The organism is Enterobacter sp. CCUG 70166, assembly GCF_020224095.1.
In the GTDB taxonomy this organism is placed as follows: domain Bacteria; phylum Pseudomonadota; class Gammaproteobacteria; order Enterobacterales; family Enterobacteriaceae; genus Enterobacter; species Enterobacter intestinihominis.
Window position 1 is genome coordinate 1 of sequence record NZ_NRIQ01000005.1, and the last position, 57,052, is coordinate 57,052.

A 57,052-nucleotide genomic window follows, 5' to 3' on the forward strand; every position below is an offset into this window, starting at 1 on the left:
ACCCGTGGCGATTCAGACACCATCAAACACTGGCAGTGTGCCCTCGGCAACACGCGCCTGCAACGGTTGCCTCGGATGAGCAAAATCTTAGGGTTTTCTCAGCGACCCCTGACGCGCGGGCACGCACATGCGCACGGGGGCGCGGGCGAGCTATAGAGTTGAGGGAGGGGCAACCATAAGCGTGCAATTTTTCAAGTCGGGGATTCAGCTATAGGCTAACGGTAGAATGCGGCTTGTAGAGGGTTGTGCGCACCCACCCAGTACAACCGCATTATTTCTTGCGCACAAGCCCCTGAGAGTCGCTTGCGGTGGGGGTAGCTAACATCTTTTGGGGTAAGGCTACACTCTATTTCTAATACGGCGATACATAATCATCGGGCAATCTCTCTCGGAACCACTCCCATAAAGCATTCAGTTCAACCACATTAGACACAGCCGCCCATTCCCTCGCAACCCCATCCCTTGCCGCTATCGCATCTGATAGCGCACTGTCTAAGTCTTCGTACAATTGTTCGAAAGAGAACCTCAACACATTCAGCGTTTCATGCCCCAGCATATTCTGACGCGTCCACAACAGCTCAAGTCTGGCCTCCTTCGTACTCGGGCAAGGGTCGCCAAAATCCCCTCTGTCTGTTCTCCAGTCCATATAAGCTTTGTGATGCTTTATCAGGGCAATCTGCGCTAGTTTGGCCTCATTGCTTCTCATGTACTCCGCTTGCTGCAAGACGCGCCTTGTTGCGGGGTCTAGGTCATCGTAACTCATCAAATTTTCCACTCAGATCTAGCTTGCGATAAGGGTAGGTTAGGCCAGCTCTTCCCGCTTAACCAGCGGAACGCTGTAATCTGGACGAATACTCTTGGAACCCGGCATAGCTCGCATCTCTTGCGGGAAGTGCCAAATATTGAAATCCTTATTCGGGAACGTATCGTAATGAAACACATCCCAGCCAAGCAAAGCAGCCATCCGCTCGAAGGCAAGTTCTTTAGCCACCGACAGTTCTAACCGTGGATTCAGATACTTCATATACCCAGAGTTCACAGCCCCCGTCAGGATGTCCACCACCTGCAATCCCAGATGGTGCTTAGAGTCGTGCATCGTCACCGACTTAACCAACGTCTTTATCCCGGCTCTAGCTAGCATGCGGTTAGCAATAATACCCGTTACTTCATCGTTCTTTTTGTACTTATCAATCTTCTGGTCAATGATGACTTCAACATCACTCTTAATCTGCTTAGCAACGTTCTTAACAAGCATCGTGTACGTCTGGTAAAAAGCCAGCTCTCTATCCATCTGCCAGTTGTTGTACATGTTCTTCACAACAATAATCGAATGGAAACAGCACGAATTCTTAAGCACCATTGCCAGCAGCTCAATGCAGATATTTGCCTGCCCTGCGCTGTTTTTAATTTTCGACCACTTTAACTCACCGACAATACCGTACTTGTCTTTTAGCTTCTGAACGCGCTCATTAAAGATATGCAGTGTGTCTTTACGAACACACAGCAAACCAATGCCGTAACAGCGGTCACTTCCTGTCGTACCACTCTCATCACCAAAGGCCACGTATTCCATGCACAATACCCACTATTAATTTAATGGATATTTTATGTCCAACCCAAGCGGCAAGCAATGTCTTGCTTTGTCAGCTTACTGTCACTCGTGCTCAATCTTGTTGGGTATCGTAACTGGGATTTCACTGCCGTACATGAGTGGTGGGTTGAGATAGGCTATACCATGCAAGCACCCTAAGAATCCGAGCAAATACATAATGATACCAATCAACTCCAGTCCGAGCTTGCGGTCTATCCCCGGAATTTCATCAGTGATGCTAACCTTCACCTCTTTGCCAACCAATTGGCTGTACGATGAAACAAAGGACTTGAAGACTTCGGCAGCTCTTGGAGAGTCAATGTTATGTGCCAGTGAATTCCGCAATTTGTTCAATTTATCCAAAGCAGCCCAAACATTTTTGGGGAATTCCATGCCCGGTAAATGAGATCCAAACATAGCATGCACTAGGTTTAGCTTATGGCTAAAGCCGAGCTTAATATTCTCAATCGGGCCGCTATCCCGGCAATGCAATTTCAGAATATCAAAAAGTAATTCCTCAACGAAAAGATGCCCTTTCAGTATGATTGAGGTGGTATCCATACCAACGTGCAGGTGCTTCTCGTACCTTGAGCATCTGGCTTCATAAATGGCTTTAAGCCCTTCCTGTGTGCGCATCGTGTTCCATCCAGCAGTACCCGTTTTCATGCAGTGTACCAAAGCTATCACATACATGATTCCATACATTTAGCCATTGCAAACCATTAGCCCCGTTGGTGGTAAGACAACAAGCGGAGCCTCTGGCGACTTCATCAGGGTTGTGTCAGTTAGTGAGGCTTATCAGGATGACCATGTACCCAAAGGGAGCGAGGCCGAACCGCTGGCAGAGCTTGCATATGGTCTGCAAGTACCGTGACCACCATAAACCTGTTTATCCCCTGCGGCGTCTCGCGACGGCGACAGAACGGGGGCATCGGGCTAACATGCGCTTCACTAAAAGTTTTTGGGATTGTTTAGAGACGGTGGCTACGTCATAGCTTTCAAGTTGAGTCAGTACGTGTTTGACGCTTGGAACTACACGCCGCTATGAGTTAACATCCCAATTACCACTATCAACCACAGCGGCTTTTTCAAGGGACATGACAGAGCATTTCTTACAGGCAAAGGAGACAGATTTTATTGTCTAACTAGCTGTATTGTAAGGAATTTAGTGACTTGGTGCCGAAGGCCGGACTCGAACCGGCACGTATTTCTACGGTTGATTTTGAATCAACTGCGTCTACCGATTTCGCCACTTCGGCACTGAAGGGGATGCGGAAACGTTGTGGATTATACCTGTCGCGCGCCGCCATGCAAGCGACGACGCGCGAAACCCGCGCTAAGTGCCCAAAAAACCAGCGCCCTTCGTCATTCCAGCTCAGAAACCGCCAGCCGAATCACCCTCGCCGCCTTCTGCTCCGGCAGCGCCAGCACCTTCGCCCACATCTCCTGCACCATATCGCAGGAGAGCTTTTCCTTGCCCGCCGCCTTCTCCGGCATCTGCAGCAGCTGGATGTCCTCGCCGTACTGATCGGCAAGTTGCTTCATAATCGGTCGCACATCCTCAACGGCCGCCTCACGCTCGGCTTGGGTCACGGTGTGGCGATTTTTACCGTAGGCCGCGCGCATCATGTCGGCGTCGGCCTGCATGCGCCGGGCCATCAGGTCTTTATCCAGCATGCGCATCGGGTTCACGCCGCCCTTCACCATCGGGTAGAGGAAGCGGAAGCAGGCGTCGTCGCTCACCTTCTGGATGGCGGCGGTCTGCTCCATGTTGATGGTCATGTAGTTCACCACGTTGGCGTCCGGGGCGTTTTGCAGGCGCGACATCTGCAGATGCAGGATCTGCGGCTGGATGGTGTCGATAATCTGCTGCTCCGGCTCGCCCGCTTTTTGCAGGGCGGCCATCTGGTCGAGGATGCGCTGATGCAGCGCGGGCTCCTGCTCCTTAATCACCTGCCAGGCGGGCATCTCGTTGAGGGCGTTATCCATCTGCCGTTCCGGAGCGCGCTGCCTGTCGAAAAACACCCAGAACGCCACGGAGGCAGCCGCAATGACGATAATCACAATACGGGTCCACTTTTTATTCATCTCGCATCCTTATCCTTGAGTTATGCCGGGTTACACCGGCACGCCGCTGTGGAAGCGAAACTCGTGGTCCGGTGTCGAGATAAGTGTGGCTTCAATTTCGCCAAAAAGCTGTATGCGCGGTGAGATATCGTCGTCGCTCACCTGCTGAGCCAGCGTCAGGTAGTCCTGATAATGGCGCGCTTCCGAGCGCAGCAGCGAGAGATAGAACTTCTGCAGGTCGTCGTCGAGGAACGGGGCCAGCGCGGCGAAGCGTTCGCAGGAGCGGGCTTCGATGTAGGCGCCGCAGATGAGCTTGTCGATCAGCGTCAGCGGTTCGTGTGTGCGCACTTCCTTCAGCATCCCTTTGGCGTAGCGGCTGGCGGTGATTTTGACGTACGGAATGTCGCGGGCCAGCATCGCCTCGCGCACCTGCCAGAAGTGGTGCAGCTCCTCTTTAATCAGCAGCACCATGCTGTCGATGAGCGCCTGGCCCCACGGGTCGTCGGTTTTGGGCATCACGCTTTTGCCAATCTGCCTGTGCAGGGCGATGAAGTCCGGCTCCGGGCCGTCGCGGAAGGTGAACAGTTCGTAGGGTTTGAGCCAGTCGAGCAGCGCATCGGCACCGCTTTCGTCGGCGACGTATTTACGCACCAGCAGCAGCGCGGTCTGGGCGGCCTTGAGCTCGCACACCATGTGGTCGGTGAGCAGCAGCGGCAGGTTCGCCGGGTCGCGGGCTTTATCAATCCATGCTTGCGGGGTCGGGCACTGGAGGAAGTTGAGTACGGGGGCGAGTATCTGCGGGTAATCCATAGTTCTGCCTTGAAAAAGCGGTGGCGCGTGCCACCGCCTGAAACGCTTAGTGACGCACGCCGTCGTCGTCTTCGTCGACGTAATCTTCGTCGTCGCCTTCTTCGCCGTCTTCACCGTTCGGATCTTCGAAGTAGGTTCCCCAGCCGTCGTATTCCACTTCAAACTTCTCGGCCAGGTTCATCAGCTGTTCTACCTGCGCGTCGATCAGCTCCGCCTTCAGCGCGCCTTCGCTCAGGATATCGCAGCAGATGACGGTGTCGCCCTCTTCCACTTCCAGCTCTTCCGGCTCGGTCACTTCGTAACCCAGCTTGAAGGCTTCCACGGCCATTTTTTCCAGCGCTTCAAAGTCGTCCGCAGAGAAATGGTGTTCGATGGTGTACAGCGCGTCCGGATCGCTACCGTCTTCCAGCAGTTCTTCAATAATCAGACGCGTCTCTTCGCGTTGCTCTTCCAGTAATTCCGGGTTTGCCATGGGTCAATCCTCTTTAAAGTGCGGCAGATACTTCTATTTTCACACACGGACGGGTTTGCCTCCACCTTTGTTGGAAAGATTTGTGAAACGGGGTTGCAAATGAATAATTACACATATAAAGTGAATTTTAATTCAATAAGTGGCGTTCGCCATGCGAGGATAAAATGTCTGATCTGTACAAGAAACACTTTCTGAAATTGCTCGACTTTACCCCTGCACAGTTCACTTCTCTGCTGACTCTTGCCGCACAGCTCAAAGCCGATAAAAAAAATGGCAAGGAAGTACAAAAGCTTACTGGCAAAAACATCGCGCTCATCTTCGAAAAAGACTCAACCCGTACACGTTGCTCTTTCGAAGTTGCCGCATTTGACCAGGGCGCGCGCGTTACCTGGTTAGGGCCGAGCGGCAGCCAGATTGGGCATAAAGAGTCAATTAAGGATACCGCACGCGTGCTCGGGCGGATGTACGATGGCATTCAGTATCGCGGTCACGGCCAGGAAGTCGTCGAAACGCTGGCGCAGTATGCGGGCGTGCCGGTGTGGAACGGGCTGACCAACGAGTTCCACCCGACGCAGCTGCTGGCGGATCTGCTGACCATGCAGGAGCACCTGCCGGGCAAGGCGTTTAACGAGATGACGCTGGTCTACGCGGGCGACGCGCGCAACAACATGGGCAACTCGATGCTGGAAGCGGCGGCGCTGACCGGGCTGGATCTACGCCTGGTGGCCCCGAAAGCCTGCTGGCCGGAAGAGAGCCTGGTGGCGGAGTGCAGTGCGCTAGCGGAAAAGCACGGCGGGAAAATCACCCTGACGGAAGACGTGGCGGCGGGCGTGAAGGGCGCGGACTTTATCTATACCGACGTGTGGGTGTCGATGGGCGAAGCCAAGGAGAAGTGGGCGGAGCGGATAGCGCTGCTGCGCGGGTATCAGGTGAACGCGCAGATGATGGCGCTGACCGGCAACCCGAACGTGAAGTTCCTGCACTGTCTGCCCGCGTTCCATGACGACCAGACTACGCTCGGCAAGCAGATGGCGAAGGAGTTCGACCTGCACGGCGGGATGGAAGTGACGGACGAGGTGTTTGAGTCGGCGGCGAGTATCGTCTTCGACCAGGCGGAAAACCGGATGCATACGATTAAGGCGGTGATGGTGGCGACGCTTGGGGAGTGATTGACTCCTCTGCGGTCTGGTGCCCTCACCCCGTCCCTCTCCCACAGGGAGAGGGAGAAAACACTAAAAACGACAACAGCGTTATCGTCAGGCAGAAAAATTCATTTTACTGACGCTTTCTCAGCTAGACATTAACCATAATAAGAATTTATGTTTTTATTAACCATTATTTATTGAGTAGATAATGGTTAATATCAGGTCATTATCAATTACAAAATACCGTATATTATCGGCGTAATATTTCCTTATTACTGCATTTCGTTAATAAGGATTATTCATGTCATGGAATAAGCATGAAGCTTTGTCATACGCCCGTAGCCACGCACTAACCCATACTGGACACTATTGCGCTCGAGCAATCGCCGCCGCCATTCGAGCCGGAGGGCTTAAAATCGAAGGGGCAAACGCTAAGGATTTCTGGCGTTCTCTTGAAAAAGCAGGGTTCACAAAAGCCTATGGCACTCCCATAGAGGGGGATATCGCGGTGATTGATGCCTTGCCCGGCCCGAATCAGTACGGGCATGTCTGTATTTACGATGGCGCTGGAACCTGGTATTCAGATTTTAAACAGAGAACAATGTACCCGGGGCCAACGTATCGCCAACTCCAGCCAGCCGTCACCTTATACAGGCATTATTAATATGAATAAGCTCATCTTAATTGTGTTATTCAGTACAGTCGTATTGGGGGACGAAGATTTTCAGATACCGATGCAGCGCGCTCTTGAATTCAATCGCTGGTACGTCAAACAGGTGAACAACGAACATTATCCTATCCAGGAGGGAAATGAAATCGATAAGTTCGTTACGGCCAGTACCATGAAAAAATTACGTCATGCAGACGATCCCCGTTATGCCGATGCTGAATTTTACGAGGCTGATTTTTTTATGAAATCGCAGTATATCGGCGAGGACTGGGCTGAGAATGTGGCTATTGATTCGTATGATTCAGACCCGGTCTGTGTAAACGTGAATATCACGTTCGGCAAAAAGACCCAGCACACAGTTATTGATTGCATGGTTAAAGAAGATGGGATCTGGAAAATTCAGTCTGTCGCTGCACGAGATAATAATTGATTCCCCCGCTAACAATAATGTAGCCGCCTTTGTTGCAGGGTGGCGCTGCGGCCTTATGCCCTCACCCCGGCCCTCTCCCACGGGGAGAGGGAGAACACCGGCGCCATTTCATTGATTTTTCACCCCGAAAAAGGTACGTTTTCGCCTTCATTCCAGCGTGGACATGCCAGCATTATGCCGATTATTCAGTCTGTTGAACGTGCGTTGCAGATCCTCGACCTGTTCAACGAGCAGGCCACCGAGCTTAAGATCACCGACATCAGCAAACTGATGGGGCTGAGCAAGAGTACCCTCCACTCGCTGCTGAAAACCCTCCAGCTTCACGGCTATATCGATCAGAACCCGGAGAACGGTAAGTATCGCCTCGGCATGAAGCTGGTTGAGCGCGGTCATTTCGTCGTGGGCTCCATCGATATTCGCCAGAAGGCGAAAGGCTGGCTGACGGAGCTGTCCCAGCGGACCGGGCAGACCACCCATCTGGGGATCCTGGACGGTCGTGAAGGGGTCTATATCGAGAAGATTGAAGGCAAGCTGGCCGCCATAGCCTATTCGCGCATCGGCCGCCGCCTGCCGGTTCACGCCACCGCCATCGGCAAGGTGTTGATTGCCTGGCTGGGCGAGGCCGAGCTGAACACCCTGCTGGAGGGCTATCAGTACACCACCTATACCCCTTCCACCCTCGCCTCTCGCGAAGCATTAATGGCCGCTCTGGCGCAGACCCGCGAGCAGGGCTATGCCCTGGACAGCGAAGAGAACGAGCAGGGCGTGCGCTGCGTGGCGGTGCCGGTGTGGAACCACGAATCCCGCGTGATTGCCGCCCTGAGCCTGTCGACCTTGACCTCGCGCGTGGACGACGCCGAGCTGGCTAATTTCCGCGAGCAGCTTCAGCAGGCCGGGCTCGCGCTCTCACGCGCACTGGGCTATGCCGGCTCGTAGGTGAAGTAGTCGAAGTCCGCGTGGCAGCCGTCGCCGCTGATGTCCTCGCAGTGCAGTCCCACAAACGCACCGGTAAAGAAGCCGCGCCCGCCGATGTAGTCGTCCGACAATTTCCACGCCTCATACGTGATCGGCACGGTGTGCCACGTCTCGCCATCAAACGAGTAGCTGTAGCGGTAGACCAGTTTATCCACGTCCACCCGCAGCCAGACGCTCTCGGCCTGTTCCGGCACCGGAATCGGCTGCTCGTGCAGCGGCCACGACGGCACGTTGTGGTCGAGCTGGATCACCTTGATGGTTCTCCCCTGCCCCTCCTCGTAGTCCACAAAGCAGTAGCTCCAGTTTTTGCTGTTGTAGTAGCAGGTCAGCCCCGCGCTCTGCTGGAAGTGGACCGGCGAGAACTGCATCCGCGTCTCGGCCCGGAAGGTGAAATGCTGCCAGCGGCGCGCCACGGTCGACTGGGTGAATGTCGAGTTGAGCGAGTCGTTGCCGTAGAGCCGTAAGTAGCCCGGGCGGGCGGTAAGCGAGCCGAGGGTATCGTCGAACGGAATGCGCAGGGTCTGCAGTTCCGGGTCGAGCGAACTGGCGTCGAAATCGTCCCGCCAGATGCCCGGAACGGCTACAGGCTGCTCCGCCATCGGCGGGCCTTTCACGGTCAGTTGCGCGTGCTTGCCGCCTTCCACGTACGGCCAGCCGTCGCGCCATTCAATGCGGGCGATGCCGGTCTCGCGCCCCAGCGGGCAGTAGCCGCGCCCGCCGGAGGCCAGCAGCGGCACGCCGGGCAGGCGCAGCGGGCGGCTGGTGAGGTAGGCCATATACCACTCCCCGGTGTGGGTTTGCAGCAGCGAGCCGTGGCCGCTCTTTTGCAGCGGGTTCTCCGGCAGGTGCCAGCTGGTCATCATCGTCACGTCCGGGTGCAGCTCGTACGGCCCGTCGATGGTTTTTGCGCGCAGCACCACGACGGCGTGCTCGTAGCTGGTGCCGCCCTCGGCAACCATCAGGTAGTACCATCCCGCCAGGCGATAAAGATGCGCCCCTTCGGTGTAGCAGAGCGGCGTGCCGGTAAACAGCGTTTTGCGCTCGGGCGAGAGCGTGCCAGTCTGCGAATCAAACTCCTGCATCACGATGGTGTTGTGCGGGTTGCTGTGGTGGCGCGGCCCCCACGGGCGGTAGAGGTAGTATTTGCGGCCATCGTCGTCGTGGAACAGGGAGGGATCGAACCCGCCGTTGCCCATCGGGATCGGCTCGCTCCACGGCCCCTCGATGGACGGCGCGGTGACGAGAAAATTGCGGCCGTTTTTCCACGGCGAGTCGACAATCTTCACGTCGGTGTAGAGCAGCCAGAACCTCCCGTCGGCGTAGCTCAGGCACGGTGCCCAGATGCCGCCGGAGTCCGGGTTGCCCTTCATGTCCAGCATCGACACGCGGTCCAGCGGGGTGCTGACCAGCGACCAGTTTTTCAGATCGCGGGAGTGGTAGATGCGCACGCCCGGGAACCACTCGAAGGTCGAGGTGGCGATGTAGTAGTCCTCGCCCTGACGGCACAGGGACGGGTCCGGGTTGAAGCCGGTCAGGATCGGGTTAGTGATTTCCATAATGCCTCCGGTTAATGGGATGCGGCTGTCGCGGCGTCGGGAACGGCCTCGCCCTGCGACGCGCGGTGCTTGATCAGCTGCTGGCTGATGGCCTCCACGCGGGCGTCGGTGAGCTTGTAGAACGAAAGCATGATAAACATGCCCGCGTAGAGCACCACCGGCACCACGCAGAACAGAATTTTGATGGTGGTCAGCACCTCGACCGGCTGCACGCTGCTGCTGGCGGAGTAGTTGACGTACGCCAGGATCCAGCCCACCACCGCCCCGCCAATTGCCAGGCCAATCTTCAGGCTGAACAGGTAGGTGGAGAACACCAGCCCGTCGAGGCGGCGACCGCTACGGCTCTCCTCGTAATCCACCACGTCAGAGGCCATCAGCCACTGCAGCGGCGTGGTGGTGTTAAAGACGAACAGGAACAGAATGTTGAGGGCAAAAATCAGCGCGATGTGCTCCGCCGGGGTGACGAAAATCAGCAGGCTAATCAGCGAGTAAGCGACGATGATCCACTTGAAGGCGGTAACGCGGTCGAAGCGGCCCAGCAGGCGGGAGGAGCAGAGCGAGCCGAACATGGTGGCGAGGCTGCCGTAGAGTAAAAACTGGGTCGCCATCTCCGGGTGATCCATCACGTATTTCACGAAGTAGAGCGTCGCCCCGCCGCGCACCACGTTGGAGCAGGTCGCCATCATCTTGAAGGCACACATGATGCGCCACTGGCTGTTGCCCAGCAGCAGCTTAAGGTCTTTCGCCACTGACGAACCCGGCTGCACCTCAAAGGTGTAGCGCTCTTTGGTGGTAAAGAAGCAGACGTAGAGCAGCACCACGCCGCTCAGCCCCAGCACGCACATGGCGCCGAAATAACCCACCTGCTCGTTGCCTTTGCCAATGATGCTGACCAGCGGCAGCGCGATGCCGCTGATGGCGAGCGACCCCGCCGCCGCCAGGAAGAAGCGCCAGGACTGCAGGGCGTGACGCTCTTTCGGGTCGGCAGTAATGACGCCCGGCATGGCGCAGTACGGGACGTTAACGAAGGTGTAGACCAGAGTCAGCAGAATATAGGTCACGCAGGCGTAGATGATTTTGCCCTGCGCGGAGAAGTCCGGCGTGTAGAAGGTCAGCATGCAGACGATGCCGAACGGGATGGCGCCCCACAGCAGGAACGGGCGAAACTGGCCATGCCGCGTGCGGGTGCGGTCTACCAGCAGCCCCATCAGCGGGTCGGTCACGGCGTCGAGCACGCGGGAGACTAAAAACAGCGTCCCCATAATGCCCGCGGAGAGGCCAAACACGTCGGTGTAGAAATAGGCCAGCAGGAACATCGTGGCTTGCCAGACGAAGCCGCAGGCGGTGTCACCCAGCCCGTAGCCAATTTTGTCTTTCATGGTTAATTGCGTCATCAGAATTACACCCTTATGTAGTGTGCTGAATTACAACATCGTGTTAATGGAGTGTAATGAGCTGTTCAATTAACCAGCAATGCTCATATCTTATTTCTGTATTACGTTATTTCGCTTTTGTGACGTCAACGATATATCGCAACTTATTGTTTAAATTGGTAAAATGCAGACACGTAAAAACCGCCCGCGGACTATTTTCCGCAGACGTTTTTCTCTCACAAAATAATTAAATACCGAGCGCTTTTTTACCGGCGTTAATTACCTCAATGATTTTATCGGTGTCATAAATACAGCCTTTCCAGGTGCCGCCGCTCACGGACTGTAATGCCGCCCACAGCCGGGTATCGTCCGGCAAAAAGTCGTGAGCGTGCAGGTCCGGATGCACCTGCCGCCGTGCCAGCTCGCGCGCGCCCTCTTCCGGCGTCAGCGGGTTGTCCGCGGTACCGATAAAGTTTACGCTGCCTGTTAATGTCAGGCGGTCCACCGCAATCTCAATGATGTCGTTATCGCGCAGCTTGCCTATCGGCCCGCCCGCCAGCGCCTCCGGCGACACGTGGCCGAAACAGGCGCCCGTCGACACGCCCGAGAAGCGCGCATCGGTGATTAACGACACCGTTTTGCCCCACGAGATGTGCTTCAGCGCGGAGGTGAGCTGGTAGGTCTCCTCCATGCCGGTGCCGGACGGTCCACCGCCGATCACCACCATGATATCGCCCTGCTCAATCTCTTCCCGCTTGATGGCCCTGATCGCCTGCGCCTCCGAGACAAACACCCGCACCCGGCCGGTGTGGCGGTAAACGCCATCTTCACCGACGACCGACGGGTCGATCGCCGTGGCCTTGATCACCGATCCTTCCGGCGCAATGTTGCCCGTCGGGAAGCAGACCGTCGAGGTCAGCCCTTTAGCTTTTGCTTTCTCCGGCGGCAGGATCACGTCATCCGGCTCCACGCCGTCCTGCTCGCGCAGGCACTGGCGGAAGCGCGCCCGGCGCTCCGAGCTCTGCCACCAGTCGAGGTTCTCGCCCACCGTCTGGCCGGTGACGGTCATGGCATCCAGGTGCAGCAGGCCGAGATCGCGCAGGTGGAGCATCACCTCCGGCACGCCGCCCGCGAGGAAGGCACGCACGGTCGGGTGATAGTCCGGGCCGTTGGGCAGCACGCTCACCAGACGCGGCACCCTGCGGTTGACGCGCGTCCAGTGTTCAACGTCCGGGATCGTGCAGCCCGCCGCGTGGGCGATGGCCGGAATGTGCAGCAGTAAATTGGTGGAGCCGCCGAACGCCGCGTGGATCACCATCGCGTTTTCGATGGCTTTATCGGTGAGGATATCGCGCGTGGTAATGCCGCGATTATCCAGTTCACTGACTGCGCGCGCCGACTGGCGGGCGATCTCCAGCCACACCGCCTGTCCGGACGGGGCCAGCGCGGAGTGCGGCAGCGCCAGACCCAGCGCTTCCGCGACCACCTGCGAGGTGCCCGCCGTGCCGAGGAACTGACACCCACCGCCCGGCGACGCGCAGGCGCGACAGCCCAGCTCGGCGGCCTCCTGCAAGGAGAGTTCATGGTTGGCGAAGCGCGCGCCGATGGTCTGCACCTTGCCCGCATCTTCCCCCACGGTCGGCGGCAGCGTCGCTCCGCCTGGCACCAGAATGGTCGGCAGGTCGTGCATCGCGGCCAGCGCAATCATGGTGGCGGGCAGCCCTTTATCGCAGGTTGCCACGCCGATCACCGCCCGGCGCGTCGGCAGGGAGCGGATCAGGCGGCGAAAGACGATCGCCGCGTCGTTGCGGTACGGCAGGGAATCAAACATGCCGTGCGTGCCCTGCGAGCGCCCGTCGCACGGATCGCTGACGAAGGCCGCAAACGGGATCCCGCCGTTGCGTGTGATCTCCTTCGCCGCCGCCTGCATCTGCATGCCGATTTCCCAGTGGCCGGTGTGGTAGCCCAGCGCAACCGGGCGTCCGTCTCCGGCGCGGATGCCGCCCTGAGTACCGATAATCAGCACCTCTTTGCCGGTGAGCTTGTTGGCGTCCCAGCCCATCCCGGCGTTCTGCGTCATGCCGAACAGGTTGCCGCTGGGAGATTCCATCAGCATCTGCGGAGTCAGCGGCAGCGCGCCCTGCGGACCCGCCGCGTGGGTGATCACCGCATAAAACGCGTCGTCCTGTGGGGTGAAAATTTTCTCAATGGTCATCGTTATCGTCCGGCTCAGCAGAGCTTGAGCTGTTGTAGCAGGGCTTTCAGCTGCGCCTTACGCGGCTCGTCCAGCGGCGAGGCTGGTGGCAGGACGTGCGTAGAAATTGGACGACCGCAGAGCACGATCGCCTCTTTAATCACGTTCACAAACGGCGTATCCAGCTGATACATCTGCGGGATTTGCAGCAGGGTCTGATGATACTCAGCCGCTTTCGCCACGTCTTTATCCCGCCAGGCTTTCAGAAGATTTACCGACACCTGCGGAGCAAAGTTACCGCTGGCCGAGATCGCCCCGTCACCGCCGAGCAGCAGGGTATTGAACAGATGATCGTCGTAGCCGCAGAGCACGGTGAAGTGTGGATGGGCCGCTTTAACGGTGTGGATCATGCTGCGCAGGTGGGCGACGGAGTCGATGGTGTCTTTGATGCCGACGATGTTACTGCGCGAGTCGGCGAGGGTTTTCACCAGCGCCGGGGTCAGATCCTGCCCGGTCAGCGCCGGGAAGTTATAGAGCATCACCGGCAGCGTGACGCTGTCGGCCACCTGTTCGAAGTAGCGGATCAGGTTCGCTTCCGACACTTTCCAGTAGTAAGGGTTGATCACCACGATGCCGTCCGCGCCCGCCAGCTGCGCGTGCTGGCTCAGCTCAATGGTTTCCCGGGCGTTGGTGCCGCCGGTGCCGATCAGCACCGGCACACGACGATCGACATGATCGATAGCAAAGCGGGCAATGGTTTTACGCTCTTCGGCGCTGAGCTGGGAGAACTCGCCGCCGCTGCCCAGGAAGAACAGGCCGTCGACGCCCGCAGCGATCAGATCGTCGATCAGCGCGGCGGTGCCCGGCTTATCAAGCTGGCCATCGGCGGTAAAAATGGTGGAGACAGGGGGAATGATACCCGTGAACAACGCGGACTGCGGCATGTGATCTCCTTGCTGAATCATTTTGTTCTACATTATAGAACAGTGTTCATTAATTTAACGATCATACTATGACGGAGAAAAAGCACAGGTAAATGGGAGATGAGGAGGGAGTGCGGGAAGTTTAAGCTGGATCACATATTGTCCGCTAACCCCTCACCCCGGCCCTCTCCCCAAAGGGGCGAGGGTGGTAAAGTCCCCTCTCCCCTCTGGGGAGAGGGTTAGGGTGAGGGGTAAGGAATTACTCCACCAGCATCTTAACAACCACTTTCCTGACCTTAGCAGGTGCACCCACCGCGCACAGCGGCTTATGCACTTCGCCCGGGTAAAACACCACGAAATCCCCTTCGCTCAGCACCACGGTTTTCTCCTGCTCGCCTTCGGGCAGGAACGCGATGTCTTTGTCCGCCAGCCAGTCGGTGTCCGGCGTGCCGTGCGGCAGGGTGCTGAAGGTCATCCCTTCCTGCCCCTTCAGCACAATCTGAATATCCAGGTAGCGTGCATGGTATTCAGCGCGACGCTCAGCGAACGGCTGGGTCATGTCCTCCGATACCAGATAAAACAGGCTGTTGCCGCTGATGTCGTGCTTGCCGGTCGGCGTCGCGTCGGTGACGTGGGCCTTGACGTGCTCAATGGCCTGGCGCAGCTCTTCTGGTAGCCAGGACTGGAGATGATGAATATTGCCAATAATCATGATACAACCCTCAAATTAAAACATTGTTTCATTTTTATCTTTTATACGAGAATCGCCTCTCCCATACCAGCCCTTTTTAGACAAGATTTGCGCCAGCGCATGTTTATCGGAAAATGTGTTAATTCACTGTTAATTACAAAAAGGCATTTATGCAGTCGTTATGCATAACCTCATTTCATAAGCTTTACGCAACTTATCTAACTCGCTGAATTTAAAACGTAACTAACAAAACCTGTTGTTGCATCACACTTTATCACTTCGGTTATTTCCTTCAAAATTCCATAATTATTTATCGATTTCTCTTAAGTGAAAAATAGTTAACTGTCATTATTGCATAGCTATTCTCGAGGAAAAATTTTATTCATTAAAATCAACAGCATAACTAAATATTTCAAAGCATGTAATTCTACAAAACAATAACAACCTCAAATATTGCCACCCGTTCCTGCTTAGCTATTCATCCCGTAATAATATGAAATTAATCATTATCTGATACGAATCATGCAAATGAAAATAAACTGCTCAATATCGGTTTTCGCGTGAGCAGCGTCACAATAACCATTATTTAAGCGCCTACTATGAATCACGAAATCAATTGAGCTTAGCCGCCATGAAATTAAACACATCACATGGCGCATGCCCTTTTTATTCTGAAAAACAGTTAAAGGAATAATTATGGAAAAGCATTACGTCGGTTCTGAAATTGGTCAATTGCGTAGCGTTATGCTGCACCGTCCTAATTTAAGTCTTAAACGTTTAACGCCATCGAATTGTCAGGAGTTGTTATTTGATGACGTGCTCTCGGTTGAGCGGGCGGGAGAGGAGCATGATATCTTCGCAAACACGCTGCGCGAGCAGGGTGTGGAAGTCCTGCTATTGACCGACCTTCTTACGCAAACGCTTGATATTGCCGAAGCAAAAGCCTGGCTTCTTGAAACACAAATCTCCGACTACCGCCTCGGCCCAGCCTTTGCCAGCGACGTCCGCGGCTGGCTGGCGGATATGCCGCACCGCGAACTGGCGCGCCGATTAAGCGGCGGATTAACCTACGGCGAAATTCCGGCGGCTATTAAAAATATGGTGGTCGATACCCACACGGCGAATGATTTTATTATGAAACCGCTGCCGAACCACTTATTTACCCGCGATACCTCCTGCTGGATTTATAACGGCGTGTCCATTAATCCGATGGCGAAACCCGCCCGCCAGCGCGAAACCAATAATCTGCGCGCAATATATCGCTGGCACCCCGCATTTGCCGATGGCGAGTTTATTAAGTATTTCGGCGACGAGAATATTAATTACGACCACGCCACCCTGGAAGGCGGCGACGTATTAGTGATTGGCCGCGGGGCGGTATTGATCGGCATGTCAGAGCGCACGACGCCGCAGGGCGTGGAGTTCCTCGCCAACAGCTTGTTTAAACATCGTCAGGCCGAGCGCGTGATCGCCGTTGAGCTGCCGAAACATCGCTCCTGCATGCACCTCGACACCGTGATGACCCACATCGACGTGGACACTTTCTCCGTTTACCCGGAAGTGGTGCGCAAGGACGCCCAGTGCTGGACGCTCACCCCGGACGGACGCGGCGGTCTGCTGCGTACTCAGGAAACCGACCTGCTGCACGCCATCGAGAAAGCCCTCGGCATTAACCAGGTGCGCCTGATCACCACCGGCGGCGATGCCTTTGAAGCCGAACGCGAGCAGTGGAACGACGCCAACAACGTCCTGACCATCCGTCCGGGCGTGGTGATCGGCTACGAGCGCAACGTCTGGACCAACGAGAAATACGACAAGGCGGGCATCACCGTGCTGCCGATCCCGGGCGACGAGCTGGGGCGCGGTCGCGGCGGCGCGCGCTGCATGAGCTGCCCACTGGAACGCGACGGAATTTAAAGGAGCCATCATGGAACGAAAACCCACTCTGGTTGTGGCCCTTGGCGGCAACGCGCTGCTCAAGCGCGGCGAGCCGCTGGAAGCGGACATCCAGCGTCAGAACATCGAGCAGGCCGCCCGCACCATCGCAGGCTTAACGGAGCAATGGCGCGTGGTGCTGGTGCACGGAAACGGCCCGCAGGTCGGGCTGCTGGCGCTGCAAAACAGCGCCTACGACAAAGTCACCCCCTACCCGCTGGACGTTCTTGGTGCAGAAAGCCAGGGAATGATCGGCTACATGCTCCAGCAGGCGCTGAAAAACAATCTGCCCCAGCGCGAGGTGAGCGTCCTGCTCACGCAGGTGGAAGTGGACGCCGCCGACCCGGCGTTCAGCAACCCGACCAAGTACATCGGCCCGGTCTACAGCGAAGCCCAGGCGAAAGCGCTGGCCGCGGAAAAAGGCTGGGTGTTCAAGGTCGACGGGGCCTATTTCCGCCGCGTTGTGCCCTCTCCGCAGCCGAAGCGCATCGTGGAGAGCGACGCCATTACGGCGCTTATTCAGCGCGACCACCTGGTCATCTGCAACGGCGGCGGCGGCGTGCCGGTGGTGGAAAACGCCAACGGTTATCGCGGCATTGAGGCGGTGATCGACAAAGACCTCTCCGCCGCTCTGCTGGCGCGGCAGATCGAGGCCGATGCCCTGCTGATCCTCACCGATGCCGACGCGGTGTACCTCGACTGGGGCAAACCGACCCAGCGCCCGCTGGCGCAGGTCACGCCGGAACTGCTCAGAGGCATGCAGTTCGACGCCGGATCGATGGGGCCAAAAGTGGCCGCCTGCCGCGAGTTTGTTGAAGCCTGCAACGGCATTGCCGGGATCGGCGCGCTGGCCGACGGCGCGGAGATACTGGCGGGCGAGAAAGGCACGTTGATTCGTAACTGAGCACCCATTTCCCCTCACCCTAACCCTCTCCCCAAAGGGGAGAGGGGACGATTACATCCTCTCCCCTTTGGGGAGAGGGCTGGGGTGAGGGGTAAGGTCTTAGACATTAATTTTAAAAAGGATTTACCCATGACCATCAACCTGAAAAACCGCAACTTCCTGAAACTGCTGGACTACACCCCGGCGGAGATCCAGTACCTGATCGATCTCGCCATCGAGCTGAAGGCGGCCAAAAAAGCCGGGCGCGAAAAGCAAACCCTGGTCGGGAAAAACATCGCCCTGATCTTTGAAAAAACCTCCACCCGCACCCGCTGCGCCTTTGAAGTGGGCGCGTTCGACCAGGGCGCGCAGGTCACCTACCTCGGCCCAAGCGGCTCGCAGATTGGCCACAAAGAGTCGATGAAGGACACCGCGCGCGTGCTGGGCCGCATGTATGACGGCATCGAGTACCGCGGCTACGGCCAGGCCATCGTTGAGGAGCTGGGCGAATACGCGGGAGTGCCGGTGTGGAACGGCCTGACCGACGAGTTCCACCCGACGCAAATCCTTGCCGACCTGATGACCATGCTGGAGCACTCTCCGGGCAAAACCCTGCCGGAGCTGAGCTTTGCTTACCTCGGCGACGCGCGCAACAACATGGGTAATTCGCTGATGGTCGGCGCGGCCAAAATGGGGATGGATATCCGCCTTGTGGCGCCGAAATCCTTCTGGCCGGAGGCCGGGCTGGTTGAGCAGTGCCGCGCCATTGCCAAAGAGACCGGCGCGCGCATCACCCTCACCGACGATGTGGAAGAAGGCGTGCAGGGCACCGATTTCCTCTACACCGACGTGTGGGTTTCCATGGGCGAGCCGAAGGAGGCGTGGGCCGAGCGCGTTAGCCTGATGAAGCCGTATCAGATTAATGCGGACGTGATGAAGGCCACCGGTAATCCGAACGTCAAGTTCATGCACTGCCTGCCGGCGTTCCACAACGAACATACCAAAGTGGGCCGCGAAATCGAGATGGCGTACGGCCTGAAGGGGCTGGAGGTGACGGAAGAGGTCTTTGAATCCCCGAACTCCATCGTCTTCGACGAAGCAGAGAACCGCATGCACACCATTAAAGCGGTCATGGTGGCGACACTCGGCGACTAATCACCGCCCGGCGCGCCGCGGGGTGCGCCGGGTTCAGGAGAACATCATGGGCAAGTTCAAATTTCCCTCCGCTTATACCATTCTCTTTTTTCTGATTGCCGTGGTTGCCGTGCTGACGTGGATTGTTCCGGCCGGGCAGTACCATATGGCGATGAACGAGGCGCTCGGCAAAGAAGTGCCGGTTGCTGGCACTTACGCGCACGTGGCAGCGCACCCGCAGGGGCTCGTCTCCGTGCTGATGGCGCCGATTGCCGGGCTGTACGATCCGGAGTCCGGCCAGGCCGGGGCGATCGACGTGGCGCTGTTTATTCTGATCATCGGGGGATTCCTCGGGATCGTCACTAAAACCGGGGCGATAGACGCCGGGATCGAGCGCGTCACCACCCGACTGCGCGGCCGCGAAGAGTGGATGATCCCGATCCTGATGGCGCTGTTTGCCGCAGGCGGCACGATTTACGGCATGGCCGAAGAGTCGCTACCCTTCTATACCTTACTGGTGCCGGTGATGCTGGCAGCGCGGTTCGATCCGGTGGTTGCGGCCTCTACCGTGCTGCTCGGCGCGGGGATCGGCACGCTCGGATCCACCATCAACCCGTTCGCCACGGTGATCGCCGCCAACGCCGCCGGGATCCCCTTCACCAACGGCATCATGCTACGCATCGCGCTGCTGGTGATCGGCTGGATCATCTGCGTGGCGTGGGTAATGCGCTACGCCCGCAAGGTGCGCAAGGATCCGTCGCTGTCGATCGTGGCGGATAAGCAGGAAGAAAATCGCGCCCACTTTCTCGGTAACAAGGGCGAGCAGTCGCTGGAATTTACCCCGGTGCGCAAACTCATCCTGGTGATCTTCGCCCTCGCCTTCGCGGTGATGATCTACGGCGTGGCGGTGCTGGGCTGGTGGATGGCGGAGATTTCGGCGGTGTTCCTCGCCAGTGCCATTATCGTCGGGCTGATCGCCCGCATGAGCGAAGAGGAGCTGACCTCAACCTTTATCAACGGCGCGCGAGATTTGCTGGGCGTCGCGCTGATAATCGGCATCGCGCGCGGTATCGTAGTGATCATGGATAAGGGCATGATTACCCACACCATTTTGCACAGCGCCGAGGGAATGGTCACCGGATTGTCGACGGTGGCGTTCATCAACGTGATGTACTGGCTGGAAGTGGTGCTGTCGTTTCTTGTGCCTTCTTCGTCCGGCCTGGCCGTTCTGACGATGCCGATCATGGCGCCCCTTGCCGATTTCGCTAACGTCAACCGCGACCTGGTGGTTACGGCTTACCAGTCGGCGTCCGGCATCGTCAACCTGATCACTCCCACCTCTGCCGTCGTGATGGGCGGGCTGGCTATCGCCCGCGTGCCCTACGTGCGTTATCTGAAATGGGTCGCGCCGCTGCTGGGGATTTTAACGGTGGTGATTATGGTGGCGTTAAGCCTGGGTGCTTTGTTGTGATTTGCCGGATGGCGCTGCGCTTATCCGGCCTACGGATCGGTGCGGTGCCACCGGTTATTTCGGGAACTGATATGGGAACTATGATGGATTACGAAGAGTACTCTCCCAAAGAGCAACTACAGCTAACGGTCTGCCAGCGTCTGATCGCGGAAAAGAGCTATCTCTCCCAGGAAGAGATCCGCCGCGACTTACAGGAGCGTGGTTTTGAGACCATCAGCCAGTCCACCGTTTCACGTCTGCTCAAGTTGCTTGGTGTCATAAAAATTCGCAATGCCAAAGGGCTAAAGATTTATTCGCTGAATCCCCAGCTGCGCCCGGCCCCCGACGCGGCGCGTACGGTCTCTGAAATGGTGGTGAGCGTGGAGCACAACAGCGAATTTATCCTTATCCATACCGTCGCCGGATATGGCCGCGCGGTGGCGCGTATTCTGGATTATCACCAGTTACCGGAAATTTTAGGTGTAGTGGCCGGGAGCAGTATTGTCTGGGTCGCGCCCCGCGTAGTGAAGCGCACCGCGCTGGTACATAAGCAAATTAATTATTTACTCAGAACGCATTAATATTCACAAAGAACCGTTTGCATTGAGTAAAGCGTGCATTAAATCGCTTGATCCCAAAAGCGAGCTGCGTATAATGCCCGACAATTTGCCGGGAGGAAGCATGGTCAAGCGTGTACGACATAACGTCTTACCGCGTCTGAAATCAGACGCTGGCCTGCCGTTTTTCTTCCCGTTGCTAAACCTATTCCCAGAGCCCCTCATTTGAGGGGCTTTTTTTTGCCCGGCGTCAGGAGATAAACATGAATCCGCTTTATCAAAAACACATCATTTCCATAAACGACCTCAGCCGCGAAGAGCTGGAACTGGTTCTGGAAACCGCGGCAAAACTGAAGGCCAATCCGCAACCGGAGCTGTTGAAGCACAAGGTGATTGCGAGCTGCTTCTTCGAAGCCTCGACCCGCACCCGCCTCTCCTTCGAAACCTCCATGCACCGTCTGGGCGCGAGCGTGGTGGGCTTCTCGGACAGCAGCAACACGTCGCTGGGCAAAAAAGGCGAAACCCTGGCGGATACCATTTCGGTTATCAGTACCTACGTTGACGCGATTGTGATGCGCCACCCGCAGGAGGGCGCGGCGCGTCTGGCGACCGAGTTTTCCGGCGGCATTCCGGTGCTGAACGCCGGTGACGGTGCTAACCAGCATCCGACGCAGACCCTGCTGGATCTGTTCACCATTCAGGAGACGCAGGGCACGCTTGAGAACCTGAACATCGCCATGGTCGGCGACCTGAAATATGGCCGCACCGTCCACTCCCTGACCCAGGCGCTGGCGAAATTTAACGGCAACCGCTTCTTCTTTATCGCGCCGGACGCGCTGGCGATGCCGCAGTACATTCTCGACATGCTGGACGAGAAAGGCATCGCGTGGAGCCTGCACGCCAGTATCGAAGAGGTGATGGGCAACGTGGATATTCTCTACATGACCCGCGTGCAGAAAGAGCGTCTGGATCCGTCCGAGTACGCCAACGTGAAGGCGCAGTTCGTGCTGCGCGCCAGCGACCTTGAAGGCGCGCGTGACAATATGAAGGTGCTGCACCCGCTGCCGCGCATCGATGAGATCACCACAGACGTGGACAAAACGCCGCACGCCTGGTACTTCCAGCAGGCCGGAAACGGCATCTTCGCTCGCCAGGCGTTACTGGCACTGGTTCTGAATCGCGAATTAGCTCTGTAAGGGGAGACGACCATGACACACGATAACAAACTCCAGGTTGAAGCCATCAAGCGTGGCACCGTGATTGACCACATCCCTGCGCAGGTGGGCTTTAAGCTGCTGACGCTGTTCAAACTGACCGAAACCGACCAGCGCATCACCATCGGCCTGAACCTGCCGTCGGGTGAAATGGGCCGTAAAGACCTGATCAAAATCGAGAACACCTTCCTGACCGACGAGCAGGTTAACCAGCTGTCGCTGTACGCGCCGGACGCCACGGTTAACCGCATCGACGATTACGACGTGGTGGGCAAATCCCGCCCAAGCCTGCCGGATCGCATCGAAAGCGTGCTGGTCTGCCCGAACAGCAACTGCATCAGTCATGCTGAGCCGGTTTCCTCCAGTTTCGCAGTGAAAAAACGCGCCAATGACATCGCACTCAAATGCAAATACTGCGAAAAAGAGTTTTCTCATTATGTGGTGCTGGCCAACTAATTGAGGTTGGTAATGAAATCCCGGCTGTTATAATGGCCGGGAACATTCTTAACGCTGTAATTCTGGAGAAAAAATGAGCAAAGTACTCGCGACGGAAAATGCACCAGCGGCTATCGGCCCATACGTTCAGGGCGTTGATCTGGGCAGCATGATCATCACTTCTGGTCAGATCCCGGTGAACCCAAAAACCGGTGAAGTGCCAGCCGACGTAGCGGCGCAGGCGCGTCAGTCGCTGGAAAACGTGCAGGCGATCGTGGAATCTGCCGGTCTGAAAGTGGGCGATATCGTCAAAACCACTGTGTTCGTGAAAGATCTGAATGATTTCGCGACCGTTAACGCCACTTACGAAGCGTTCTTCACCGAGCACAACGCGACCTTCCCGGCTCGCTCTTGCGTGGAAGTGGCGCGTCTTCCAAAAGACGTGAAAATTGAAATTGAAGCGATTGCCGTACGTCGCTAATTCAATTCAATTAAGAAAGGGCAGCTTAGCTGTCCTTTTTATTTCGGCTATTTTTACTCTCCATATAAAATGACAAATCGCACCGTCCATTATTAAGCTTCTCCACCCGGTAATATTCTCTAATAATGGATGAGTAATGAAACTTTCAAAAATTGCACTTGCCCTCGCGACAGTGACCGTTGCATCGTCGGCATTTGCTCACGGCTATATTGAATCTCCAGCCAGCCGCGCCTATATGTGTAAGCTTGGCCAAAATATTGATTGCGGCGCTGTACAGTATGAACCGCAGAGCGTGGAAAAAACTTCCGGTTTCCCGACCGGCGCTATGCCGCCGGACGGCCAGCTCGCCAGTGCAGGTATTTCCCAGTATTCTCAGCTGGATAAGCAAAGCCTGAATGCCTGGACCAAAAACCCGATAACAGCAGGCCCGCATGAGTTCGTCTGGCATCATACTGCACCGCATAAAACCACTAACTGGCGCTATTACATCACCAAACAAAACTGGGATCCAAATAAGCCGCTGACTCGTGATCAATTTGAATTAACTCCATTCTGTACGATCAACGGAAATAGTCAGGCACCAGCCGTAACAAAATCTATGACTTGCAATGTTCCTGCGCGTACGGGGTACCAGGTTATTTACGGCGTGTGGGAAATTGCGGACACCTCAAATAGCTTTTATCAGGCCATTGACGTTGATTTCGGGAATGGTGGCAACGTTACCCCGGATGAAACGCCTGCGATCGTTTCCGAATGGAGCAAAACCCTTAGCGGCCAGATTGCCGGTAATAACCTGAACGTGGGCGATAAGGTTATCGCACGCTTCTTCGACGCCAACGGTGAAGTGACCGCCATGCGTACCGAAATGACCATCGGCTCTGCTGAACAAGGCGACGCTAACCAGTGGTCTTACGATCTGGCGCAAAAGATCAACACCGCTCAGAGCGATGTCCGCGTCGGTGTTAAAGATGAAGCCGGTGACATCAGCCCGGTTCACGGCGCCAACAGCGTATTCGTGAAAGAGGGCAGCACGCTGAAATCCGTTGCCATCTCCTATGAAGAGCAAAAAGCGCAGGTGAGCGAGACCATCGCCGTTTCCGATCTGCAATACAGCAAAATCGAACATGGCAATGCGACCGTCACCTTCCACGTCAACACGCAGGGTGACGTTAATTTTGAAGCGCACGTGATGAACCACCACGGTGCGGAAAAAGGTTACCTGAAGCAGGACATGAACAACGTCAATCAGGACGTGACCATGACGTTGACTGACGTGACGGCGGGACACCATATGCTGAAATACTACGCGACCAATAAAGACGGCACGATGTTCGCCCAGGACGTGCTGAACCTGATGCTGGAAAGCGATGCGGCTGCGGACAGCACCGGCCACCACGACTTTACCTTCCCGGACAATATCGCCTCGTACAAAGCGGGCACCGTGGTACTACAGCCAAAAGACGGTAAGACCTACGAATGTAAGCCTTTCCCGTACAGCGGCTACTGCGTGCAGTACAGCCCAACCGCAAACCAGTTTGAGCCTGGCGTTGGCGCGCACTGGAAAGAGGCGTGGGTGTTGAAGAACTGAGTGGAAAAACCTTACCCCTCACCCTAACCCTCTCCCCAAAGGGGAGAGGGAACGGATCGAGCCCCCTCGCCTGGCCCTCTCTCCAAAGGGGAGAGGGTACCGATAGAGCCCCCTCGCCTGGCCCTCCCTCCAAAGGGGAGAGGGTACCGATAGTGCCCCTCGCCCCTATGGGGAGAGGGGTTGGGGTGAGGGGTATTTTTTTCTACTGATTCCGCGTCGCACGCAGCAGCGTTTCCAGCGGGTACACCGCCGCAATCACCACCTCGTCCTGGATTGTCGCCGCGTTATCCAGTTCGCTCTGGATCGACGCGATCTCTTTATCATCCAGCGTTCCCTGACGCGCCACCAGATCCGTCAGCCTCAGGCCAATCGAGGCCAGCTTGTCCACCTCCTGAATCACCGGTTTGATGGCCTTCAACTGATAGCTGTTTTCGCTCAAGGCCAGCACGTCGCTGGTGTTGTTCTGCCAGCGGTTAAAGACGTGGCGCAGCGCGTCGGCGCTCTCCGTGTCTTCCGCATCGCTCACCAGACGGTCAGCCCATTTATTCATCTGACGCACGGTCGCACTTTCCGCGTTTAGCGCGTCAGCGAGCCGGTTGAGCGGCTCAAACTGATGATAGTTTCCGGCATGGAACTTAAGATGCTGACGGGTGTAATACTGCGCCGGTTCAAGCGCCTGGGCGAGGATTTGCAGCGGCAAGGTATCCGCATTGTTAGCGAGGCGCGTGAATTGTATCTGCTGCTGGGTATGCTGCTGTAGCCCAACCGATACCGTGGACCAGCTGTCCATCGCCTGGAGCCGGGTATACATGTTGTCGATGTCGTTGACGTCCTTCGCCGACCAAAGCCGCTCCGCCACCGCAAAGGCGCGCGGCCACAGACGGATATCCAGCACTGGCGCGATCACGTTTTCCGCCCACAGCGCGGCTTCACCGCCGAGCAGATTGGCCTCGTTCGCCGGGTCCGGCACCACCGGCGGAACGCCTTTCGGCACCTCGTCCAGACGCGTGCCGCTAATCGGGTAGCGGGCGTTACCCACCAGGAAATAGCCGCTGAGCTTATCGTTCTCAACAGAAACGACCGGACGCGTTTCACCCATCCAGGTATCAACGGTAAACGTTACCTGATTGTCGTCCCGCCACTGAATGTTATCCACCGCCCGACGCGATTTCCCGGCAAAATCAATGAATCCGCGCCAGCCAGCATCGCCTTTCGCCAGCGTAAAGCTGCCTTCCACCGGCTTGCCTTTCAGACGCGGCATGGAGAAAGCCCAGCTCTGGACGCTGTCGGTGTCTGCTATCACATCCACGCCGTTCAACCCCTGCGGCACAATTTCATTGCGGTAGTGGTAGGCGGTGGATTGCGGCTGATCAAGGTAGAAACCGGTAGAGAGAATGCCCTTATAGCCGTTCTGCGCCACCTGCCCCAGCGCGTCCTGTCCCTGCCAGGACTGGATCAGAATGCTTTTCGGCAGATCGGGATGGTAGATCTCATCCCAGCCAACCATCTGCCGGTGGTGCTTCTCAAGGATCGTCTCCAGCTTGCGGTTGAAATACGCCTGCAACGCATGGCTGTCCGCCAGTTTGTTGTCGCGCATGAATCTCTGGATCGCAGCGTTCGCTTTCCACTGGCTGTCGTCAACCTCATCGCCGCCAATATGCAGATACGGATCCGGGAAGATCGCCGCCAGTTCGCTGACCATCGCGTTGGCAAAGGTATAGGTCGCCTCTTTGGTGGGATCCAGCACTGGCTTAAGCACGCCCCAGTGGCGCTCCATGGCGTACGGCCCCGGCGCGCTCATCAGCTCCGGGTAGGCGACGGCAATCGCCGAGGCGTGGCCCGGCATATCAATTTCCGGCACCACGCGTATGCCGCGCTCGGCAGCGTAACGCACAATCTCGCGCATCTGCTCCGGGGTGTAGAACAGCCCATCGCTGGCAAGCTGGGTTAATTTTGGATAACGCTTCGAGGTAAAGCGCCAGCCCTGATCGTCCGTCAAATGCCAGTGCAGGACGTTGAGCTTAGCCGCGGCCATGCCGTCGATCTGGCGTTTGATATCGGGTAACGGGATGAAATGGCGCGCTGAATCGAGCAGCAGCCCGCGCCACGGGAAGCGCGGCGAATCTTCAATGGTAACCCACGGAATCGAGGTGTTTTCGGCACCGTTCTGCATCAGCTGGAGCAAGGTTTCCATGGCGCGCAGCGCGCCGAAGCGGGTGTTGGCGGAGATATTTACGCCGTTGGCGTCCACCGTGAGTTTATAGCTCTCATCGCTGTCCGGCAGCGGCTGCGGCTTCACTTTTTTAGCGATGGAAATACGGATGGTTGGCTTGTCAGGTTTTTCGGCCTGCGGCTGTAGCGTCCAGCCAGTTTGCAGGGCGATGCGCTGGCGCAGGCGGTTGACCGCATCCCCCAGATCGTCGCCACTGACGCTCACGGTGAGTTGATTGGTAAGCACCAGCGCACCCTGCGTGGTCGGGCGTTCAACCTTCGCAGGCCAGGGCATTAAGGGAAGGTCGCCTGCCGGGGCGGCAAAGGCGGAGGCGCCGAGCATGAGCCCGGCGGTTAAGAGGCTGTACCGTAACATGAATGTTCCTTATCTGACGGGCCAAATAAAGGCAAAACATTCTGTTAACATGCGCTCAAATTGTCGTCAAGCGAATGCGCCGACGGAGATCACAGGTTGTTGAATTTGGGAGGAAAGCCAGCTGCCGGGTGGCGGCTTCGCCTTACCCGGCCTACGTTCGGATCGTAGGCCCGGTAAGCGCAGCGCCACCGGGCTTGCCGTTACTGCCATCCATACCGACGGCTATAGAACCCTTTGACCATCTGCGTCAGCACCATGTAACCCGCGAGGATCGCCACCAGCCACGGGAAGTAGCTCAGCGGCAGCGCCTGAAGTTGCAGGTAACTTGCAAGCGGCGAGAACGGCAGCGCGATCCCGAGCGCCATCACAATGCCCGTCATCACGATCAGCGGCCATGCGGCACGGCTCTGGATAAACGGAATGCGGCGGGTGCGGATCATATGCACAATCAGGGTCTGGGACAGCAGCCCCACCACGAACCAGCCGGACTGGAACAGCGTCTGGTGTTCCGGGGTGTTGGCGTGGAACACAAACCACATCAGGCAGAAGGTCAGAATGTCAAAGATGGAGCTGATCGGCCCAAAGAACAGCATAAAGCGCCCCAAATCGGCGGGGTTCCAGCGCTGCGGCTTCTGGATCTGCTCGTCGTCCACGTTATCAAACGGGATGGCGACCTGAGAGACATCGTACATCAGGTTCTGGATCAGCAGGTGCAGCGGCAGCATCGGCAGGAACGGCAGGAAGGCGCTCGCCACCAGCACGCTGAAGACGTTACCGAAGTTGGAGCTGGCGGTCATTTTGATGTATTTGAGCATATTGGCGAAGGTGCGACGCCCTTCGATGACGCCCTCCTCCAGCACCATCAGGCTCTTTTCCAGCAGAATGATATCTGCCGCCTCGCGGGCGATATCCACCGCGCCGTCCACGGAGATACCGATATCCGCCGCACGCAGGGCTGGCGCATCGTTGATGCCGTCGCCCATAAAGCCCACCACGTGCCCTTCACGACGCAGCAGAGTGACGATGCGTTCTTTATGCATCGGCGTCAGGCGGGCAAACAGCGTGGTGCGCAGGGCAAGCTCGGCCAGCTCATCGTCGGACAGGTGCTCAATGTCGCTCCCCACCACGACGTCGCCCGCGTCCAGGCCCACTTCGTGGCACACTTTGGCCGCCACCAGCTCGCTGTCGCCGGTCAGGATTTTGACGGTGATCCCGCTCGCTTTCAGTGCTTTCAGCGCCGGCGCGGTGGTCTCTTTCGGCGGATCGAGGAATGCGATGTAACCCTCGAGGATCAAATCGGATTCATCGATACGCTGGTAGTCCCCTTCCCGCGCGGGCAGGAACTTGCTTGCTACCGCCACCACGCGCAGCCCCTGACGGTTCAGGTTATCGGTGACGCGTTTGATGCGGCGCAGCATGGTCTCATCCAGCGGCACGATCTCGCCGTTATGACGCACCTGCGTGGAAACATTCAGGATCTCCTGCAATGCCCCTTTGCAGATCAGCTGATGTACGTCCGGCTGCTCGCTGACCACCACCGACATGCGGCGCCGTTCAAAGTCGAACGGAATTTCGTCCACCTTCTGCCAGCGGCCGGAGAGCATGCGGGCAGACTCTTCATCCACCCCTTCCAGCACCGCCACGTCGAGCAGGTTTTTCAGCCCTGTCTGGTAGTGACTGTTCAGCCACGCGCTGTACAGCACCCGTTCGCTGGTCTTTCCGGCGATATCGGTGTGGTTCTCCAGCACGATTTTGTCCTGGGTCAGGGTGCCGGTTTTATCGGTGCAAAGAATGTCCATCGCGCCAAAGTTCTGGATGGCGTCGAGGTGTTTGACGATCACCTTTTGTTTAGAGAGTTTGACCGCCCCGCGCGCCAGCGTGGAGGTGACAATCATCGGCAGCATTTCCGGCGTTAAGCCGACAGCCACGGAGAGGGCGAACAGCGCCGCTTCCCACCAGTCACCTTTGGTGTAGCCGTTGATCAGCAGGACAATCGGCGTCATGACCATCATAAAGCGGATCAGCAGCATGCTGACGCGGCCAATGCCTTTCTGGAATGCGTTCGGCTCGCTCTCCTGCTCGCTGACGCGTCCGGCAAGCTGCCCAAACCAGGTGTTGCCGCCGGTAGCGGTGACAATGGCCTGCGCCGTGCCGCTGACCACCGTGGTGCCCATAAAGCACAGGGTGTCGCATTCCAGCGGGTTCATCTGCTGCGGATCGCGGGTCCTCGCCACCTTCTCCACGGGCAGGGATTCACCGGTGAGGGACGCCTGCGCGACGAACAGATCCCGCGCCTGGATGATGCGTAAATCCGCCGGGATCATGTCCCCCGCCGCCAGCTTCACCAGATCGCCCGGCACCAGCTGGTCAATGGGCAGTTCAATCCAGGCGTTTTCGCCGAGGTCGTTAATCACACGCGACACGGTGGCAGTATTGCTGACCATCGCTTTCAGCGCATCCGCCGCTTTGGTGGAGCGCGCTTCCTGAATAAAGTTAAGCAGCGTGGAGATCCCCACCATCAGGGCAATTACGCCTGCGGCAAACAGATCTTCAGTGGCGTAAGAGATAATCCCGAGCACCGTCAGCAGCAGGTTGAACGGATTGCGGTAGCAGAGCCACAGGTGGACCCACCATGGTGAGGTTTTTTGCGCCGGGATCTGGTTATCGCCATGTTCCTCGCGGATTTTTGACACTTCTTGCGCGTTCAGCCCTTCCGGGTGGCCGCCAAAGGCGCGCCAGACTTCGTTTTCATCCATCGCCGCCACGTTCAGGCAGCGCTCGGTCAGGGAAGCGGGGATTTCCGCGCCCGCCAGGATGTTGGCATTTGGCAGCGGATCGCGCGCAATCAGGCGATGTGGCAGGTGGCGGCTCAGCTGCGCGAACAGCTGCCGGGTGATATTTTTCAGCATAGTCATTCCCCCGCATCCGCAAAGGCGGACGCAGTTTTCCCGCAGGCGTGGCAGAGCCGTACCTGTCAGGCACTTAATTTATCAAGCAGGAACGTATGAACGTTGCTGCCTCACGCCGGTGAGACAGCAAAAGGCTGGCTTACCGGAAAGAAGGTTTTCTCCTGGTCAGGAGAGGTGTGGGATCGGGATCCATGTGGCCTCCGGTAAGTTAAAATGGGATGTCGTCGCGCAGTATAAGGATTTAACCATACCTTTTGTGACTATTCGGGCGGTATGATACCCCCTCGTAAATAAACCGCACGTAAACCAGACTTTGCCCATAGCGAATTCGCAGGATAGCATTAGGCTCAACTGATTATTTTATCGTTGTTACAGGGAATACAGCATGCAGAACCGCCTTACGATTAAAGACATCGCGCGTTTAAGCGGCGTGGGGAAATCGACCGTCTCACGCGTGCTTAACAACGAAAGCGGTGTCAGCGAGCGCACACGCGAGCGCGTCGAGGCGGTGATGAATCAGCACGGTTTTTCCCCTTCCCGCTCCGCGCGCGCCATGCGCGGGCAGAGCGATAAAGTGGTCGCCATTATTGTCTCGCGTCTGGATTCCCTCTCCGAAAACCTCGCCGTACAGACGATGCTGCCCGCGTTCTACGAGCAGGGCTACGATCCGATCATGATGGAGAGCAAGTTCTCGGCGCAAATGGTGGAGGAGCATCTCGGTATGCTTCAGCGCCGCAACATTGATGGCGTAGTGCTGTTCGGGTTTACCGGCCTTAAAGAGGACGTGCTTAAACCCTGGCAGCCGTCTCTGGTGCTGCTGGCGCGCGACGCCAGCGGGTTTGCCTCTGTCTGTTACGATGACGAAGGGGCAATCGTTATCCTGATGCAGCGCCTGTATGAACAGGGCCATCGGCATATCAGCTATCTCGGCGTGCCGCATGCCGACATCACCACCGGCAAGCGTCGCCATGAAGCGTACCTGGCGTTTTGTAAAAAAAACAATCTCCCCGCCGTGGCCGCGCTGCCTGGACTGGGTATGAAACAGGGATATGAGCAGGTCGCCAGCGTGCTGACTGCACAAACCACCGCCCTGGTGTGCGCCACGGATACCCTTGCATTGGGTGCGAGCAAATATTTGCAGGAACAACGCATCGGGGAGCTGCAGTTAGCGAGCGTGGGAAGCACGCCGCTGATGAAGTTCTTACACCCGGAGATTATCAGCGTTGACCCGGGTTATGCCGAGTCTGGCCGGCAGGCTGCCGCGCAGCTGATCGAGCAAATTACCGGGCGTACCGAGCCCCGTCAGATCGTTATTCCAGCCCGCCTCTCATAATTTTTTTGAATGGATTATTGTGATCTTCGCCCGATTTCGGGAACGTTCCCATTTTCGCCGTCACGTTGAAGGAGTAGGCTTGCGCACAGGTCATAACCCCTTTCACCATCTGTCATGAGGTTTCATGATGAGTAAAGTCAAACAAGCCGAAATCGATCAGCTGATCGTCCTGGTCGGCGGACGCGAGAACATCGCCACCGTCAGCCATTGCATTACCCGCCTGCGCTTCGTGCTGAACGATCCGGCCAAAGCCAATCCGAAAGCCATTGAAGAGTTGAAAATGGTTAAAGGCTGCTTCACCAACGCCGGGCAGTTCCAGGTGGTGATTGGTACCGAAGTGGGCGATTACTATCAGGCTCTGCTGGCGACTACCGGGCACTCTTCCGCCGATAAAGAGCAGGCGAAGAAGGCAGCGCGCCAGAATATGAAATGGCATGAGCAGCTGATTTCCCATTTTGCGGAGATCTTCTTCCCACTGCTGCCTGCGCTGATCAGCGGGGGCTTAATTCTGGGCTTCCGTAACGTCATCGGCGATGTGCCAATGAGCGACGGCAAAACCCTGGCGCAGATGTACCCGGCGCTGCAAAGCATCTATGACTTCCTGTGGCTGATTGGCGAAGCCATCTTCTTCTATCTGCCGGTCGGGATCTGCTGGTCAGCGGTGCGCAAGATGGGCGGAACGCCCATTCTCGGAATCGTACTCGGCGTGACGCTGGTCTCTCCGCAGTTAATGAACGCTTACTTACTTGGTCAGCAAACGCCAGAGGTGTGGAACTTCGGCCTGTTTACCATCGCCAAAGTGGGCTACCAGGCGCAGGTTATCCCGGCATTGCTGGCGGGTCTGGCGCTGGGCTTTATTGAGACGCGTCTGAAGCGCATCGTGCCGGACTATCTCTATCTGGTGGTGGTCCCGGTCTGCTCGCTGATCCTGGCGGTGTTCCTGGCGCATGCCTTTATCGGTCCGTTTGGCCGCATGATTGGCGACGGCGTGGCCTTCGCGGTCCGTCACCTGATGACCGGCAGCTTCGCACCGATTGGCGCCGCACTGTTCGGCTTCCTGTACGCTCCGCTGGTGATCACCGGCGTGCACCAGACCACGCTGGCGATCGATATGCAGATGATCCAGAGCCTCGGCGGCACGCCGGTCTGGCCGATTATCGCCCTGTCTAACATTGCGCAGGCCTCCGCTGTAACCGGCATTATCATCGTCAGCCGTAAGCACAACGAGCGTGAGATCTCCGTTCCGGCTGCTATCTCCGCCTACCTCGGCGTCACTGAACCGGCGATGTACGGTATCAACCTGAAATATCGCTTCCCGATGCTCTGCGCGATGATCGGCTCCGGTCTGGCGGGCTTGCTGTGCGGCCTGAACGGCGTAATGGCAAACGGGATTGGCGTCGGCGGCCTGCCGGGTATCCTCTCCATTCAGCCTTCATTCTGGCAGGTGTTTGCGCTGGCGATGGCGGTGGCGATTATCATCCCAATGGCGCTGACTACCGTGGTTTACCAGCGTAAGTTCCGTCAGGGCACGTTGCAGATTGTTTAATTCCCTTTTTCGGGGCGCAGTTGCGCCCCTTCGCATTTGCAGGAACGTACTATGAATACCCTTCCTCACTGGTGGCAGAACGGCGTTATCTATCAGATTTACCCAAAGAGTTTTCAGGATACCACCGGCAGCGGCACCGGCGATCTGCGCGGCGTAACGCAGCGCCTTGACTACCTGAAAACCCTTGGCATTGACGCCATCTGGCTGACGCCGTTTTATATCTCGCCGCAGGTGGATAACGGTTACGACGTGGCGAACTACACTGCCATCGACCCGACCTACGGCACGCTGGACGACTTTGACGAGCTGGTTGCCCGGGCGCATGAACGTGGCATCCGCATTGTGCTGGATATGGTCTTTAACCACACGTCCACGCAGCACGCCTGGTTCCGTGAGTCGCTGGATAAAGCGAGTCCGTACCGTGAGTTCTATATCTGGCGCGACGGTACGCCGGACGCGCTTCCCAACAACTGGCGCTCCAAGTTTGGCGGCAACGCCTGGCGCTGGCATGCCGAAAGCGAGCAGTATTATCTGCATCTGTTCGCGCCGGAGCAGGCGGATCTCAACTGGGAAAACCCGGCGGTGCGCGCCGAGCTGAAAAAAGTGTGCGAGTTCTGGGCCGATCGCGGCGTGGACGGCTTGCGTCTGGATGTCATTAACCTGATTTCAAAAGATCAGGATTTCCCGGACGACACCATCGGGGATGGCCGACGTTTCTACACTGACGGGCCGCGCATCCACGAATATCTCCAGGAGATGAGCCGGGATGTCTTTACGCCGCGCAACCTGATGACGGTGGGCGAGATGTCCTCCACCTCGCTGGAGAACTGTCAGCAGTATGCGTCGCTCGACGGGCGCGAGCTGTCGATGACCTTTAACTTCCATCATCTTAAGGTGGATTACCCCGGCGGCGAAAAGTGGACGCTTGCGAAGCCGGACTTCGTGGCGCTGAAAACCCTTTTCCGCCACTGGCAGCAGGGGATGCACAACAAAGCCTGGAACGCGCTGTTCTGGTGTAACCATGACCAGCCGCGCATCGTGTCACGCTTTGGTGACGAAGGGGAACACCGCGTGGCGGCGGCGAAAATGCTCGGTATGGTGCTGCACGGGATGCAGGGCACGCCGTATATTTATCAGGGTGAAGAGCTGGGCATGACCAACCCGCATTTCAGCCGTATCACCGACTACCGCGACGTAGAAAGCCTGAACATGTTCGCCGAACAGCGGGCGAACGGCCGCGATACGGATGAACTGCTGGCGATTCTGGCGAGTAAGTCACGTGATAATGGGCGCACGCCGATGCAGTGGGACGCCTCGCACAATGCGGGCTTTACCGGGGGCGAACCGTGGATTGGTGTCTGCGACAACTACGAAATCGTGAACGCCCGCGCGGCGCTGGACGACCCCGATTCGGTGTTCTACACCTATCAGTCGCTGATTCGCCTGCGCAAAACCCTGCCGGTGCTGACGTGGGGGGATTATGAGGATCTCCTGCCTGACCACCCTTCCCTGTGGTGCTATCGCCGCCAGTGGCAGGGGCAAACGCTGATGGTGGTGGCGAACCTGAGCCATTTGCCTCAGGAATGGCAAGCGGACGCTCTCAGCGGCGAGTCGCAGGTGGTGATAAGCAACTACCCCGGCCCTCAAACCTCAATGCTTCGTCCGTTTGAAGCCGTGTGGTGGTTAAAGCAGTAATTCCTCCGCCGGGCACGATGTCGTGTCCGGCTTACTTTACTGTTTTTGTTGAATAATTAATCAGATTTTTCCTTCGCGTCTTTACAATTGCCTCAGCGCCCGCCGTTTGTACTCTCGTCTTTTTACTTTGTCCTGCATCAAAAAAATCGCAAACATGTTTGATGCAAATCACTATATGTAGCACTTAAAATGCACGCCGACCCAACATCTTGTATTTATCGTCTACTATTCCAACAACAAGACGGCGCGAACGCTGGCCGGAATTGTGGATAACACGAGCTGGGCACGCGGGAAGTCTTTGCCTCGGCGAGGAATACGCCCGGTGAATACTTCTCCACCTCTGTGGATAACCTGTTTTTAAAATGGAGTGATCATGACACCGCATGTGATGAAACGTGATGGCTGTAAAGTGCCGTTTAAATCAGAGCGCATCAAAGAAGCCATTCTGCGTGCAGCTAAAGCAGCGGGAGTCGATGACGCAGATTACTGCGCCACCGTCGCAGAAGTCGTTAGCAGCCAGATGCACGAACGCAGCCAGGTGGATATCAACGAGATCCAGACCGCGGTTGAAAACCAGCTGATGTCTGGTCCGTACAAGCAGCTGGCGCGCGCCTACATTGAGTATCGTCACGACCGTGACGTCCAGCGTGAGAAACGGGGTCGCCTTAACCAGGAGATCCGCGGCCTGGTAGAGCAAACCAACTCGTCGCTGCTCAATGAAAATGCCAATAAAGACAGCAAAGTGATCCCGACCCAGCGCGACCTGCTGGCCGGTATCGTCGCCAAGCACTATGCCCGTCAGCATCTGCTGCCGCGCGATGTAGTCTCGGCGCACGAGCGCGGTGAGATCCACTATCACGATCTCGACTACTCGCCGTTCTTCCCGATGTTTAACTGCATGCTGATCGACCTGAAAGGCATGCTGACCCAGGGTTTTAAAATGGGTAACGCCGAGATTGAGCCGCCGAAATCCATCTCCACCGCGACGGCGGTCACGGCGCAGATCATCGCCCAGGTGGCGAGCCACATCTATGGCGGCACCACCATTAACCGCATTGATGAAGTGCTGGCCCCGTTCGTGACCGAGAGCTTCAACAAACACCGTAAAACGGCGGAAGAGTGGCAGATCCCGGATGCTGACGGTTACGCCCGTTCCCGCACCGAGAAAGAGTGCTACGACGCCTTCCAGTCGCTGGAATATGAGGTAAACACGCTGCACACCGCCAACGGCCAGACGCCGTTTGTGACCTTCGGGTTTGGCCTCGGCACCAGCTGGGAATCACGCCTGATCCAGCAGTCTATTCTGCGCAACCGTATCTCCGGCCTCGGTAAAAACCGTAAAACGGCGGTGTTCCCGAAACTGGTGTTCGCCATCCGCGACGGCCTGAACCACAAGTTTGGCGATCCGAACTACGACATCAAACAGCTGGCGCTGGAGTGTGCGAGCAAGCGTATGTACCCGGATATCCTCAACTACGACCAGGTGGTAAAAGTCACGGGTTCGTTTAAAACGCCAATGGGCTGCCGCAGCTTCCTCGGCGTGTACGAAGATGAGAACGGCGAGCAGATCCACGACGGGCGCAACAACCTGGGCGTCATCAGCCTGAACCTGCCGCGCATCGCGCTGGAAGCCAAAGGGAATGAAGCGGCCTTCTGGACACTGCTGGATGAACGTTTACAGCTGGCACGTAAGGCGCTGATGACCCGCATCGCCCGTCTTGAAGGGGTGAAAGCCCGCGTCGCGCCAATTCTCTATATGGAAGGGGCCTGCGGCGTGCGCCTGAAGGCGGATGATGATGTGTCGGAGATCTTCAAAAACGGTCGCGCGTCGATCTCTCTCGGCTATATCGGCATTCACGAAACCATTAACGCGCTGTTTGGCGACAAGCACATCTATGACAACGACGCCCTGCGTGAGAAAGGTATCGCGATTGTGCAGCGCCTGCGCGATGCGGTAGACCAGTGGAAAGAGGAAACCGGCTACGGTTTCAGCCTGTACAGCACGCCGAGCGAAAACCTCTGCGATCGCTTCTGCCGTCTGGATACCGCCGAGTTCGGCATCGTGGAAGGGGTGACCGACAAAGGTTACTACACCAACAGCTTCCACCTCGATGTGGAGAAGAAGGTGAACCCGTACGACAAGATCGACTTCGAAGCGGCCTATCCGCCCATCGCGAACGGCGGTTTTATCTGCTACGGCGAGTACCCGAACATTCAGCACAACCTGAAGGCGCTGGAAGACGTGTGGGACTATAGCTACCAGCACGTTCCGTACTACGGAACCAACACGCCAATCGACGAGTGCTACGAGTGCGGCTTTACCGGTGAGTTCGAGTGTACCAGCAAAGGCTTCACCTGCCCGAAATGCGGTAACCACGATGCAGCCCGCGTCTCCGTGACCCGCCGCGTGTGCGGCTACCTCGGCAGCCCGGACGCCCGTCCGTTTAACGCCGGTAAGCAGGAAGAGGTGAAGCGCAGGGTGAAACATCTGGGGAATGGGCAGATCGGGTAATCCACTGCCACGTTAATGCCCGGTGGCGCTGCGCTTACCGGGCCTACGGACCGCTCTCTTTTGTAGGCCGGGTAAGCGCAGCGCCACCCGGCGTGGTTATTCGCGATGAACTATCACCAGTACTACCCCGTCGACATCGTCAACGGCCCCGGCACCCGCTGCACCCTCTTTGTATCAGGCTGCGTTCACGAGTGCCCCGGCTGCTATAACAAAAGCACCTGGCGCCTGAACTCGGGTATGCCGTTTACCGCTGAGATGGAAGACCGCATCATCAACGACCTGAACGACACGCGCATTAAACGCCAGGGGATCTCGCTCTCCGGCGGCGACCCGCTCCATCCGCAAAACGTGCCGGCGATCCTGAAGCTGGTAAAACGCATCCGCCGCGAGTGCGCGGGAAAAGACATCTGGGTCTGGACGGGTTACAAGCTGGATGAACTGAATGCGCAGCAGAAGGAAGTGGTGGATCTGATTAACGTCCTGGTCGACGGCAAGTTCGTGCAGGATCTAAAAGATCCTATGCTTATCTGGCGCGGCAGCAGCAACCAGGTTGTGCATCATCTGCGTTGAATGAAGGCGGATATCCTCTTTCCGCCTGAACGTCAAAACCGACTCACACTCTCCATTGCCTCAGCCTTAAACGCCGCAAAATCCTCGCACTGGCACAGGCGCGCCATCGCGCGTTCACGCAGGAAAGTGACAAAAATATCGTAAATCGCCATTGCCTCTTCGTACTCGCTTTTGCTGATGGCGAGCAGAAAAATGACATGGGCGGTTTCATCTCCCCACTGAATGCCCTGCGGCGCCAGCACGGTGTAGACCACCGTTTTTTGCGCCAGCAGGCCGAGGGAGTGCGGCAGCGCGATGCCGTCGCCGAGCATAGTGCTGACGATAGCTTCACGCTCGATAACCGATTCCAGAAATTCCGCACCGACAAAGCCTTCGCTTTCAAGCTGCCCACACAGTTCGCGGAACAGCGTTTGCTGGTCGACAGGCTTGTCGAGAATGCGGAAATGGGCCGCGTCGAAGTATTTCTCCAGCATCCACGGGCGGGTACGGTCCACCAGCACCAGCTTGCCGATCTGCTCTAACTGATAATCGGTCGGGAACGGGGCGATTATCACCACCGGTTTGGATTTTTCGCTCACGCGAGCGGTGGAGATCACGAAGTCTTCGCCGATGGCATCGGCAAGTTCGTACTCGCGCAGGGTGAGCGTGCGCGTCACCTCAATCTGCGGGTATTTGCGCTGAAGCACCGCCTCGATCATGCGCACCATCGCGTTACCGGCGTCACATACCAGCAGCACGCGCGGCTGACGCTGGTAGCCGATGTTGTAGTGGCGCTCCAGACCGACACCGATATGCAGCACCAGAAAACCAATTTCGTTTTCGCTGATCACATACGGCGTGTATTTGCCCCAGCTCGACACCGCCGCGAGGGTCATATCCCACGCCATCGGGTAGTGCTGCTTGATGTTATCCAGCAGCGGATTGGGGATCATGATTTGATACCGCACGCGGGTAATCATGGTTTTGATGTGCGTGAGCAGATCTGCATGCAGTTGCTCGTCGCTCAACAGGTTGTAGTTATAGTGGGTGTTGATGTAGCGCAGGATATAGTTGACCAGGGCTTCGTCGTCGTCAGCATTAATGGCGCTGGGGGCGATCTCCTGGATCTGCCGCGCCGCAATGTGCACGCACAGCCAGCTCTCTTCCGATGGTGAAAGCGCCTTGCCCGCCAGCTCCTGGATAGCCACCGCAATATCTTTCGCCGCCTCGCGTACGTTCTCTTCCACGTCTTCAGCGTGGAATTCCGGCAGCGGATACCCCTCGCTGATGCGCCGCACCGACACCGCGCAGTACAGGCGCAGGAACAGCTCGCCTTCATCGGTCAGGCGAATGTGATGGCGCGTCAGCGCGTCGTGCAGGACAGGGACCATCTTTTCCGCCACGCCCGCGTTGAGCGCCACGTCGGTCACCAGCGGGTTAAGGCTATCCTGCTGCGCCAGCTCCCACAGGAGGTCGGTCAGGCAGGCGCGGATCGCCATCTCGCTGCCAAACAGCTTCATGCCGTGGCGCGGGCGGGTTTCCAGCGTCAGGTTGTAACGGTGAAACCACTCGCGCACTTCCACCATGTCGCTCTGCAATGTGGCCCGGCTGACGAACCACTCATCGGCCAGATCCTCCAGCTTGAGGGAAAAGGCTGACGTCAGAAAACGCACCACCAGATAGTGCACACGCTCCGGTCCGGTTCGCGGAATACGCAGCGCGCGCGGGTGGGACGACTGCAATTGTTGATAGCGCACCACATCATTGATTTTGAGCTGATAGCCGTTGCCCCGGCTCAAAATGAACTGCGCACCGTGGCTGGCCAGCAGCGCGTTCAGGGCGGTGATATCCGCCCGGACGGTTCGCGTGGAGACCGACAGCCGCTGCGCCAGCTCGTCCTGCGGCAGCGTCTCGTTTTGCAACAGATCGAAAAGTTGCGCTAAACGTTGGTTCGGAAATCGCACGTCGTTGTCCTCTTACTGCTCAGGGTGAAATGACCATCTGGGATGGGCTGCCGACCGGGGTATAGTCTGACTCGGCGCTCAGCTTGCCGTCCGGCGCCACGCGGAAACGGGTAATGTTGTCGCTGCGCTGGTTCATGACGTACAGCCAGCGGCCCTGCTTATCAAGCGTCAGGGTGCGCGGATAGTCACCCCGCGTCCAGACATCGTCCTGATGCGTCAGCGTGCCCTCCGCCGTTACGGTAAAGTGCCCGATGCTGTTATGCAAACGGTTAGCGACATACAGCTGTTTCCCGTCGGCGCTTAGCGCCAGCCCGGCAGCAAAACTGGTGCCTTTATAACCGTCCGGCAAGGCTGAAACCGTTTTACCCTCTTTCAGCCTGCCGTTGCTGTCCAGCGCATAATGGGTGAGCGTAGAGGCTTCTTCGTTAATCAGCCACAGGGCATCCCCCTTCGGCGTAAAGACGAAGTGGCGCGGCCCGGCCCCTTTTGAGGAGGCGCTTATAAACGGCGGATCGTTCGGGGTCAGCTTTCCGGTTCGATCGTCAAAACGGTACTGATAGATGCGATCCAGCCCCAGATCGGTGGAAAAAACGTATTTCCCGCTCGGATCGGCGGCGATCATGTGCGCGTGAGGGCCGTTATGATCGCTGATGGCGAAACTGCCCTCGACGGCAGCTTCCGGCTTTGCCGCGCCCGGTTCGCCTTTGTCCTGATGGGTGTCCTTAGCATCGCCCAGGCTGCCGTCTGCGTTAACGGGCAGCACCGCGATCGATCCGCTGACGTAGTTCGCCACCAGCAAATGTTTGCCGTTCGGCGTCAGGGAAAGATACACCGGCCCCGCGCCGCCGGAGGCCACCTGATTCAGCTCGCTCAGCGCGCCGTTATCGCCTATTCGCAACGCCTGCACCACGCCCTGCTCCACCTCGCTTGCCAGGTAGAGCATTTTGCCGTCGTGCGAGACGGTAAGCTGCGCAGCGTTCGGGAGTTGGCTCACCAGCGTTTTGTTATCGAGCGCGCCGGTTTGCGGGTCGACGGTAAAACGGTACAGCCCTTCGCCGTTGGGATTATAGGTACCCACCCAGGCGTATTGCGTCTGGGCGACAGCGGCGGTGGCGAGCATTGAGAGTGAAGCGACAAGCAGGGTACGGGTGTGCATGGTGGCTCCTTCGGGTGTGTGCGGTGTGTTTCCCCTCACCCTAACCCTCTTCCCAAAGGGGAGAGGGGACGATTACACCCTCTCCCCTTTGGGGAGAGGGCTGGGGTGAGGGGCAGGTTCTACTTCACCAGCTTCTTCGTCATCTCCAGCAGCGTACGCACATCTTCCGGACGCGTGTCGCCGCTGGCTTTGTCGATAATCGAGCTGTAGATATGCGGGATGATTTTGCTCACGCCCGCGTCCAGGGCGATCTGCAGGATCTCCTCAAAGTTCTCCAGATCGATTCCCCCGGTCGGCTCCAGCCAGAAGTCGTGACGGGCGCAGGCTTCCGCCACCGCTTTATACTCGTCACGGCACTTGAGGCCGCCCATCGGGAAGTACTTGATTGAGCTGCCGCCGAAATCTTTCAGCAGGGCAATCGCGGTTTCCACCGGCACAATGCCGTCCGGCGCGTTGCTGCTCAGCGGGCCGGTGGAAATTTTAACCATGCCGACGGTGCCGGTCGGGGAGACCAGGCCATTGACCACCGACTCATTCTGCCCCAGCAGCGCGCGGCTGGCGGCCACGCCGGTAAAGACCTGATTGACGTGCTGCGGCTGTACCTGGCGGGAGATTTCACTCACCATCGCCGACTGGTTCGGATCGCCTGCGCCCAGCCCCACAGAGAGCGCGTTATCAATCAGTGCCGCGTACTCGCGCATATCCGCGACGGCGCTCGCCACGTCGGGGTAATTTTTGGAGAGCACGCCCACCAGCACATGACCTTCCGCCGCCTCGTAAATGGCGCTGGCGTTGGCTTTCGATCCTGCCAGCACGTTCAGGCAGACGCGGTCACGGTAAAAGTTGGGGGTCAGTTTCATGCTTTTTTCTCCTGTCCTAATACTTCGCTAATACGGCGGTACACGATGTTCAGCTGATCAGCATTCACGCTGCGCACATCCGCTTCGATAATCCCTTCGTTAGCTTTATAGCCACGGAAGTAAATGGCGTATTCGCCCTGCTTCAGCGCGTTCACCAGTTCACCGGTGCCAACGCCGGTGGTGGCTTCGTCAAACTTAATCTCGGTGCGGGCGATGTCGCGTCCGGCGCTGTCCCAGACCACGCGCGCGGTGACGCCGTTCAGGGTGTTGAGCGCGTCAATAAACGGCGTCATCTTCGACACCATCTCGGCCCCGCTCTCTTTGGTGGCCGTCAGGTAGTGTTCGATGGCGCAGGTCAGGCCAAGAATGCCCTCTTTGCCCACCTTCATCGCGCGGCCAATGCCCGCCGTCTGGCGCTTCACCCACTCAACGTACTGGGTTTTGCCGATCACCAGGCCGCTGGTTGGCCCTTCAATCGCCTTCGCGCCGCTGTAGATCACCAGATCGGCGCCGGATCGGTAATAGGTATGCAGATCTTCTTCCGCCGCGGCATCAACGATCAGCGGCAGGTCGTGTTTACGCGCAACCACCGCCGCCTGCTCGACGCTGAGCATGCTTTTCTGTACGCAGTGGTGCGATTTAATGTAGAGGATAGCCGCTGTACGCGGGGTGATCGCTGCCGCCAGCTGATCGGCAGAGCATTCGTTGGCGTAGCCCGCTTCCACCAGCCTGCCGCCACCCAGCGCTACCATGGTGCCTACCGGCGCGCCAAAGTTAACGTTGTGGCCTTTCGGCAGGACGATCTCGTTGTTCTCAATCGGTGTGACGTGCAGGTTTTCCAGCAGCCAGTCGCTGTCTTTCACCAGTACCGCCGCCACGGACTGGGCAATGCCCGCTGACGCGCAGGAGACCACCGTTGCGCCTTCCACCTCCAGCAACTTCGCGATGTATTCGCCGGTTTTATTGACCAGATCCTTTATCTCGAAATAGTGATTCATGCCGTCCATCGCCGCCTGCACCACTTCCGGGCGCGGCGTGGAGACACCCAGCGCCGTCATGCGGCCAGAGGTGTTGATAACCTGCTTTAAGTTGTACTTCTCATAAATCGAAGGCATGTTCCGTGCTCCCTTGTTCGGTCATGTAGCCCTTGCCCGCGCGGATCGCGGCAAGCGGCACCAGAATGTGTTCAGCCTGCAGGCTGTCGTTTTCAGCATCCGTCAGCACCGTCGGCTGGCGTTTAAGGGTGAACAGCGTCAGGTCAGCGTCGAGGCCAGGCTGAATGCGGCCTTTGCGCGTCAGGCGCAGGCCGTCGGCGGCGTTGGCGGTGACGCAGTCAATCACCTGCGGCAATGACATGCCGATGGCGAGGAATTTCGACATCACGCTTGCCAGCGAGCCGACCGGGCCGTTGATGCGGTTGCGGCAGTAGATATCCGAGCTGATGGTGTGCGGCAGAATGCCCATCGCGATGGCGCGTTTCGCCACCTCAAAGCTGAAGCTCGCCGTGCCGTGGCCGACGTCCAGACGCACGCCGCGCTTCAGCGCAGACGTAATGGAGGCGCGCAGCTCGCCGGAGGGCGTCAGAATGCGGTTGGGCTTGCCGTTGTAGCAGTGGGTAATGATGTCGCCGGAGCTTAACAGCTCGGCAATCTCATCAAGGTTCGGCGGGTTGTTGCCGATGTGCACCATCAGCGGCAGGTCGCCATTCTCTTTTTGAATCGCTTTCGCGCGCTCCAGCGGGGTAATGCCGTTTTCACCGACCACGCTGCTGCTCATGCGCGCCTTCAGGCCGACGATAAAATCCGGGTAGCGCGTCACCGCCTGCTTCACCGCATCAGCATCAATATTGGCCATATTGGCCAGCTCGTTCTGGGCAATCAGCCCCACGCGGGAGATGTTCAGCAGGGCAAACACCTCGGTGGATGCTTTGCGGGTAATGGCGTAAAAATCATCCACGTCGTCGGCCCCGGTACTGCCCGCGTCCACCACGGTGGTGACGCCGGTGGCAATGCCCACGCTGTCCGGCTCGTCGTGGTAGATCGGGGAGTTCGGGTAGCAGTGGACGTGGGAGTCAATCCAGCCCGCGCTGACGAACACGTCACCGTTAAGCTCAACCGTTTTACGAGCGGGAGCGTCAATTTGGCCTGTCGCGGCGATCTTCCCGTCCTGAATGGCGATATCGGTCAGGTTATCGTCGGCGAGGCGCGCACGGCGCAGGAGTAGATCAAACATGGGGTTCTCCTGATAAGGCGGGCACCGAAGCGCCCGCAGGTATTAAAGGGCGACCGGGAACAGCCAGCCCAAAATCATTGCGCCGAGGATGGCGCCACCGGTAATCGGCTTCTGCCAGATGTAGAACAGCAGCGCGCCCACCAGGGAACCGACGCCGATTGGAATGGAGGCGGTCATGGCGCTGAGGATAATCAACGGCCCGAGGAAGCGGCCGGAGGCGTTACCCGCGCCCATCATCACGTCTGCACCGTAGGTGGAGTTACTCTGGTTGATGGTGAACTTACGCGCCAGGATGATGACGTAGCCAATCGCCAGACCAATCACCAGGCCGGTAATCAGCGAGGCAATAAAGTTGGTCACCGGGAACATGATCCCCGCGCCCAGCAGCAGCGCCGGTACGCCGAGGCCCACGCCGGTCTGGATCGCCCCGCCGATGTCGAGAATCCCGACCAGCGACCCTTCGATGATACGGGCGAACAGGAAGCTTGCGCCGAACGCCGCCACCGCGCCGTAAACGCCGGTATCGATTCCCGCTTTCAGCATCGCCACGAAGGCCACTTCGTTAAACGCGCCGATACCGTAGAGGTAGTACATGTGCGTCCCGGCGAAGACGCCGGAGGAGAGCAGGCCAACGAAGATCGGGAACGACCAGTCGGCATACCAAAAACCTTTATTCTGTTCCATTTAGAGGCTCCTGTTATTTACCGCTGAGCGAGTTGTGGATCATGTCGAGCCAGTTCGGCACGGTCAGATGGAAGGATTCGATCATCTTCATGTCGAAGCCGCGGAAGAAGCCGCTCAGCACAAACAGCAGGACGATCGCCGCCATCATCACTTTGGTGACGTGGTTCCAGCCGCTCTCTTCCACGCCTTTACCGATCAGGATCCCCAGCACCAGGCCCGGCACGGCGTTACCCATGATCAGCTGCGCTGCGCCGCCAAAGATGGTGGCCCAGAAGCCCGATTTTTTACCCGCGTCGATGGCTGCCAGCCAGAAGATCACCGGCATCACGGTGTTGACCAGCAGGTTCGCGGCAGGCACCAGCACCTTCACGGCGGTGACCTGAAGCGCAGCCGGAACGGAGGAGGCGGTCAGGTTAAGGAAGGTCACGACAATCATGCCGATAATGCCGCAGGCAATCGCCATTTTGCGCGGGTCATGCAGCGTTTCACCGACGTTACGGTTTTTGATCATCAGTGCAGCAGCACCCCAGTTCGGGATGATGCGGTGGTCAACGTCCTGTGTGAAGGCACCTGCGGCCACGGAAGAGGCCCAGGCGTTAAAGAAGAAACCTAACCCAAAGGAGAAGTGGGACGCCGGATCCCCTTCACAGGAGTTCAGTTCCCCCAATGTACGAAACGCGCCCATACCCTGAGTGGTAGGCGCATGAAACATGCGTGCAGCCCCGGCTCCAACACCGACGCCAACCAGGCCGCCAATGATGAGCGATTTTATTAATATAATTAAGAACATCAGTCTGCCCTTTTATGAATAATCAGCGTTGCGTGACGAAATCCACCTGGTCGAGATTGATGGCGGTCACGTTGACGGTCACATCCAGCTCCACGCTGTAGGTGCGTCTTTCCCGACGCAGAAAGAAGAACAAAAACGCTTCTTTTCGCACCGCTTCTTGCGCCTGAACAACCTGCACATCCTGTGGCTCAATACGCAGTAAGATATGCGGTGAGGCTTTCATCACCGCGGCCTGTACGTGGTTGAGGGCGTCGGCAAAGGCGCGCGCTTTGGCGTCGCCCTTCCCCTTCACTCTCACCGTGGTCGTGAACTGTTCTTTCATGCTTACGCGCCGTATTTCTTCTGCCACGCCTGTACCAGACGCTCGCCCAGCTCTTCTTTATCCATAAAGCCAAAGCCCAGCACGTTGCAGCCTTCGTTGATAGCGGTCACCCCCTCATCCACGGAGCGCATGCCGTATTTGGCCTTGTAGCCGTATTTGGTCTGGGCGGTGATGGCACCCGCGCCGCCGCTGCCGCAGAACGAGATCCCGAAGGTGGCGTTTTCTGCTTTCATCACGTCACCGAGCTTCATATCCGCTGCCATGCCCGGTACGACAACCGCGCGTCCGCCGGCTTTTTCCACACCCGCAGCCACTTTCTGACCTTTACCCAGGCGATCGCCAATCACGACTGTAATCTGTTCCATGTGTTGCTCCTTAAAGGTTGTCTTTCGCGACTTCGAAGTGAACGGAGAGCAGCCAGGCTTCTTCATCAGGAAGATTGCCAAACTGCGCTACCACTTCACGGGCAAGTTGCATTGAATCTGGTGAAATTTCGTCGAACAGCTCTGCTTCAACCTCCGGCAGCGGCTCGCCGGTCACAGACCGGTGCGCCATTGCGCGAACGTGGGAGGTCAGCATCTGCTCCTGTACCGCGTTGGGGATGATGTTGTGCCGGGCCAGCAGGGCGTAGACCTGCTGAAGCATGGTGTTCGCGAGCTGTTCTGTTTGCACCGCCTGTTCCCCAACGTCGTTCATTACCGCTCCGTTAATCACTCGTCTTACCCCGTTAATGGCTCTGGAATAAAACTAACGTCGAGGGGGCGTTGTTTGTAGCGAGTTGTTTTCCACTTCGAAGTGGAAAGGCGAGCCGCGGCAGTGATCTGTGCCACATAAATGCGGTGAATCTGGATTAATCGCTGGATTTACGTGATGAATATCACGCTATTACGCGGCACTAAACAGGTAAGCGGAGTGGAAAAGATTACGAGCAGGCTCGTAGAAATGTGATGTGGATAAGGTTTTCTTATGGGGAGGGAGAAGAGTGTGAGCGGGGATGCTTAACGCGCCCCGCTCATCCAGACTATCAACGATACTTTTTGTGATACGCGTTGCGGGTCGCCGCAAACTGGTCGGCTGCCGCCTGGGCTTCCTTCACTTTGCCTTCGTTAGCCAGCTTCAGCGCGCCGTCGATCTGGCCGACCAGCACGTCAAAACCGTGGCGGTAGTCTTTCATCTCGGCGCTGTCCGCCGCTTTGCTTTCCAGCTTCGGCGGCGTCGCTTTTTGCGCATCCAGCGCCGCTTCACGCATTTTGGTCAGTGCGTCTTTCATCTCCGCCGCATCGTCGGTTTTCTGCACCACCTTCAGGTTTTGACTGAGGATGTCCATGTTGTCTTCAAGATCGGCAGCAAACGCAGATGAGCCAAGAACCAGCGTTGAAGCCGCGACGATCGCTAACAGGTGTTTACGCATTGCTCACTTCCTTTTTTATTATAAATCACGCTTTTACGGGGATTATTGCCCGGCGATTTTCATCTCCGGCAGTAATACAGAACCACACTGAATATTGCTGCGTGTTTCAATATCGTTACCGACCGTAACAATATTGCGCCACATGTCCTTGAGGTTGCCGGCGATGGTGATTTCGCTCACCGGATACTGAATTTCACCGTTTTCGACCCAGAAGCCCGCTGCGCCGCGAGAGTAGTCGCCGGTGATACCGCTCACGCCCTGCCCCATCAGCTCGGTGACCACCAGACCGGTGCCCATCTCTTTCAGCATCTGTTCAAAATTCAGGCCCTGCCCGGCAATGCGCCAGTTATGAATGCCGCCCGCGTGCCCGGTGCTTTTCAGCCCCAGCTTACGCGCGGAGTAGTTGGTCAGCAGCCACTGGGTCAGAATGCCGTCTTTAACGATATCCCGGCGCTCCGTGCGCACGCCTTCGCTGTCGAACGGCGTGGAGGCCAGCCCTTTCAGCAGGTGCGGGTGCTCTTCGATGGTCAGCCATTCCGGCAGGATCTGCTTGCCCAGCGAGTCGAGCAGGAAGGTCGATTTACGGTACACCGAACCACCCGCAATCGCCCCCACCAGATGACCAAACAGACCGGTTGCCACTTCGTTGGCAAAAATGACCGGGGCTTTCATGGTGGAGAGTTTACGCGGCGAGAGGCGTGACAGCGTACGTTCGGCGCACTCTTTTCCCACCCACTCCGGAGACTGCAAATCCCCCAGCGCGCGGCCAATGGTATACGCGTAATCACGCTCCATATCGCCGTTCTCTTCGGCGATCACGCAGCTGGAAAGCGAGTGGCGGGTTGAGCAGTACCCCTGCAACATGCCATGGGAGTTACCAAACACTTTGATGCCGTAGTGGCTGTTAAAGCTGCCGCCTTCGGTATTGGTGATGCGTTTGTCAGCCTGCAAAGACGCCTGCTCGGCGCGCGAGGCCAGCTCAATGGCCTCATCCGGGGTCACTTCCGCCGGATGGAACAGATCGAGATCCGGCGCGTCAAACGCCAGCAGCTCTTTATCAGCCACGCCAGCGTAAGGATCCGGGGAGGTGTACCGCGCGATATCCAGCGCCGCCTGCACTGTACGGGCGATGGCATCCGGGCTGAGATCGGTAGACGACGCGCTGCCTTTGCGATTCTGGTGATACACCGTGATCCCCAGCGCGCCATCGCTATTAAATTCTACATTCTCCACTTCGCCATAGCGGGTGCTCACGCTAATGCCGGTGGTTTTGCTGACCGCCACTTCGGCGCCATCTGATTTACCTGAAGCGAGCATCAGCGCGGTGGAGACGGCTTCTTCCAGGATCTTACGCTGCGCTTCAACTTGTGAGGTTACTTTCATCGCAAATGCCATACTGTAAGAGAGAGTTAAGTGAAGTCTAACAGAGAACCGTTTTTCAGTGCGCGTCTTAACTGGTAACATTAGCCTCTTTTTTTAAGGAGCCTGACATGACTAAGCAGCCCGAAGACTGGCTCGACGACGTTCCCGGTGATGACATCGAAGACGAAGATGATGAGATCATCTGGGTCAGTAAAAGTGAAATTAAACGTGACGCCGAAGAGTTAAAACAGCTTGGCGCAGAAATGGTAGAACTGGGTAAGAACGCGCTGGATAAGATCCCGCTCGACCAGGATCTGCGCGATGCCATTGAACTGGCACAGAAAATCAAGAAAGAAGGGCGTCGCCGCCAGCTTCAGCTTATCGGGAAACTGCTGCGTCAGCGCGATGTTGAGCCGATCCGTCAGGCGCTGGATAAACTTAAGAACCGCCACAACCAGCAGGTTGCGCTGTTCCATAAGCTGGAGCAGATCCGCGACCGTCTGATCGAGCAAGGTGATGACGCGGTACCTGAAGTGCTGAACCTGTGGCCGAATGCCGACCGCCAGCAGCTGCGTTCTTTGATCCGTAACGCGAAGAAAGAGAAAGAAGGGAATAAGCCGCCGAAGTCTGCGCGTCTGATTTTCCAGTATCTGCGCGAGCTGTCTGAGAACGAAGAGTAAACCCCTCACCCCAGCCCTCTCCCCAAAGGGGAGAGGGAGAAGAGATAATGTAGGCCCGGGAAGCGCTAACGCCACCGGGCCTTTTTTTACTCTGCGGCCGCGGCTTTCTTCGCCAGACCGTCCAGCAGCTTCTGATGGATCCCACCAAACCCGCCGTTGCTCATCACCAGAATGTGATCGCCAGGCTGTGCGGCTTTCACCACCATATCCGCTAAGACATCCACGTCCGCACTCCAGTGCGCTGGCTGAATGCAGGCGTCGGCCACTTCGGCCACCTGCCACGGAATATGCTGCGGTTGCAGGAGGAAGACCTCGTCGGCACGCCCTAAGGACGGCGCGAGATCGTCTTTGCATATCCCCATTTTCATGGTGTTCGAACGCGGTTCCAGCACGGCCAGAATGCGCGCGGTGCCGCCAACTTTGCCACGCAATGCGGCAAGCGTCGCCAGAATGGCGGTTGGGTGGTGCGCGAAATCGTCGTACACCGTCACGCCATTCGCTTCACCACGCAGCTCCAGACGGCGGCGGGCGTTAATGAACGAACCCAGCGCATTGGCGGCATCCGCAGGCAGTACGCCCACGTGACGCGCCGCGGCGATCGCCATCAGGCCGTTGTGCATATTGTGCTCGCCCACCAGGCCCCACTTCACTTCGCCCACTTTTTCGCCGTCGAGCAGCACTTCCCATTCGGAAGCATCCGCGTTGAGCTTTTTCGCCTGCCAGTGCCCCTGCTCGCCAACCAGCTCCTGCTCGCTCCAGCACCCCATCGCCATAGTCTGCTTCAGGTTGATGTCGTTCTCCGGCAGGATAATGCGGCCCTGACCCGGAACAATGCGCACCAGATGGTGGAACTGTTTCTGAATCGCTTTCAGGTCGTCAAAGATATCCGCGTGATCGAACTCAAGGTTGTTGAGGATCAGCGTGCGTGGGCAGTAATGCACGAACTTGGAGCGCTTGTCGAAGAACGCGCAGTCGTATTCATCCGCTTCAATCACAAAGAACGGGCTGTCGCCCAGACGCGCGGAGACGTCGAAATTCCCGGGCACGCCGCCGATCACGAACCCCGGCTTGTAGCCGCAGGCTTCGAGGATCCAGGTCGCCATACCGGCGGTGGTGGTTTTGCCGTGCGTCCCGGCAACGGCGACAACCCAGCGGTCGCGCAGGACAAAGTCATGCAGCCACTGCGGGCCAGACATGTACGGGATATTACGTTCCAGCACCGCTTCAACGCATGGATTCCCACGGGTCATGGCGTTACCAACGATCACCAGATCCGGCTGCGGCTCGAGCTGGCTGGCGTCATATCCCTGAATCAGAGAAATCCCCTGCTTCTCCAGCAGCGTGCTCATCGGCGGATACACATTGGCGTCCGAACCTGTCACTTCATGGCCCAGCGAGCGCGCCAGCATTGCCAGTCCGCCCATGAAAGTGCCACAAATCCCCAATATATGAATGCGCATACGTCACTATCCTTCTTCAATGTGGCGCACATTTTACTCACATGTCAGCGGCTGTGAAACGCATTTCAGGTAAATCCGTATTTTGCTGGCGCGATTCACCTCTGCGCTAATATTTGAATGTTTGTTAAGATTGTTGGACATCAACCGCTTTACTCAACATAAGATGCAGGGAAAGTGTTATGAAAACGTTAGGTGAATTTATTGTCGAAAAGCAGCACGAGTTCTCTCATGCTACGGGTGAGCTCACTGCTTTGCTGTCGGCAATAAAGCTGGGCGCTAAGATCATCCACCGCGATATCAACAAGGCCGGTCTGGTCGATATCCTGGGTGCCAGCGGTGCCGAGAACGTTCAGGGTGAGGTTCAACAGAAACTCGACCTGTTCGCCAATGAAAAACTGAAAGCAGCACTGCGCGCGCGCGACATCGTTGCGGGTATCGCCTCTGAAGAAGAAGATGAGATCGTCGTATTCGAAGGGTGTGAACACGCAAAATACGTTGTTCTGATGGATCCGCTGGACGGCTCCTCCAACATCGACGTTAACGTTTCTGTCGGTACCATTTTCTCCATCTACCGTCGCGTCACCCCGGTTGGCACACCGGTGACGGAAGAAGACTTCCTGCAGCCGGGCAGCAAGCAGGTTGCTGCCGGTTACGTGGTGTATGGCTCATCCACCATGCTGGTGTACACCACCGGCTGCGGCGTGCACGCCTTTACCTACGATCCGTCGCTGGGCGTTTTCTGTCTGAGCCAGGAGCGCATGCGCTTCCCGGAGAAGGGCAATACCTACTCCATCAACGAAGGCAACTACATCCGATTCCCGAATGGCGTGAAGAAATACATCAAATTCTGCCAGGAAGAGGATAAAGCCACCCAGCGCCCGTACACCTCGCGCTATATCGGCTCGCTGGTGGCGGATTTCCACCGTAACCTGCTGAAGGGTGGTATTTACCTCTACCCAAGCACCGCCAGCCACCCGGACGGAAAACTGCGTCTGCTGTACGAGTGCAACCCGATGGCATTCCTGGCCGAACAGGCAGGCGGCAAAGCGAGTGACGGTAAAGAGCGTATTCTGGATATCGTGCCGGAAAGCCTGCACCAGCGCCGTTCGTTCTTTGTCGGCAACGACCACATGGTTGAAGACGTTGAACGCATGATCCGCGAATTCCCGGACGCGTAACGCGTAAATAGGGGAGCCCGACAGGCTCCCCTATTTTTATCATGCCGTTTGCGCCGTCAGTTTGAAGGATGCCATCGCCTCCATCAGCTCGCGCGATTGTTCCTCCAGGGAACGCGTTGCCGCAGAGGATTGCTGAACCAGCGCCGCGTTTTGTTGCACCGTTTCATCCATCTGATTGACGGCAATGTTAACCTGCTCAATACCGCGGCTCTGCTCCTGAGACGCCGTCGCAATTTCTCGCATCAGTTTGGTCATACGCAGCACTTCGGTAGCGATCTCGTCCATCGTCTCACCGGCCTGTTGCGCCAGCTCGCTGCCCTCGTTCACGTGGGTTTGCGAATCGCTGATCAGCGAGCGGATCTCTTTCGCCGCATCAGCACTGCGGCTGGCGAGATTACGCACCTCACCCGCCACGACCGCAAAACCCCGTCCCTGCTCGCCCGCGCGCGCCGCTTCCACGGAGGCGTTCAGCGCCAGAATATTGGTCTGGAAGGCAATGCCGTCGATGACGCTCAGGATATCGGCGATGCGCGCCGAGCTGCCGGCGATGTCGCGCATCTTCTCAATGACGTAGCAGACCATTTCGCTGCCATGATCGGCGGTATCGGAGACCGACTGCGCCAGCTGGTGCGCCTGCCCGGCGTTATCGGCGTTAAGTTTCACCGTGGCGGTGATCTCTTCCATGCTGGCGGCCGTCTGTTCCAGCGAGGTGGCGGTGGATTCCGTGCGCTGGGCCAGGTTCAGGTTCCCTGCCGTCAGCTCGCGGCTGCCGGTATCAATCTGCGAGCTGGCGTCACGCACCCGCAGAACGGAGTTCATCAGCGACTGGCGCATCTCTTCGATGACCGCGTTGAGGCGATTAAATTCCTGGCTCGCCGGCGCGTTCAGGGTGTGGGTTAAATCCCCGGCCGCTACGTGCTCCAGCTGGGCAATTGAGGCTGAAAGCGGCTTGAGCAGCATATGGCGCAGCACCAGCCAGGCCAGCACGATAATGCCTGCCGTCAGCAGCGCCGCGACGATAATCAGGATCAGCACACGGGTTTTACTCGCCTGCACGGCGCTCACCTCCGCTTTGCCGCGCGCCTCGCTCCACGTCTGGAACGCCTGCATATCGTTATCAAACTGCTTCGCCACCGGGACCAGCTTGCTTTCCAGCAGATCGTAATAGCCGTCCGCGCTTTGCTCGTTCAGGGCTTTCAGCATCGGGCTGATACCCTGCTGGTTGTACACCGCCAGGCTCGCGGCGACGTTATCCAGCAGCTTTTGCCCCTGCTCATCCGCCACGCCGCCGCCGATCACGCCCTTGAGCGTTTTCTGTGCCAGCGCCACTTCCTGGTTAATGGTTTTGACCGCCCTGGCCGCATCGTCCAGCAGGCCGACCTCCATCATGCGGACGGCCTGTCCCGCTTCGTTACGCGCGCGCAGGATCAGCGTATAGCCGGCATTCAGCTGCACCATCTGTTCACCCTGAAGATGATTGATGCGCTGGAGAGAAGCAGAACTTTGCGTAAGGGCATAAATGCCGATGCCGCTGACAATCAGCAGCAGAAGGGTCATAACGGCCAGTAAAGAGAGCAAGCCGGTACGAATCGATAGCGTTTTAAGCATGATGTTATTTCCGGTAGCGAGATATTTCTGGGCATAAAAAAAGAGTATCGACCGCTACCGGAAAATGTTTAGAGTTTAAGCAATTTCAGCATGTTATCGCCCTGTTAAAGATGTATTCACACGGGTAACAGGCGAGCTCTGGCGGTTCTCCCACAGCACCGTCAGGCCGCGCTGGAGCGCGATAAAAATAAACAGCAGAATACCGATGGCGATTTTGGTCCACCAGGAGCTGAGCGTGCCGTCGAAGTTGATATAGGTCTGAATCAGCCCCTGGATCGCCACGCCAAACAGCGTACCGAGCACCGTCCCTACCCCGCCGCTGAGCAGCGTACCGCCAATCACCACCGAGGCAATGGCGTCAAGCTCAACGCCCACCCCCGCCAGGGCATAGCCTGCCTGGGTGTATACCGAAAACACAATCCCCGCGAGCGTGGCAAGGCCGGTCGAAAGCATATAGATGCGGATGGTGGTGCTGCGCGTGGAAATCCCCATCAGGTTCGCGGACGTGGCGCTGCCGCCAATGGCATAAACCTGGTTACCAAACCGGGTACGGTGAGCGAGGAAGATCCCGATCACCACCACGCCCAGCATCAGCAGCCCCATTGCGCTCAGGCGCCCTCCGCCGGGAATTTTCCACGCAAGGCTGGAGAGCGTGTCGTAGATCGGGTGATTAATCGGAATTGACTCCTCCGACACCAGATAGCTCACGCCGCGCAGGAAGAACATCCCGGCGAGGGTGATGATAAACGCCGGGATTTTCAGCGCGTCGATCAAAAGCCCCATAAAGGCGCCGAACGCGCAGCCCATGACCAGCACCAGCGGAAACGCCAGCAGCGGCGAAATGCCCCAAAAGCCAATCGCCTTGGCAAGGAACACGCCGGTAAAGGCGATCACCGACCCAACGGAGAGATCGATCCCGCCGGAGAGGATCACAAACGTCATGCCGACGGCGATAATGCCTAAAAAGGCGTTGTCGGTCAGGATGTTGCAAATCACCCGCGTGGAGGCGAAGCCCGGGAACTGGGTCAGGCAGTAAAGGTATCCCAGCACGAACACACCCAGCGTGATCATTAACGGCAAATTACGTTTTATCATGACCGCGGAACCCCTTAATGAGAATGATAAAGCGCGGCGACTGCACGATAAGTACGATAAGCACCACGACCGCTTTGACGACCTGATTAAGCTCCGGCTGGAACCCGGAGAGCAAAATACCGGTATTCATACCCTGAATAATTAACGCCCCCACCACCGAGAGCAGCAGATTAAAACGTCCGCCCATCAGCGACCCACCGCCGATAACCACCGCGAGGATCGCATCAAGCTCCAGCCAGAGTCCGGCGTTGTTGGCATCCGCCCCGCGAATGTCGGCCGCCACAATCACCCCGGCAATCGCAGCACAGACGCCGCTCAGCACATAGGTCAGCATCACCATCAGCCGTGTATTTACCCCGGCGTTTTTCGCGGCCCGAATGTTAATCCCCACCGCTTCGATGAACATCCCGAGCGCCGTTTTGCGGGTGAAAAGCCAGAACACTACCAGCGTCACCAGCGCGACGATAACCGGCGTCGGGAAGAACAGAAAATTACCGCTGCCGATCCACGCAAGATTCGGGGAGGTAAAGGTGACGATTTGACCGGAGGTGATAAGCTGCGCCACACCGCGCCCGGCCACCATCAAAATCAACGTCGCGACAAACGGCTGGATCTTGAGCACCGCGACCAGAATGCCGTTCCACAGCCCGGCTAATACACCGGAGCCCAGCGCGGCCAGCAGAACCACCGGCAGGCTGTGCCCGACAACGGTCATCGAGGCGGCGGTGGCGCCCGCAATTGCCATTACCGCACCGACGGAGAGGTCAATCCCGCCGGTGGCAATCACCAGCGTCATGCCAATCGCCAGCAGCGCCACGGGCGCGGCACGGTTTAAGATGTCGATCGGGCTACCAAACAGGCGGCCATCCTGCACGACGATCTGGAAGAAATGCGGAGCCACCAGGCTATCCACCAGCAGCACCAGCAGCAGCGCCACGATTTGCGGCGTGCCGGTCGGCCAGCTGAAGCGGCGCTTCGCTTCGCCAGTTTGCGAAAGAGAACGGGACATCACATATGACTCCTTACGCCGCGATGGCATTCATGATCGCCGGAACCGACAGTTTATCCAGCGGGATCTCTGCCACCTGCCTGCGATCGCGCATGATGATGACGCGATCGGCATAGCCAACCAGCTCCTCCAGCTCAGACGAGATCACCAGCAGCGCCAGACCGTCGGCGCACAGCGTTTCGATAAGCCGGATGATTTCGGCATGCGCGCCCACGTCGATACCGCGCGTGGGCTCGTCGAGGATCAGGAACTGCGGTTTGGTCAGCAGCCAGCGCGAGAGCAACACCTTCTGCTGATTACCGCCCGAAAGGAACTCGATGGGCTGTTCCGCGCTCGGGGTACGGATACCGAGCTGGCGGATGAAGCGCTCGGCAATGGCGTTCTGCTCGCGCTTAGGGATCGGACGCAGCCAGCCGCGCTGGGCCTGTAGCGCCAGAATGATGTTTTCCCGCACCGAGGCGGCGGCAATAATCCCGTCCGTTTTTCTGTCCTCCGGGCAGAAGCCCACGCCGAGGCACGACGCCTGATGCGGTGAACGTAGCGTTTGCGGTTTGCCTTTGATCAGCGCCGTTCCGCTGTCGGCAGGTTTGATCCCGAAGATCACTTCGGCGGTTTCGGTGCGCCCGGAGCCTAACAGCCCTGCCAGACCCACAATTTCACCGGGGCGTACTTCGAGGTTAAACGGCGCGATGGTCCCTTTTTTGCCGTAATCGTGAAACGCGGCGATCGGTTTTTCGCTCAGCAGCGTGCGGCCCGCGCGCTGGAGTGCGTTGGTCTCCAGCTCGCGGCCCAGCATCATTTTGACCAGCTCAATCTGCGGCAGCTCGCGGGTTTCCCGGCAGCCGACAAAGCCGCCGTTGCGCAGCACCGTAATACGGTCGCTTACCTCGTAAACCTGATCGAGGAAGTGCGTAACAAAGATCAGGCTCACGCCCTGATCGCGCAGCTGGCGCATCAGGGTAAAAAGCATCTCCACTTCCTGGGTATCGAGGCTGGCGGTGGGTTCATCGAGGATCAGCACTTTCGCCGAGAGATCGATAGCGCGACAGATCGCCACGATCTGCTGCATCGCCACGGAAAAACGGTTCAGCGGTTCGCGCACGTCGAGAGAGAAGCCATACGATTCCATCAGCTTCGCGGCGCGCGCTTCCATCTCTTTACGGCGCAGCAGGCCAAAACGTCTGGGCTCGCGGCCAATAAACAGGTTATCCGCTACCGACATGTTTGGCAGCAGGTTCACTTCCTGGTAGACCGTGCCGATCCCCAGTTGCTGCGCATGCGCGGTGTTTTTGGGCGAAATAGCATTACCTTCCAGCCAGATAGCGCCGCGATCGGCGTGATAGACCCCGGTCAGGGTTTTAATCAGCGTCGACTTCCCCGCCCCGTTTTCGCCGAGCAACGCCATGATCTCCCCACGCCGCAGGCTGAAATCAACGTTATCCAGCGCCTTAACGCCAGGGAAAAATTTACTCAGGCCCTCTGTGCGGAGGATTTCCTGGTGTTGTTCGGTGGTCATGGTTTCCCCTCACCCTGACC

General features: G+C 57.6%; 52 protein-coding genes, 1 tRNA gene and 1 pseudogene. 22 read left to right on the plus strand and 32 right to left on the minus strand.

Annotated features, from left to right (window positions below):
• Nucleotides 1–352 precede the first annotated feature (352 nt).
• From CKK19_RS02425 to rraB, 7 genes are all read right to left on the minus strand, one after another.
• Nucleotides 353–763, minus strand: coding sequence for a hypothetical protein (locus CKK19_RS02425; protein ID WP_063853044.1), 411 nt, complete (start codon nt 761–763; stop codon nt 353–355).
• Between the two features lie 39 nt (nt 764–802).
• Nucleotides 803–1,573 (minus strand): DUF3800 domain-containing protein, encoded by a 771-nt coding sequence (locus tag CKK19_RS02430; RefSeq protein ID WP_029039484.1) that lies wholly within the window; start codon nt 1,571–1,573, stop codon nt 803–805.
• Nucleotides 1,574–1,654: 81 nt separating this feature from the next.
• Nucleotides 1,655–2,257 carry a hypothetical protein gene (locus CKK19_RS02435; protein ID WP_225455024.1) on the minus strand — a complete coding sequence of 201 codons (603 nt, stop codon included), beginning with the start codon at nt 2,255–2,257 and terminating at the stop codon, nt 1,655–1,657.
• 508 nt (nt 2,258–2,765) lie between these two features.
• Nucleotides 2,766–2,850 (minus strand) — tRNA-Leu (locus CKK19_RS02440).
• A gap of 106 nt (nt 2,851–2,956) precedes the next feature.
• Nucleotides 2,957–3,679, minus strand: coding sequence for a hypothetical protein (locus CKK19_RS02445; RefSeq protein ID WP_063853046.1), 723 nt, complete (start codon nt 3,677–3,679; stop codon nt 2,957–2,959).
• Nucleotides 3,680–3,709: 30 nt separating this feature from the next.
• Complete coding sequence (gene miaE / locus CKK19_RS02450; protein WP_058677508.1) at nt 3,710–4,468, minus strand: tRNA isopentenyl-2-thiomethyl-A-37 hydroxylase MiaE; 759 nt, start codon at nt 4,466–4,468, stop codon at nt 3,710–3,712.
• A 46-nt stretch (nt 4,469–4,514) separates the two neighbouring features.
• The gene (rraB, locus tag CKK19_RS02455) at nt 4,515–4,940 is read right to left on the minus strand and encodes a ribonuclease E inhibitor RraB (RefSeq protein WP_017694625.1); all 426 of its coding nucleotides are present in this window, start codon (nt 4,938–4,940) and stop codon (nt 4,515–4,517) included.
• Between the two features lie 99 nt (nt 4,941–5,039).
• Here rraB and argL point away from each other — a divergent pair, with 99 nt between their 5' ends.
• The 5 genes from argL (at nt 5,040) to xynR (ending at nt 8,121) form a co-directional block, all read left to right on the plus strand.
• Complete coding sequence (gene argL / locus CKK19_RS02460; RefSeq protein WP_213083700.1) at nt 5,040–5,135, plus strand: putative translational regulatory protein ArgL; 96 nt, start codon at nt 5,040–5,042, stop codon at nt 5,133–5,135.
• A complete protein-coding gene (argF, locus tag CKK19_RS02465) occupies nt 5,105–6,109 on the plus strand; it encodes an ornithine carbamoyltransferase (protein WP_032625248.1) in 1,005 nt (334 codons plus the stop codon). The genes argL and argF (CKK19_RS02465) overlap by 31 nt, the downstream gene beginning before the upstream one ends.
• A gap of 277 nt (nt 6,110–6,386) precedes the next feature.
• Nucleotides 6,387–6,749, plus strand: coding sequence for a hypothetical protein (locus tag CKK19_RS02470; protein WP_063853048.1), 363 nt, complete (start codon nt 6,387–6,389; stop codon nt 6,747–6,749).
• A 1-nt stretch (nt 6,750) separates the two neighbouring features.
• The gene (locus tag CKK19_RS02475) at nt 6,751–7,185 is read left to right on the plus strand and encodes a DUF3828 domain-containing protein (protein ID WP_063853050.1); all 435 of its coding nucleotides are present in this window, start codon (nt 6,751–6,753) and stop codon (nt 7,183–7,185) included.
• Between the two features lie 174 nt (nt 7,186–7,359).
• A complete protein-coding gene (gene xynR, locus CKK19_RS02480; RefSeq protein WP_063152463.1) occupies nt 7,360–8,121 on the plus strand; it encodes a DNA-binding transcriptional repressor XynR in 762 nt (253 codons plus the stop codon).
• Here xynR and CKK19_RS02485 read toward each other — a convergent pair.
• From CKK19_RS02485 to CKK19_RS02505, 5 genes are all read right to left on the minus strand, one after another.
• The gene (locus CKK19_RS02485; protein ID WP_063853052.1) at nt 8,106–9,716 is read right to left on the minus strand and encodes a glycoside hydrolase family 43 protein; all 1,611 of its coding nucleotides are present in this window, start codon (nt 9,714–9,716) and stop codon (nt 8,106–8,108) included. The genes xynR and CKK19_RS02485 overlap by 16 nt on opposite strands.
• Before the next feature lie 11 nt (nt 9,717–9,727).
• The gene (locus tag CKK19_RS02490; RefSeq protein WP_023299198.1) at nt 9,728–11,110 is read right to left on the minus strand and encodes an MFS transporter; all 1,383 of its coding nucleotides are present in this window, start codon (nt 11,108–11,110) and stop codon (nt 9,728–9,730) included.
• A gap of 226 nt (nt 11,111–11,336) precedes the next feature.
• Nucleotides 11,337–13,304: a xylonate dehydratase YagF gene (yagF, locus tag CKK19_RS02495; protein ID WP_063146629.1), complete on the minus strand. Its 1,968-nt coding sequence runs from the start codon at nt 13,302–13,304 to the stop codon at nt 11,337–11,339.
• A 14-nt stretch (nt 13,305–13,318) separates the two neighbouring features.
• Nucleotides 13,319–14,227: a 2-keto-3-deoxygluconate aldolase gene (gene yagE, locus CKK19_RS02500; RefSeq protein ID WP_063853054.1), complete on the minus strand. Its 909-nt coding sequence runs from the start codon at nt 14,225–14,227 to the stop codon at nt 13,319–13,321.
• Between the two features lie 238 nt (nt 14,228–14,465).
• Nucleotides 14,466–14,918 carry a YhcH/YjgK/YiaL family protein gene (locus tag CKK19_RS02505; RefSeq protein WP_022646886.1) on the minus strand — a complete coding sequence of 151 codons (453 nt, stop codon included), beginning with the start codon at nt 14,916–14,918 and terminating at the stop codon, nt 14,466–14,468.
• 675 nt (nt 14,919–15,593) lie between these two features.
• On the opposite strand from CKK19_RS02505, the gene arcA reads away from it, so the two are divergent.
• The 5 genes from arcA to CKK19_RS02530 all read left to right on the plus strand — a co-directional run bounded on the left by arcA (nt 15,594) and on the right by CKK19_RS02530 (nt 20,880).
• Nucleotides 15,594–16,814 carry an arginine deiminase gene (gene arcA, locus CKK19_RS02510; protein ID WP_023299194.1) on the plus strand — a complete coding sequence of 407 codons (1,221 nt, stop codon included), beginning with the start codon at nt 15,594–15,596 and terminating at the stop codon, nt 16,812–16,814.
• Between the two features lie 10 nt (nt 16,815–16,824).
• Complete coding sequence (gene arcC / locus CKK19_RS02515) at nt 16,825–17,736, plus strand: carbamate kinase (protein ID WP_022646884.1); 912 nt, start codon at nt 16,825–16,827, stop codon at nt 17,734–17,736.
• Nucleotides 17,737–17,865: 129 nt separating this feature from the next.
• Nucleotides 17,866–18,870 (plus strand): ornithine carbamoyltransferase, encoded by a 1,005-nt coding sequence (gene argF / locus CKK19_RS02520; RefSeq protein WP_003863360.1) that lies wholly within the window; start codon nt 17,866–17,868, stop codon nt 18,868–18,870.
• A gap of 46 nt (nt 18,871–18,916) precedes the next feature.
• A complete protein-coding gene (locus tag CKK19_RS02525; protein WP_003863365.1) occupies nt 18,917–20,320 on the plus strand; it encodes a YfcC family protein in 1,404 nt (467 codons plus the stop codon).
• 80 nt (nt 20,321–20,400) lie between these two features.
• Complete coding sequence (locus CKK19_RS02530) at nt 20,401–20,880, plus strand: arginine repressor (RefSeq protein WP_003863366.1); 480 nt, start codon at nt 20,401–20,403, stop codon at nt 20,878–20,880.
• 3 nt (nt 20,881–20,883) lie between these two features.
• On the opposite strand, the pseudogene CKK19_RS02535 reads toward CKK19_RS02530, so the two are convergent.
• Nucleotides 20,884–21,001, minus strand: a pseudogene (locus CKK19_RS02535) (hypothetical protein).
• Between CKK19_RS02535 and CKK19_RS02540 the strand changes: the two are divergent.
• From CKK19_RS02540 to gbpA, 5 genes are all read left to right on the plus strand, one after another.
• Entirely contained in the window at nt 20,981–21,085 is a 105-nt protein-coding gene (locus CKK19_RS02540) for a pyrBI operon leader peptide (RefSeq protein WP_022646880.1), read from the plus strand. The pseudogene CKK19_RS02535 and the gene CKK19_RS02540 sit on opposite strands and share 21 nt — an antisense overlap.
• A 34-nt stretch (nt 21,086–21,119) precedes the next feature.
• Nucleotides 21,120–22,052, plus strand: coding sequence for an aspartate carbamoyltransferase (gene pyrB, locus CKK19_RS02545; RefSeq protein WP_003863368.1), 933 nt, complete (start codon nt 21,120–21,122; stop codon nt 22,050–22,052).
• Nucleotides 22,053–22,064: 12 nt separating this feature from the next.
• On the plus strand, nt 22,065–22,526 hold the full coding sequence (gene pyrI / locus CKK19_RS02550; RefSeq protein ID WP_003863370.1) for an aspartate carbamoyltransferase regulatory subunit: 462 nt from the start codon (nt 22,065–22,067) through the stop codon (nt 22,524–22,526).
• A 73-nt stretch (nt 22,527–22,599) separates the two neighbouring features.
• On the plus strand, nt 22,600–22,986 hold the full coding sequence (ridA, locus tag CKK19_RS02555; RefSeq protein ID WP_003863373.1) for a 2-iminobutanoate/2-iminopropanoate deaminase: 387 nt from the start codon (nt 22,600–22,602) through the stop codon (nt 22,984–22,986).
• Nucleotides 22,987–23,122: 136 nt separating this feature from the next.
• The gene (gbpA, locus tag CKK19_RS02560; protein ID WP_032625241.1) at nt 23,123–24,574 is read left to right on the plus strand and encodes an N-acetylglucosamine-binding protein GbpA; all 1,452 of its coding nucleotides are present in this window, start codon (nt 23,123–23,125) and stop codon (nt 24,572–24,574) included.
• 202 nt (nt 24,575–24,776) lie between these two features.
• On the opposite strand, the gene CKK19_RS02565 is transcribed toward gbpA, so the two are convergent.
• Nucleotides 24,777–27,161, minus strand: a complete 2,385-nt coding sequence (locus CKK19_RS02565) for a beta-N-acetylhexosaminidase (protein ID WP_063853056.1) — start codon at nt 27,159–27,161, stop codon at nt 24,777–24,779.
• A gap of 200 nt (nt 27,162–27,361) precedes the next feature.
• Nucleotides 27,362–30,070: a magnesium-translocating P-type ATPase gene (gene mgtA, locus CKK19_RS02570; protein WP_063853149.1), complete on the minus strand. Its 2,709-nt coding sequence runs from the start codon at nt 30,068–30,070 to the stop codon at nt 27,362–27,364.
• A 385-nt stretch (nt 30,071–30,455) separates the two neighbouring features.
• On the opposite strand from mgtA, the gene treR reads away from it, so the two are divergent.
• The 5 genes from treR to nrdG all read left to right on the plus strand — a co-directional run bounded on the left by treR (nt 30,456) and on the right by nrdG (nt 37,726).
• Nucleotides 30,456–31,403, plus strand: coding sequence for a trehalose operon repressor TreR (treR, locus tag CKK19_RS02575; protein WP_063853058.1), 948 nt, complete (start codon nt 30,456–30,458; stop codon nt 31,401–31,403).
• Nucleotides 31,404–31,530: 127 nt separating this feature from the next.
• On the plus strand, nt 31,531–32,949 hold the full coding sequence (gene treB, locus CKK19_RS02580; RefSeq protein WP_063853150.1) for a PTS trehalose transporter subunit IIBC: 1,419 nt from the start codon (nt 31,531–31,533) through the stop codon (nt 32,947–32,949).
• Nucleotides 32,950–33,000: 51 nt separating this feature from the next.
• A complete protein-coding gene (treC, locus tag CKK19_RS02585; RefSeq protein WP_063853060.1) occupies nt 33,001–34,644 on the plus strand; it encodes an alpha,alpha-phosphotrehalase in 1,644 nt (547 codons plus the stop codon).
• Nucleotides 34,645–35,017: 373 nt separating this feature from the next.
• Entirely contained in the window at nt 35,018–37,156 is a 2,139-nt protein-coding gene (gene nrdD / locus CKK19_RS02590; protein ID WP_063853061.1) for an anaerobic ribonucleoside-triphosphate reductase, read from the plus strand.
• Between the two features lie 105 nt (nt 37,157–37,261).
• Complete coding sequence (gene nrdG, locus CKK19_RS02595; RefSeq protein WP_022646867.1) at nt 37,262–37,726, plus strand: anaerobic ribonucleoside-triphosphate reductase-activating protein; 465 nt, start codon at nt 37,262–37,264, stop codon at nt 37,724–37,726.
• 32 nt (nt 37,727–37,758) lie between these two features.
• Here the strand turns inward: nrdG and CKK19_RS02600 are convergent, their stop codons facing one another.
• From CKK19_RS02600 to pmbA, 12 genes are all read right to left on the minus strand, one after another.
• Entirely contained in the window at nt 37,759–39,669 is a 1,911-nt protein-coding gene (locus tag CKK19_RS02600) for a BglG family transcription antiterminator (RefSeq protein ID WP_023305322.1), read from the minus strand.
• Between the two features lie 19 nt (nt 39,670–39,688).
• Nucleotides 39,689–40,825, minus strand: coding sequence for a lactonase family protein (locus tag CKK19_RS02605; RefSeq protein WP_063853063.1), 1,137 nt, complete (start codon nt 40,823–40,825; stop codon nt 39,689–39,691).
• Between the two features lie 119 nt (nt 40,826–40,944).
• On the minus strand, nt 40,945–41,685 hold the full coding sequence (gene dagF, locus CKK19_RS02610) for a 2-dehydro-3-deoxy-phosphogluconate aldolase (protein ID WP_023299185.1): 741 nt from the start codon (nt 41,683–41,685) through the stop codon (nt 40,945–40,947).
• Nucleotides 41,682–42,800, minus strand: a complete 1,119-nt coding sequence (locus CKK19_RS02615; protein WP_038415170.1) for a DgaE family pyridoxal phosphate-dependent ammonia lyase — start codon at nt 42,798–42,800, stop codon at nt 41,682–41,684. Before CKK19_RS02615 ends, dagF begins: the two co-directional genes overlap by 4 nt.
• Complete coding sequence (locus tag CKK19_RS02620; RefSeq protein ID WP_063853065.1) at nt 42,784–43,917, minus strand: amidohydrolase/deacetylase family metallohydrolase; 1,134 nt, start codon at nt 43,915–43,917, stop codon at nt 42,784–42,786. The genes CKK19_RS02615 and CKK19_RS02620 overlap by 17 nt, the downstream gene beginning before the upstream one ends.
• Before the next feature lie 42 nt (nt 43,918–43,959).
• Entirely contained in the window at nt 43,960–44,601 is a 642-nt protein-coding gene (locus CKK19_RS02625) for a DUF4310 family protein (RefSeq protein WP_003856081.1), read from the minus strand.
• 13 nt (nt 44,602–44,614) lie between these two features.
• Nucleotides 44,615–45,391 (minus strand): DUF4311 domain-containing protein, encoded by a 777-nt coding sequence (locus tag CKK19_RS02630; protein WP_006810337.1) that lies wholly within the window; start codon nt 45,389–45,391, stop codon nt 44,615–44,617.
• 22 nt (nt 45,392–45,413) lie between these two features.
• Nucleotides 45,414–45,713, minus strand: coding sequence for a DUF4312 family protein (locus CKK19_RS02635; RefSeq protein WP_006810338.1), 300 nt, complete (start codon nt 45,711–45,713; stop codon nt 45,414–45,416).
• A gap of 2 nt (nt 45,714–45,715) precedes the next feature.
• Entirely contained in the window at nt 45,716–46,078 is a 363-nt protein-coding gene (locus CKK19_RS02640; RefSeq protein ID WP_006810339.1) for an SFCGS family glycine-rich protein, read from the minus strand.
• Between the two features lie 10 nt (nt 46,079–46,088).
• The gene (locus CKK19_RS02645; protein WP_026080657.1) at nt 46,089–46,427 is read right to left on the minus strand and encodes a PRD domain-containing protein; all 339 of its coding nucleotides are present in this window, start codon (nt 46,425–46,427) and stop codon (nt 46,089–46,091) included.
• A 310-nt stretch (nt 46,428–46,737) separates the two neighbouring features.
• Complete coding sequence (cybC, locus tag CKK19_RS02650; protein ID WP_022646861.1) at nt 46,738–47,124, minus strand: cytochrome b562; 387 nt, start codon at nt 47,122–47,124, stop codon at nt 46,738–46,740.
• Between the two features lie 42 nt (nt 47,125–47,166).
• Entirely contained in the window at nt 47,167–48,519 is a 1,353-nt protein-coding gene (pmbA, locus tag CKK19_RS02655; RefSeq protein WP_023299182.1) for a metalloprotease PmbA, read from the minus strand.
• A 95-nt stretch (nt 48,520–48,614) separates the two neighbouring features.
• Here pmbA and yjgA point away from each other — a divergent pair, with 95 nt between their 5' ends.
• Complete coding sequence (gene yjgA / locus CKK19_RS02660; RefSeq protein ID WP_003856072.1) at nt 48,615–49,166, plus strand: ribosome biogenesis factor YjgA; 552 nt, start codon at nt 48,615–48,617, stop codon at nt 49,164–49,166.
• Between the two features lie 86 nt (nt 49,167–49,252).
• Here yjgA and mpl read toward each other — a convergent pair whose 3' ends face one another.
• Complete coding sequence (mpl, locus tag CKK19_RS02665; RefSeq protein ID WP_022646859.1) at nt 49,253–50,626, minus strand: UDP-N-acetylmuramate:L-alanyl-gamma-D-glutamyl-meso-diaminopimelate ligase; 1,374 nt, start codon at nt 50,624–50,626, stop codon at nt 49,253–49,255.
• Between the two features lie 179 nt (nt 50,627–50,805).
• On the opposite strand from mpl, the gene fbp reads away from it, so the two are divergent.
• Complete coding sequence (gene fbp / locus CKK19_RS02670) at nt 50,806–51,804, plus strand: class 1 fructose-bisphosphatase (protein ID WP_022646858.1); 999 nt, start codon at nt 50,806–50,808, stop codon at nt 51,802–51,804.
• Nucleotides 51,805–51,843: 39 nt separating this feature from the next.
• On the opposite strand, the gene CKK19_RS02675 is transcribed toward fbp, so the two are convergent.
• The 4 genes from CKK19_RS02675 to ytfR form a co-directional block, all read right to left on the minus strand.
• Nucleotides 51,844–53,412: a methyl-accepting chemotaxis protein gene (locus CKK19_RS02675; RefSeq protein ID WP_063853069.1), complete on the minus strand. Its 1,569-nt coding sequence runs from the start codon at nt 53,410–53,412 to the stop codon at nt 51,844–51,846.
• Between the two features lie 93 nt (nt 53,413–53,505).
• Entirely contained in the window at nt 53,506–54,507 is a 1,002-nt protein-coding gene (gene yjfF / locus CKK19_RS02680; RefSeq protein ID WP_022646856.1) for a galactofuranose ABC transporter, permease protein YjfF, read from the minus strand.
• On the minus strand, nt 54,494–55,519 hold the full coding sequence (gene ytfT, locus CKK19_RS02685) for a galactofuranose ABC transporter, ATP-binding protein YtfT (protein WP_162270380.1): 1,026 nt from the start codon (nt 55,517–55,519) through the stop codon (nt 54,494–54,496). Before ytfT ends, yjfF begins: the two co-directional genes overlap by 14 nt.
• A gap of 10 nt (nt 55,520–55,529) precedes the next feature.
• Nucleotides 55,530–57,032 (minus strand): galactofuranose ABC transporter, ATP-binding protein YtfR, encoded by a 1,503-nt coding sequence (gene ytfR, locus CKK19_RS02690; RefSeq protein ID WP_022646854.1) that lies wholly within the window; start codon nt 57,030–57,032, stop codon nt 55,530–55,532.
• Between the last annotated feature and the right edge of the window lie 20 nt (nt 57,033–57,052).

What these genes read in the sequence shown, in the direction of transcription:
- CKK19_RS02470 (WP_063853048.1), top strand. Translation starts at nt 6,387, where the DNA reads ATGTCATGGAATAAGCATGAAGCTTTGTCATACGCCCGTAGCCACGCA.
- CKK19_RS02430 (WP_029039484.1), bottom strand. Translation starts at nt 1,573, where the DNA reads ATGGAATACGTGGCCTTTGGTGATGAGAGTGGTACGACAGGAAGTGAC.
- pyrI (WP_003863370.1), top strand. Translation starts at nt 22,065, where the DNA reads ATGACACACGATAACAAACTCCAGGTTGAAGCCATCAAGCGTGGCACC.
- CKK19_RS02540 (WP_022646880.1), top strand. Translation starts at nt 20,981, where the DNA reads ATGGTCAAGCGTGTACGACATAACGTCTTACCGCGTCTGAAATCAGAC.
- CKK19_RS02635 (WP_006810338.1), bottom strand. Translation starts at nt 45,713, where the DNA reads ATGAAAGAACAGTTCACGACCACGGTGAGAGTGAAGGGGAAGGGCGAC.
- CKK19_RS02475 (WP_063853050.1), top strand. Translation starts at nt 6,751, where the DNA reads ATGAATAAGCTCATCTTAATTGTGTTATTCAGTACAGTCGTATTGGGG.
- CKK19_RS02445 (WP_063853046.1), bottom strand. Translation starts at nt 3,679, where the DNA reads ATGAATAAAAAGTGGACCCGTATTGTGATTATCGTCATTGCGGCTGCC.
- yagE (WP_063853054.1), bottom strand. Translation starts at nt 14,227, where the DNA reads ATGCCGCAGTCCGCGTTGTTCACGGGTATCATTCCCCCTGTCTCCACC.
- CKK19_RS02505 (WP_022646886.1), bottom strand. Translation starts at nt 14,918, where the DNA reads ATGATTATTGGCAATATTCATCATCTCCAGTCCTGGCTACCAGAAGAG.
- treB (WP_063853150.1), top strand. Translation starts at nt 31,531, where the DNA reads ATGAGTAAAGTCAAACAAGCCGAAATCGATCAGCTGATCGTCCTGGTC.
- CKK19_RS02640 (WP_006810339.1), bottom strand. Translation starts at nt 46,078, where the DNA reads ATGGAACAGATTACAGTCGTGATTGGCGATCGCCTGGGTAAAGGTCAG.
- CKK19_RS02675 (WP_063853069.1), bottom strand. Translation starts at nt 53,412, where the DNA reads ATGCTTAAAACGCTATCGATTCGTACCGGCTTGCTCTCTTTACTGGCC.
- rraB (WP_017694625.1), bottom strand. Translation starts at nt 4,940, where the DNA reads ATGGCAAACCCGGAATTACTGGAAGAGCAACGCGAAGAGACGCGTCTG.
- cybC (WP_022646861.1), bottom strand. Translation starts at nt 47,124, where the DNA reads ATGCGTAAACACCTGTTAGCGATCGTCGCGGCTTCAACGCTGGTTCTT.
- treC (WP_063853060.1), top strand. Translation starts at nt 33,001, where the DNA reads ATGAATACCCTTCCTCACTGGTGGCAGAACGGCGTTATCTATCAGATT.
- nrdG (WP_022646867.1), top strand. Translation starts at nt 37,262, where the DNA reads ATGAACTATCACCAGTACTACCCCGTCGACATCGTCAACGGCCCCGGC.
- gbpA (WP_032625241.1), top strand. Translation starts at nt 23,123, where the DNA reads ATGAAACTTTCAAAAATTGCACTTGCCCTCGCGACAGTGACCGTTGCA.
- xynR (WP_063152463.1), top strand. Translation starts at nt 7,360, where the DNA reads ATGCCGATTATTCAGTCTGTTGAACGTGCGTTGCAGATCCTCGACCTG.
- miaE (WP_058677508.1), bottom strand. Translation starts at nt 4,468, where the DNA reads ATGGATTACCCGCAGATACTCGCCCCCGTACTCAACTTCCTCCAGTGC.
- CKK19_RS02435 (WP_225455024.1), bottom strand. Translation starts at nt 2,257, where the DNA reads ATGAAAACGGGTACTGCTGGATGGAACACGATGCGCACACAGGAAGGG.
- CKK19_RS02605 (WP_063853063.1), bottom strand. Translation starts at nt 40,825, where the DNA reads ATGCACACCCGTACCCTGCTTGTCGCTTCACTCTCAATGCTCGCCACC.
- argF (WP_003863360.1), top strand. Translation starts at nt 17,866, where the DNA reads ATGACCATCAACCTGAAAAACCGCAACTTCCTGAAACTGCTGGACTAC.
- CKK19_RS02490 (WP_023299198.1), bottom strand. Translation starts at nt 11,110, where the DNA reads ATGACGCAATTAACCATGAAAGACAAAATTGGCTACGGGCTGGGTGAC.
- CKK19_RS02425 (WP_063853044.1), bottom strand. Translation starts at nt 763, where the DNA reads ATGAGTTACGATGACCTAGACCCCGCAACAAGGCGCGTCTTGCAGCAA.
- CKK19_RS02625 (WP_003856081.1), bottom strand. Translation starts at nt 44,601, where the DNA reads ATGGAACAGAATAAAGGTTTTTGGTATGCCGACTGGTCGTTCCCGATC.
- mgtA (WP_063853149.1), bottom strand. Translation starts at nt 30,070, where the DNA reads ATGCTGAAAAATATCACCCGGCAGCTGTTCGCGCAGCTGAGCCGCCAC.
- argL (WP_213083700.1), top strand. Translation starts at nt 5,040, where the DNA reads ATGAATAATTACACATATAAAGTGAATTTTAATTCAATAAGTGGCGTT.
- fbp (WP_022646858.1), top strand. Translation starts at nt 50,806, where the DNA reads ATGAAAACGTTAGGTGAATTTATTGTCGAAAAGCAGCACGAGTTCTCT.
- mpl (WP_022646859.1), bottom strand. Translation starts at nt 50,626, where the DNA reads ATGCGCATTCATATATTGGGGATTTGTGGCACTTTCATGGGCGGACTG.
- dagF (WP_023299185.1), bottom strand. Translation starts at nt 41,685, where the DNA reads ATGAAACTGACCCCCAACTTTTACCGTGACCGCGTCTGCCTGAACGTG.
- treR (WP_063853058.1), top strand. Translation starts at nt 30,456, where the DNA reads ATGCAGAACCGCCTTACGATTAAAGACATCGCGCGTTTAAGCGGCGTG.
- CKK19_RS02525 (WP_003863365.1), top strand. Translation starts at nt 18,917, where the DNA reads ATGGGCAAGTTCAAATTTCCCTCCGCTTATACCATTCTCTTTTTTCTG.
- CKK19_RS02485 (WP_063853052.1), bottom strand. Translation starts at nt 9,716, where the DNA reads ATGGAAATCACTAACCCGATCCTGACCGGCTTCAACCCGGACCCGTCC.
- CKK19_RS02530 (WP_003863366.1), top strand. Translation starts at nt 20,401, where the DNA reads ATGATGGATTACGAAGAGTACTCTCCCAAAGAGCAACTACAGCTAACG.
- argF (WP_032625248.1), top strand. Translation starts at nt 5,105, where the DNA reads ATGTCTGATCTGTACAAGAAACACTTTCTGAAATTGCTCGACTTTACC.
- CKK19_RS02620 (WP_063853065.1), bottom strand. Translation starts at nt 43,917, where the DNA reads ATGTTTGATCTACTCCTGCGCCGTGCGCGCCTCGCCGACGATAACCTG.
- pyrB (WP_003863368.1), top strand. Translation starts at nt 21,120, where the DNA reads ATGAATCCGCTTTATCAAAAACACATCATTTCCATAAACGACCTCAGC.
- yjgA (WP_003856072.1), top strand. Translation starts at nt 48,615, where the DNA reads ATGACTAAGCAGCCCGAAGACTGGCTCGACGACGTTCCCGGTGATGAC.
- yjfF (WP_022646856.1), bottom strand. Translation starts at nt 54,507, where the DNA reads ATGATAAAACGTAATTTGCCGTTAATGATCACGCTGGGTGTGTTCGTG.
- yagF (WP_063146629.1), bottom strand. Translation starts at nt 13,304, where the DNA reads ATGACCATTGAGAAAATTTTCACCCCACAGGACGACGCGTTTTATGCG.
- pmbA (WP_023299182.1), bottom strand. Translation starts at nt 48,519, where the DNA reads ATGGCATTTGCGATGAAAGTAACCTCACAAGTTGAAGCGCAGCGTAAG.
- ridA (WP_003863373.1), top strand. Translation starts at nt 22,600, where the DNA reads ATGAGCAAAGTACTCGCGACGGAAAATGCACCAGCGGCTATCGGCCCA.
- CKK19_RS02565 (WP_063853056.1), bottom strand. Translation starts at nt 27,161, where the DNA reads ATGTTACGGTACAGCCTCTTAACCGCCGGGCTCATGCTCGGCGCCTCC.
- ytfR (WP_022646854.1), bottom strand. Translation starts at nt 57,032, where the DNA reads ATGACCACCGAACAACACCAGGAAATCCTCCGCACAGAGGGCCTGAGT.
- CKK19_RS02630 (WP_006810337.1), bottom strand. Translation starts at nt 45,391, where the DNA reads ATGTTCTTAATTATATTAATAAAATCGCTCATCATTGGCGGCCTGGTT.
- CKK19_RS02615 (WP_038415170.1), bottom strand. Translation starts at nt 42,800, where the DNA reads ATGCCTTCGATTTATGAGAAGTACAACTTAAAGCAGGTTATCAACACC.
- arcA (WP_023299194.1), top strand. Translation starts at nt 15,594, where the DNA reads ATGGAAAAGCATTACGTCGGTTCTGAAATTGGTCAATTGCGTAGCGTT.
- arcC (WP_022646884.1), top strand. Translation starts at nt 16,825, where the DNA reads ATGGAACGAAAACCCACTCTGGTTGTGGCCCTTGGCGGCAACGCGCTG.
- nrdD (WP_063853061.1), top strand. Translation starts at nt 35,018, where the DNA reads ATGACACCGCATGTGATGAAACGTGATGGCTGTAAAGTGCCGTTTAAA.